Here is a 46799-nt window from a genome sequence, read left to right as displayed (position 1 = left end):
TCGCGCTTGCAAACCCTCGGGGTTTGAATTCCATCCCGCGAGGTGCGCCATTTTTCCTTCCGCACCGCTGTACTTGACTGTGTTTGCGACCGGCACGGCCTCTCGCACAGACCCGGGCCAAGGCGCCTGAGCTTTCAGGACAGCGCCGGTCTGGCCGGCGAGTTGGATCGCGCTATGTTTCCTCAAAAGACCAGCCTGCGTCGGCGCGATTGAAATCGCGCGAGTGGCGAGGCAGAATGATAACGTTATCATAAATGTGGGTCGGAGGAGGCCGAGCGTTATGGATAAGACAGACAAGCGAGTATGGACTTTTGCGGCGACCGTCATTGCCGTGTTGACCGGGTTGAGCCTGGCCATTCCGGGCGTGGCGACCGCCACCACGACAGAACCGCTCAATGATCAGTTTTCTGTCCGCTGGGATACTGAAGGGGGCGGCTTGCGTCGCAGCATTGTGGAATCGCCGACCGCGCCGGGTGGCGCTGCGTTGGAGGTGTCCATGCGCCGCCGTCTCGATGAGCCGTGGCGCTCCCGGGTGACCGTGCCGCTGGTCAGCGATATCCGGCAGGGCGACGTCATTGAACTGCGGGTGTGGATACGCGCGGAATCGCCGATTGGCTCCCAGGAGACCGGCAATCTCGACTTGCAGATTGTCCGTACCAGCGAGCCCTATGACAATATCTTCAGCGAGAATATCCGCCCGACCGACGAGGGCCAGTTCTATGTGGTCCGCGGCGTCGCCGGGGCAGACTTTGATGCTGATGACGTCGTTTTTGGTGCCAATCTTGGCTATGGACGCCAGACCATCCAGTTCGGTCCGATCTTCATCAACCGGGTCTCGTCTGCGGACTGAGACAGGGCCGGTGCCGGGAGGGTCGGATGTTGACCTCGACATCCTGAAAGCGACCCGCCCGGCCTGTCCGGTCATGCCCCCAAGACAGGCGGGCTTATAAAATATGATGTTCTGGGTGGCGACTGATGGCGTCGAGACAGGGCGTGGTTAACCTTAGGGGTGCTTGTTGAGGCCAGATAGTCTGGAAGAAACCTCACGAGCCCCTCCCCATGTCCGATCGCCTCCACGCCCTGTCACTGAAAGTCCGCCTCTCCCTTCTCGCCTTTGTCTCGGTTGGCCTGCTTCTGGCCTATGTCGTGACCAATGGCCTGCTTCGAAACGCGGTAACCGAGATCGATGAGACCGCGCGCCACGCGACGCATTCGCTGATGGCTGCGAACACGCTCGAAAAAGACCTGACGTCGCTCCTGCGCGATACCTATCTGATGGCCGCCGAGCCGGCGCCCGACCGGATCGAGGCCGCGCTCGGCAATCTGGTCGATTTCGAAATATCGTTGGCCGAGGCGGAAGAGACCGTCACAAGCGAAGCGTCCCTGTCGGCGCTCGGCGCCGTGCGTGCGGATTATTCCGGACTGAATGCCCTGATCAGTGAGGCGGCAATCGGCGTGGCGGGCATGGATGCCAGTGCGGTCTCCACCTTTGTCGACGCCCTGGCCGGGTTTGATGACCGGATGGACACTCAGATCGAAACCGTGCGGGACAGTGCGCGGGCCGACCTCGATGCCGCCTGGCTTGAGCTCGATCGCATGGCAGGGACGACTTTCTGGGCCGGTGTGGTGGCGATTATCGTCGCCTCGGCGGGCTTGTTTGTCCTGACCCGATTGATCGGCGGCACTATCCGTCAGTCGGTCGCGAGCACGCGGGACATTGTCGGGGCGCTGGCTGAGGGGCGCCGGGATGTTGCCATCCGCGGCACTGAGCGTTCGGACGAGTTCGGTGATCTGGCTCGCGCGACCTCAACGCTGCAGGATGCGCTGGGCGCGGCAGATGCGGTTCGCGATCGGGAACACGCGGAGGCCGAGGAAAAAGCACGCCGGCACCAGGCCCGCGAAGACGCTGTTATCAAGTTCGAACAGGCCTCGAGCGAGCTCCTTGCAAGCGTCATGTCCGCGTCCGAGCAATTGTCGGCTTCGGCCAACCAGATGCAGTCCACATCCGGCGAAGCGGCCAATCTCTCCGATTCAGCCCGCGGGGCCGCGTCCAACGCAGCCTCCAGCGTGCAGGCGGTTGCGGCCGCTTCGGAAGAGCTGGCGGCCTCGATCAGCGAAGTGTCGACCCAGGTCACACGCACCAGCGAATTGTCGCAGGTCGCTGGTAACGAGACCGGGAGCAGTGCTGAAGTGATCGGCCAGCTTGCCGAGTCTGCCGAAGCCATTGGCGCCATTGTCGACCTCATCGACACGATCGCGTCACAGACCAATCTCCTCGCGCTCAACGCGACGATCGAGGCAGCGCGCGCCGGTGAGGCTGGCAAGGGCTTTGCCGTCGTCGCATCGGAAGTGAAGGCCCTGGCCGAGCAGACGACGGGGGCGACCCAGCAGATTGCCGAGAAGATCAACAATATCCAGTCCTCTGCCGAGGCCTGTACGACCTCCTCTGCAAAGGCCCTCGAGGCGGTTGCCCAGCTTGGAGAGCTCGCAGTCGCATCGGCCTCGGCCATTGAACAGCAACGCGTGGCGACCAGCGAGATTGCCCAGTCCGCTCAGCGCGCCCAGGACGGCACCAGCAGTGCTTCCCATGATGTCGACAAGGTCGCGGACTTCACGCGCCAAACCGATGAAGTGTCGCGCTCGGTCCTCAGTGCCTCCAATGAAATGGCGACGCGCCATGAGGCCTGGAAGGCGGAGTTCGACGAGTTCCTTTCCAAAATTCGCGCGGCGTAAGCAGGAGATCGACCGATGATGAGAACCAATTTCCTGAAAACGGGGATGTTGACCGCCGGATTCCTTGTCTCGCCGGCAGTGCAGGCTGACGATGCAGCCGGCACCTTGATCCTGGATGTCCGGGCGCGCCATGAAGCGGTCGAGCAAGCCGGCAAGCTGGATGCGACCGCGACGACGATCCGGACCCGCCTCGGCTGGCAATCTGCGCCCTGGCGCGGTCTCACCTTTCTTGTCGAAGGCGAGAATGTCGTCGCCCTGGGTTCGGGGGACTATAATTCCGGCCTCAATGGACGCACCGCCTATGCGACCATCAAGGATGATGACATTACCGAGCTCAACCGCCTTCAGTTGAGCTGGGCGGCCAGCGAGCAGGTCCGGGTCACGGTCGGGCGGCAGCTCCTGTCCTTCAATGGCAATCGCTTCATTGGCTCGCCAGCCTGGCGTCAGGACCGGAATACCCACGACGCGGTCCGGATTGATGTCGCGGATGCAGCCTGGTCGGCCAGCTATGTGTATCATGACCGTGTACTGCGGGGGCCCGGCGATGATTTCGACTGGCAAAGTGACAGCCATCTTCTCAATCTCGGCTATCGGGTGAGCGACGCGGCCTCCCTGGAAGGCTTTGCCTATTTTATCGACCTGACAGATCCGTCTGCGCCGCAGGACCGTTCGAACATGACTCTGGGCGGGCGTCTCACAGGTGCCGTGCCCCTCGGCGAGGCGCGGTTGAGCTATTCGGCGATGTTGGCGCGGCAAACGGATTATGGGTCGTCGACGGCCGACTTCTCGCTCGATTTTGCCAGCTTCGAAGCCCGGGTCAGCCGGTCAGGCGCCAGTTTGATGATCGGCTATGATGTGCTGGAAGGCGATGGCGCGAACACGATCGCCACGCCGCTTGGCTCGGGTCATGGCAATCATGGCTGGGCTGATGCTTTCAGTGGCGGTGGCGCGCAGTCAACGGCGGATGGTCTGGAAGATTTGCGTTTTGGCGGCACCTATGGGGCCGAAACCGGCCATGCCTTCGTGACGGGTTGGGAAGTGGGTGCCGTGCATCGCCACTTCACGGCCCAGCGCACGGGCGATGGTCTGGGCCGGGAATGGGACGCCTGGGTCAATCTCGACCTGCCGCGCAATGTCGGGCTGTCTTTCCAGTTTGCCGACTTCCAGGGGTCGGGCAATCCGCTCTCCCCGGCTGACCGGACCAAGCAATGGGTGGTGCTCACCTATCGTCGCTGACCGGACCGGTCCCGGTGATATCTGACACAAAAGAGGCCGGATGCATGCATCCGGCCTCTTTCATTTCAACCGCGATATAACCGGTCAGGCTGGCATGGCTTCGCGCGCCATGCGGCCGGCGACGGCATCGATGATTTTCCAGTCGCTGTCATCATCGTCATTGGCATAGAGATGGCCGTCGATCAGGGCTGCCGACGTGGTGTCGGACTGGCTGCCAGCTCCGGCAATGGCCGCAACGATGCCGGCACTGCCACGAAGGGCAATGACCGGCTTGCCCTTGTCGGCGAAGCGCCTGGACAGAGCGGTCGCATGCTCCGGCTGCGTTGAGGCGTCCTCGAGCAGGACGAGGGCGTCATACCCGCTCTCGTCCAGGTCGGTGACGGTTTCCGCGACGGCGAAATTGATCTCCGCAGTGCCATTCTTGCCGCGCAGCAGGGATTGTTGTCCGGACACGAGGACGGCCCGGCGATTGTGGCGGGCGAGAGCGTCCGTCGCGGTCTGCAATTGCAGCACATTGACGGACTCGGCGACAAAAGCCGCGACGCGGCTGGGACGGTGACCATGTTTCATCAAGCGGAATTTCTCCATTGTTGCGGGCGCAGTTCATCCGGCGCCAAAAAATTGGGTGGTAGAGGAATAGTGATCGCAGCCCCGGAATCAAGTGCCGACGCTGTCATAAAAATATATCGTCTGTATAAACCAGCCCGAAGTTCAAAAAATATTTAGTAGCAAAGCAATTTTATTTGCTGGTTTTTTCCAATCATCAAACCGGCTCAGTTTCAATTACTCAAAGTGCAGATTCAATAAAAGTTCCAATACTGCCGTTATCGCGGCTCGATGTGAGATGTGTGCTTGGCGAGGCGCAGGTTGGGGACCCCTCAATCTCGCCAGTCCAGGTCCTCAAACTCAGCGTCCTGGCTGTCTGACCAGCCCGCATCCTCTTCGGCATGATCGGTGAGTTCGATCACCGAGACCGAAGTTGTGGCCGTTGGCTCGAAATCGCTCTTGTCTTCCTCGCGGACCGGGGCCGTCCCGGTCCGGCGGATAAGCATCGACCCGGTCAGGGCGAAGAGGGTGATGGCCGCGAAGTAGAAGAGGCCGGATGGGCCCGCCACACTCATCACGGTCGACGCAATCAGCGGGCCGATCATGGAGCCGAGCGCCCACACCATGAGTATCCCCGACATTGTGCCGGTCGCCTGGCCTTCCGGTGCACGGTCCGCCGCATGGGCGACGGCCACACCATAATAGGAGAGCGCGCCGGCTCCCCAGAGCGTGGCGGTGACAAATATGCCCAGGCGCGGCATGAGGCCGCCGAAGAGCGCGAGCACCAATGCAGCCGCGCCCGCTGCGAGGGCAAGGCCTGCGATTACCAGGCGGCGATCAATCCGGTCGGACAGGATGCCGGCGGGCCAGGTGGCGATCACCGATCCGCCGATCATCGCAGCGTTGAAGAGGGCGGCGGTCCGCGGAACGCTCTCGGCGGCAAAACCCTGCACATAAACGGCATAGAGCTGAAGCACCGCGCCCGACACCATGCCGGAAATGGCAGCCGCGATAATCGCGGAAGGCGCGAAATGCCAGATTCGCAGCGGGCTGAAAGGCGTGGTGGTCGGCGCGGCCGGCTCAGCGCGCCGTGTGGCGCAAACCGGGATCAAGCTCGCCGTCAGCAGGGCGGCAATAATGAGGAAGCCGGTCGCTGTGCCCGATGGCGCGCCAGCGACCAGGAAGGGGCCCACCATGAAGCCGAGTTTCGACGTGACCAGGTAGAAACCCAAAATGGCGCCGCGGTGCTGACTGGGTGCGGCATCGGCAATCCAGCTCTCGCCCGAGGCCAGAAAGCCGGCGACCGAAACCCCGATGATGAACTGGATAAGCATCCACCACGCCATGGCGCCGCTGACATAGAGCGCCGCGGCTCCGAGTGAGGCTGCGGCGGCAAAGCCGGCGATCGAGCGGATATGCCCGACCTGCATGATCTCGCGGGGCGCCAGTCGCGCTCCGAGCAGGAAGCCCAGCGCATAGGAGGATACAATCGCGCCGATCTTGAGCGGCCCGGCACCCTGGGAAACCAGGGTCAGCGGACCGACAACCGAAAGCGCTCCGGTGGCGGTTTGCAGGATCGCGAGCGCGATGACGATCGCCGCGACATTGCGGTAGCTGTCGGTACCGGACGGGGTGGGTGTTTGCATGGACATGATGGCTCGTCTGCTCGGCGGTGTCGGTCGGTGCGCGCGTCCCAGCTATGCGGCGCAGGCCCCAGGATGCAAGGGCGAAGCGGTGCAATTCGCCTCAAACCGGCAATTCGGTGGTGTTCTTGATCGCTTCCATGGCGAAGCTGGCACTGACATCGGACAGGGGGGCAATCGCGATCAGCTTCTTGTAGGCCTCGTCATAGGCGCGCACATCAGGCAGGCAGAGCTTGATCAGGTAGTCGATATCACCGCTCAGCCGGTAGAATTCGACCACTTCGGGCATCCGCGCCACGCCTTCGGCGAAACGTTTCAGCCAGGCTGCGTCATGATGGCTGGTGCGGACTGTGACGAAGAGGGTCGCCTGCAAGTCCAGGGCTTCCGGGTCCAGCAGGGCAACATGTTTGCGGATCACCCCGGCTTCCGCGAGGCGTTTCAGGCGCCGCGCTGTCGGGGTCGGGCTGAGACCGATCAGGTCGGCCAATTCCTGCACCGTTCGATCGGAATCCTTCTGTACGGCGCGCAGGAGGCGGCGATCATGATCGTCAAACACCATATTTGTGACCCTTGTTGGCGAAAATCGCTACCAAACAGCTGTATCACGGTCTAAGATTGGTGAAAATACCTCCTTGAGCGATGTTTTTATGGCGCATTCGTTTCCGGAGGCCTGCATGCCCAAATCGTCCAACCCGTCCGCTCGTCTTGCCGCCATCCGTGACGGGCTGGTCGGGGCTGACCGGATGTTGACGACGCCGTTTGGCCGCAAACCCTTTCTCTATGCCGATTACACCGCGTCTGGGCGCGCGCTCAGCCAGGTCGAGCGCCAGATCGATCGCCTGATGTCCGACTATGCCAATCCGCACAGCGAGGACAGCGCCACCGGGCGAGCCAGCAATCGCTGGATGCGCGAAGCCGAAGCGATGATCCGCAAGGCGGTCAATGCCGCGCCTGATGATTGCCTTTTGCCCTGCGCCGCCGGTGCGACCGGTGCCATCCACAAATTGCAGGAAATCCTTGGCCTGGCTGTGGCGCCGGCCAGTCGCGACGCCCTTGGCGTCGACGCAGGACCGGCCGTGAAGACCGTCGTGTTTGTGGGCCCTTATGAACACCACTCCAATGAGCTGAGCTGGCGCGACAGCCTGGCCGAGGTGGTGTCCATCGGGCTCAACCCGGCCGGCGGGATCGACATGGCGGCGCTTGAAGCGGCGTTGACGGACCCGCGTTTCAATGGCTGGCGCAAGATCGGGGCCTTCTCCGCTGCGTCGAACGTTACCGGCGTGCGCACGGATATCGCCGGCCTGGCGCATTGTCTGCACGCCCATGACGCCATCCTTTGCCTCGACTGCGCCGCCAGCGCGCCCTATCAGCGTATCGACATGCATCCCGAGCTGGATCCGGATGCATCGATTGATGCGGTCTATTTCTCACCGCACAAATTTCTCGGCGGACCGGGCGCGTGTGGTGTTCTGGTTTTCAATGAACGCCTTTATCGCCGCGATCTCGCGCCGACCCAGAGTGCCGGCGGGACGGTGCGCTATGTCTGGCAGGACGGCCATGATTTTCTCGAGGGCATCGAAGCGCGCGAGCGGGCCGGTACGCCGGGTCTGCCGCAATTGGTGCGCGCCGCCCTGGCGCTGCAGATCCAGGCCGAGATGGGTAGCGAGGTGATTTCCGAACGCGAGCATGTCGCTCTCGAAAAGGCTTTCGCGCGTTGGTGTCACCACCCGCGTATTGACGTGCTTGGCCCGCAAGGTCCGGCTGACCGGCTCGGCATTGTTGCCTTCAATCTTCGGAATGAGGCAGGTGACATCATCGAGCCGCGCCTGGTGACGATGCTGCTCAACGACCTTTTCGGCATCCAGTCGCGGGCAGGCTGTTCCTGCGCAGGGCCCTATGGGCACCATTTGCTGGGAATTGATGACGGTACGACCCGGGACATCCGCTCACGCGTGCTGGCCGGCGATGTCGGCGCCCGCCCGGGGTGGTGCCGGGTCAGTCTCCACTGGGTGATGTCGGAGGCCGAGATCAGCTATCTGATCGATGCCGTTTGCTTCCTCGCGGAGAATGCCGAGTTTTTTGCGGGATTCTATGATCGCGATGCGGGCACGGGCGCGTGGCAATGGGCTGGTGACCCGGTCGATGCGGATCCGGTCTGGCCGGGCAGTCTGCTTGAGGCGCCGGGGGGCGCCATGCCGGTGCGGGACGACGCGGCGGAGATCGATCCGGAAGATCGGTTCGACGCGCCCTTCCGGACGGCGCGCGAGATGGTGCGGGTGTTTCGCGGCGCGCAGTCCGACCCCTGGGACGTTCAGCTCCTGGACGCTTGAGCACGGTCAGGCCGGTTGACGGAATTTCAGCACGCCGCACGTCTCGAGCAGGGTGTCCACACGGGTCCGGTCCTCGGTCGAAAGCGGTGTACGGCGTGGATAGAGCGGCGCGTGGCTGTCGCGATCATTGATCCACGGGGCATCCCATAATTCCGTTGCCTGGATAAACGCCCTGGCGCGCGCCTCGCCGCCGGTCTCGAGGCAGCCGGACAGACAGGTATCGACATAGGTTTGCGGAATCGGGTGATCGCGATCGGCGCGGACCTGTTCGCGATTGACGACAATCCAGTAGCGCCCCGCAGGCAGCGCTGCCCGGCTCCCATCATCGGGATGGACACTGCCCGGGTCTACCTGCGTGAAGACATAGCCGCGTTCGCGGTGGCGCAGCTCCGGCGTGATCTCGGTCGGAACGAGGGCGGCGTGGAGATGGTGGCCGGGCGCATGGCGCACACCGGCATAGGTCGCCGCTTCGTCGCCATAACGAACCGTCCAGCCGCGGCGCCAGCCCGTGGCGACTACCGGACGAACGTCGGCGTCGATCCCGGAATAGGTGCGGCGACTATAGCTGCTGAGGAGACTGCCATAGCCAATCATGAAATCCGGCACGATCTCTCCCTGCGCGGTGCATACAAAAACGGCGCGGATTGCTCCGCGCCGTTTCATTGTGGCGGGGCTGGGCCCGCTGTCCAGTCAGCCTGTTAGCGATTGCGGCGCGCGCTGTGACGCGAGCTTTGACGCGAGCTGCTCGAGGATGAGTGGCTGTAGGACGCCTGGGCGACCGGCACTTCCTCGGAATAGGCATTGTTGTCGGCCGGCATGTCGGTCCCGTAGAGATAGGTATTACCCTGGCTCGAAGGGGCCGTCTGGCGCGAGGCGACCGGCGGGATTTCCGTGCTGGTCGGCGGGTTGTAGCCCGGCAGATTGATCTCTTCACAATCCACGAGGCGCCATTCCCAACGCTCTTCCGAGCGCAGCGAGTAGCGGGTCACGGTCTGGGTCTCGACCGGGATGACGTGGCTGTCGACCGTGGCATGCTGATCGACGACCTGGATGCGATAGCTGTCGCGTTCCTCGGCGATCGGGATTTCCTCGATGCGCGCTTCCTGGACCAAAACATCGCGCGTGATCTGGGCGTATTCCGCCGGATGGCTGACCTCGCGGATATTGGCCGGCTGGACCACGATGTTGCGGGTCACGGTCTGATATTCGCCGGCTTCTTCCACCAGGCACCAGACTTCACCGGTCTCGCTGTCGAACCGTGTCATCGACGCGCCGGGAACATAGCCGCGACGCCACACCATGCGCGGCTCGCGCACGAGGATGGTCTCGGTCACCGAGTCATGCACGGCCGGCACGACTTCATACTCAACATAGGCCGGGCGGATCTGAACCGTCTCGGTCACGCTCTCATAGACCGGCTCGTGCACGATGTAGCGCATGCCGGCTTCACGGGAGATGTATTCGCGATACTCCTCGCGCAGGCGCGGCGGCGCGACATCGTAGCGCTCATAGGAGTCCTGGGTCGTGACCTGCTCGGAATAGATGTCGTATTCCGGCGCGATGCGGACGCGGGCATAACACTCGCCGGTCGCCGCGGTCGCAGGCGGATCCGGCGGATACCATTCCTGATCGCCCGCATAAGCGGTGGCGGCCGTGAGCAGTGCGACGGCACTGGCGCACAGGAGTTGATGTTTCATCTCGGATCCCCCCTTGGAAACGTCTGTGGGCACGCGTCGCGACGCACCCGGATTAATTAAGGTTAACGTAAGCAGAGGGTGTCGTTAAGGAATAATCGGCCCGTGAAGTCGCTTTCAACCCATGGGGGAAATGCTTCATTCGGCTTCGCTTTTCAGGCTGGGTCGCCGCGGCTGTCGGCGACCGGCGCGTTCACTGCACGGTCTCAGGCCGCTGCTTGATCGGCCAGGAAATGGGCGATCTCTCGGCAATCGGTTTATGGATGGGTTTGCGCCTGGGCGCGGGGTGGAGGGGCGCTCGTTACAAACGGTAGGTGTCCCTGTTTGGTGTCCTGCGTTGGTGGCAGTGAACTGACCCTGTGGCCGGATTAATAGGTGCCTGCCACCATTTTTGTTGAAGGCCCATGACGGTGGCGTCATTGCTGAAAAGCGGTGCGATTTCGGCGTCCATGTCTGTCCCCTCGATGAGTGTCCCGACCGGATCGGACGGGGTCGGGCCGCACAATGCAAGACGCGCCATGCAAAACGGCCCGACGTCTCCGCCGGGCCGTTTCATCATGGGATCAGGCTGTTGCCTACCAGATGGAGACGCGGTCCTCCGGCGGCAGGTAGAGGTCGTGGTCCTCGGTGACACCGAAGGCCTCATACCAGGCGTCCATATTCCGCACGACGCCATTGGCGCGATACTGGCCGGGACTGTGTGGGTCGGAAAGGAGCTGGCTGCGCGCGGCATCGTCCAGCTGGATCACGCGCCAGACCTGGGCCCAGGACATGAAGAAGCGCTGGTCACCGGTAAAGTCGCTCGCATCGGCCGCCGCTTCACCATGGTCGGCGAGATACATCTGATAGGCTCGATAGGCCATCGAGAGCCCGCCGATATCGCCGATATTCTCGCCCAGGGTCAGCTGGCCATTCACATTCATGCCCTCGATCGGGGAGAATTGCTCATACTGGGCGACAATCTGGTCGGTGCGGGCATCGAACTGCTCGCGGCTGGCCTCGGTCCACCAATTGCGCAGCACGCCGTCACCGTCGGACTGGCTGCCCTGGTCGTCGAAACCATGGCCGATCTCGTGACCGATCACGGCACCGATGCCGCCGAAATTGACGGCCGGGTCGGCATTCGGGTCGAAGAAGGGCGGCTGCAGGATTGCCGCCGGGAAGACGATCTGATTGCCGGTGGAGTTGTAATAGGCGTTCACCGTCTGCGGTGACATGCCCCATTCCCAGTCGCGGATCGGTCCGCGCAGGCGGGCCCGGCTGTCGGCGCGGAACCAGGCATTGATGCGCCCGGCATTGCCGAACAGGTCATCAGCCCGGACCTCGATGTCGGAATAGTCCGGCCAGACGTCCGGATAGCCGATCTTCGGCAGGAATTTGTCGAGCTTGTCGAGGGCTTCAGCCCGGGTCTCGTCATCCATCCATTCCAGCGTCTCGATCCGCTCGGCGAGGGCGCGGCGCAGATAATCGACGAGTTCTTCCATCTGGGCCTTGTGGTCCGCCGGGAAGTATTGATCGACATAGATCTGGCCGATGGCCTGGCCCAGATTGCCATTGACGAACTGGATGGCGCGGCGATCGCGCGGCCGCGGCTCCTGGGCCCCGCCCAGCGTCCGGCCCCAGAAGTCGAAGGAGCGGTTATAGACGTCCTCGGAGAGGAGATTGGCATTCGAATTGACGTAGCTGAAAGTCAGGTAATCGCGCCAGGTCTCGACCGGTGTGTCGGCAAAGACGGCCGCGAGGCCTTCGATGGCCGAGGTTTGGGAGACGATGAAATTCTCCTGGTCGGCATAGTCAGCGGTCTCGAAGAAGGCGTCCCAGTCAAAGCCGGCGCCCAGTGTGCGGACCGCTTCCAGCGTTGCCGGATTATAGGTGGCAACGCGGTCGCGGCTCTCGGCCGGGGTCCAGTGGACATCGGCCATGGCCGTCTCGAGCGCGATGATGCGGTCGGCGCGGGCCTCGCCATCCTCGAGGCCGAGAAAGCCGAACACGTCGGCGATATAGGCGCGGTAAGCCTCGCGATATTCCACGAAGCGCTCATCCTCGAGCAGGTAGTAATCGCGCGTCGGCAGATGCAGGCCACCCTGGTTGAGATAGACGATGTAATGGCTGGGATCGCCTTCATCGCGCTGGATGGAGGTGCCGAAGATGGAGGCATAGCCCATCATGCCCATTACCGAGGCGATGTCGGCATGCGTATTGGCATCGACGATAGGCGCCAGACCCGGACGCACCGGGTCAATTCCGGCGGCATTGATGGCATCGACATTCATGTAGGACGCGTAGAGATCGCCAACCTGTTGCGCCAGTGTGCCGGCCGGTGCATTGGCGGCGGCGCTGTCGCGGATAATGCCCTCAATACGTTCTTCCGACTGAAGGTAGAGCTCGTGAAAAGCGGTGTAGGACGAGAATCCGGCCGGGATCTCGGTCGTGTCGAGCCACCCCTCATTGACGTAGCGGAAGAAGTCGTCGCCCGGCGCCAGCGTTTCGCTGACATGCTGGGTCTCGACGCCCCAGTCACCCAGGAGGGCATCCTGGGCCAGGGCGGGTGAGACGGTGGCGATGGACAAGGCGAGGCCAGCGACGCCGGCGCGCAAGATGGATTTCATGGTGAACCCCCGTTGTTGCGATTTCAGACGCCGCAAACTGGAATCCGCCGGTCATCGCCGCGATGAGGGATTGATTAAGCTTGTGCAATGCAAAACGGCCCGACGTTTCCGCCGGGCCGCTGCATCAGTTTGGGTTAAACCCTACCAGATGGAAACGCGGTCTTCCGGTGCCAGGTAGAGTTCGTGGTCCTCGGTCACGCCGAAGGCCTCGTACCAGGCATCCTGATTGCGCAGGGCACCATTGATCCGGTATTGAGCCGGAGAGTGCGGCCCCTGGCGCAGCTGACGGACGAGCGCCTGCTCGGTGTAAAGATTCCGCCAGACCTGACCCCAGGCCATGTAGAAGCGCTGATCACCGGTGAACCCGTCGAGCACCGGTGCATCGCCACCATGGTCGGCGAGATAGAGCTGATAGGCGCGATAGGCCATCGACAGACCACCGACATCGCCGATGTTCTCGCCCAGCGACAGGCGACCATTCACGAATTCGCCCTCGACCGGGGAAAACTCGCTGTACTGGGCAGCCAGCGCGTCGGTGCGCTCGTCGAAATTCCCGCGGCTCAGTTCCGACCACCAGTCACGGAGCACGCCATCGCCGTCAGAGCGGCTGCCCTGGTCGTCGAAGCCATGACCCATTTCGTGACCGATCACGGCACCGATACCGCCGAAATTGACGGCAGCGTCGGCATAAGGATCAAAGAAGGGACCCTGAAGGATGGCGGCCGGGAAGACGATCTCATTCGCGGTGGGGGAGTAATAGGCGTTCACCGTTTGCGGCGACATGCCCCATTCCCAATCGCGGATCGGGCCCCGCAGGCGGGCGCGGCTGTCGGCACGGGCCCAGGCTGCAATGCGCTCGGAATTGCCGAACAGGTCATCGGGACGGATCTCGATCGAGGAATAATCCGGCCACTGGTCGGGGTAACCGATCTTGGGCGTGAAATTCTCGAACTTGTCGATCGCGCCGGCCCGGGTCTCTTCGTCCATCCATTCGAGCGTTTCCAGGCGCTCGCGAAGGGCCATGCCGAGATAATCGACGAGGACCTCCATCTGCTCCTTGTATTCCGGTGGGAAGTAACGCTCGACATAGATCTGGCCGAGCGCCATGCCCATCGAGCCGTTGACATACTGGATGGCTCGCGACTCGAGCGGACGCGGCTCTTCAACGCCGGACAGGGTGCGATTGTAGAAGTCGAAGGAGCGCTCGTAGAATTCCGGTGTCAGCGAACCGCGATTACTCGACAGGTAGCGGAAGGTCAGCCAGTCCTGCCAGGTCTCCACCGGCACTTCGGAGAACAGGGTTGCCAGGGACTGGATAGCGGTATCCTGACGGATCACGACTTCGGTCTGGTCCGCGAAATCGAGCGCTTCCATGAAGGCGGTCCAGTCGAAGCCCGGTGCGCTTGCTGCCAGCTCTTCCGTCGTCATGAGATTATAGGTGCGGGTCCGGTCGCGGCTGTCCTCTCGGGTCCAATGGACCTCGGCGAAGGCGGTTTCCAGGTCGAGGATGCGTTGCGCGCGCTCGGCTCCGCCATCGACACCGATGAAGCCGAAAGCATCGGCGATGTATGCGACATAGGCATCGCGGAAGGCCTGGTAGCGGTCGGTCTCTTCGAGATAATAATCACGGGTCGGCAGGCCGAGACCGCTCTGGCTCACGCCGACAATATAGCGGTCGGGATTGCCTTGGTCGCGGGTCACGCCGGCACCGAAGATCGAGGCCGTGCCCGGGCTGCCCATGAGCGTCGCGATGTCGGTATGGCTACCGGCCGCCGCGATGCGGTCAATCATCGGCTGGACCGGATCGAAACCGCGCGCTTCAAGCGTTTCCTGGTCCATATAGGCTGCGTAGAGATCGCCGATCTGCTGCAGCGGTTCGCCGGCAGCGGCGTCAGCGGCGCCGGCTTCCTCGATGATGCCGTTGATGCGCTCTTCCGAGAGGAGATACAGCTCGGTGAAGGATCCGAAGCGGGAGAAACCCTGCGGCATCTCGACCGAGTCGAGCCAACCCCCATTCACATAACGGTTGAAGTCATCACCCGGATGAACGGTTGCATCGACATGCTGGGTCTCAATACCCCAGGTGCCGAGGCGCGGGTCTCCGGCGGACGGATCACCGACGACGGTTGCGGAGGCTTCGGTCGTGGACGTCTGCACATCGCTAGCTGCGGATTCGTTCGGTGTCGTTGTGTCGGTATCCGGCGTTTCGCCGCTCGGCGAGCAGGCCGCCATCAGTGCCACGCAGGCGCTGGTCAGCAGAAGCTTTTTCATCGTGTTTCCCCTAGGAGCAAATTCATTGGCGCAAACACTAGTGCGCTGAGGCCGGGGCGCAATACACGGGGGGTGTCTCTTACAGCCCTGTAATGAAAACGGCCCGACATTGCTGCCGGGCCGCTTCTTCAGTTGGACGGTGAATCCTACCAGATGGAGACGCGCTCCTCCGGCGGCAGGTAGAGGTCATTGTCCTCGGTCACACCGAAGGCCTCGTACCAGGCATCCAGATTCCGCACGACACCATTGGTCCGGTATTGGGACGGGCTGTGCGGGTCGGTTGCGAGACGGTTGATCAGATTGTCTTCGCGGTAGAGGCGACGCCAGACCTGGGCCCAGGCCAGGAAGAAGCGTTGCTCACCGGTGAAGCCGTCAATGACCGGCGCCTGGCCGTCACAGCAGGCATCGAGATGGTGCTGGTAGGCGGTGAAGGCCATCTGCAGGCCACCGAGATCACCGATATTCTCACCCATCGTGAATTCACCATTCACGAAACGCCCTTCGACCGGCGAATAGCCGGAATACTGGGCGCCAAGCCGGTCAGCTCGGGATTCGAAACGCTCATTGGTCTCTTCGGTCCACCAGTCGCGGATCGACCCGTCATAATCGAAGCGGCGGCCCTGATCGTCAAAGCCGTGACCGATTTCGTGACCGATCACCGCGCCGATGGCGCCGTAATTGATCGCCGCATCGGCATGCGGATCGAAGAAGGGAGCCTGCAGGATGCCGGCCGGGAAGGTGATTTGGTTCATCAGCGGATTGTAGGACGCATTGACCGTCTGCGGCGGGTAAGGCCAGGCGGTACGATCAACCGGGCCTTCCAGGTCGGCGAGTTGTTCGGCCCACTGGAATTCCGCGATGCGGGTCATATTGCCGAACAGATCGTCCGAGCGAACCTCGAGGGCGGAATAGTCCTGCCACTCGTCCGGATAACCGATGCGCGGTTCGAAGGTGGACAGCTTCTGCAGTGCATTGGCGCGGGTGTCGTCATCCATCCACTCGAGCGCGGTCAGGCGGCCCTCGAAGGCGGTGACCAGATTGGCCACAAGCTCTTCCATCGCGGTCTTGGATTCGGGCGGGAAGTGACGGTCGACATAGACCTGGCCAACGGCTTCACCGAGTTGTCCACCGACGAGATTGACGCCGCGACGGTCGCGCGGACGTTGCTCCTCGATACCGTTCAGCGTCGTGCCGAACATGGCGAAATTCGCGGCATCGAAAGCTTCCGGCAGGGCACCGGCATTGGTGCGGATGAAGTGGAAGGTCATATAGTCCTGCCAGACCTCGACCGGCGTCTCCGCGAAAATCTGGCCGGCGGCTTCGATCGCGCTCGGCTGGGCGACGAGATAGGTCGCTACGCCGTCGAGACCGAGCTGCTCCATGCCCGCATCAAAGCGCAGCTCCGGCGCCAGGGCGGCGAGCTGGTCCATGGGCATGGGGTTGTAGATCTTCTGGATGTCGCGGCTGTCTTGCTGACTCCAGTGAGTCTCGGCAATCCGCATTTCCAGGTCGAAAATGGCCTGGGCCTTCTCGGCGCCGCCTTCCATGTCGGCCAGATCGAAGATCTGCTCGATGAAGGCCAGATAGGCGTCGCGATAACGCTCATTGTCTTCTTCCAGGTAGAAATCGCGATCCGGCAGGCCGAGACCGGCCTGGCCGACGAAGACGGTGTAGCGCGTGGTGTCGGCCGGATCGGGGATGATGCCGACGCCATAGGGCGACTGGTGGTAGATGGTCGCGAACAGCGCGTTGATGTCGTCATGCGTCTCGGCGGCTGCGATCTCGTCGAGATAGGGCTGGGCCGGGGCGAGGCCGAGCTGGTCGATGGTCGACGTGTCCATCCAGCTGCCGTAGAGATCGCCGACCTTCTGCTCGATCGTGCCATCGGCGGCGTCCTGGGCGGCGAGCTCGAGAATGATGTCCTGGACCTGTTCCTCGGCCTCGATCGCCAGCGCGGTGAACATGCCGTAATTGGAGCGGTCAGACGGGATCACCGTATTGTCGAGCCAGGTACCATTCGCATAGCGGTAGAAGTCATCACCGGCGACGATTGCGGCATCCATGCCCTCAAGGTCGAAACCCCAGGTGCCGATATCCGCGCTGCCGGTCATCGCGGCGGTTTCGGTTACGGTCTGGGTCGTTTCATCGGGTGCTTCCGCCGGTTGGCAGGCCGCGGTCAACGCCAGGACGGCGGTGCTCAGCAAGAGCTTTTTCATTCTGTGATCCCCTTGTTTTTAGGTCCAAGACGTAAAAACGCCCCGCGCTAGATACAACGCGGGGCGTTTTGACGCCAATTATTCGGCAGGCGAGTGGTCGAGATGACCGGCCTGCTCGCCATGGGCGAAGTCGGTGTCGGCGTAGTGCTCACCCAGGCCGGGCTGCTTCTTGCCTGTCCACACCATCCGGAAGAAGCGGGCGATGTCGACCCCGATCGCATACATGGCCGGAACCATGATCAGCGTCAGGAAGAGGGCGAAGATAACGGCGAAGCCCAGGGCGACGACCATCGGCTTGAGGAATTCCGCCTGTGTCGAACGCTCGGCCATCATCGGGAAGATCCCGAGGAAAGTGGTGACCGAGGTCAGCAGGATCGGGCGGAAACGCTGCACACCGGCATCAACCAGGGCCTGGAAGGCCCCGACACCATTGGCGCGCAACCGGTTCACGAAGTCGATCAGCACCAGGTTGTCATTGATGACGACGCCTGCCGCAGCTCCGACCCCGAAATAGGAGAAGAGGGCAATCGGCATGTCGAACAGATAATGTCCGAAAATGGCGCCGGTCAGTGAGAACGGGATGGCGATCATGATCACGATCGGCTGGAAGTAGGAGCGGAAGGCGATCGCCAGCAGCAGGTACATCGAGATCAGGGCGAAGGCGAGCAGGACCATGACTTCCGCCATGAATTCGCGCTGACCCTCGGCCTGGCCGATCTCGTCCCGTGAAACGTGCGGGAAGCGAGCCTCGAAAGCCTGCCAGTAGTCTTCGCTCAGCGCCGTATCGATATCGCCGCGGGCTGCCGGGTCCGACAGTTCCGCGCTGACCGTGATGGTGCGCATACCATTGCGGCGATTGATCCGGTTCAGGCCCGGAGCGAAATCAGCCTCGGCGACTGCCGCCAGCGGAACTTCACGTCCGTCCGTGGTGCGGATGCGGATATCGCGGAAGGTATCCAGCGACCGACGCGAGGCGGCATCCAGGCGGATCATGACCCGTACATCCTGACCGTCACGCGGCAGGCGCTGGGCTTCGACGCCGTAGAAGGACTGACGCACCTGATTGGTGACATCGGCGAGGGTCAGACCGAGCGCCTGGGCGTTCGGACGCAGGCGGACCTGCAATTCCTCGGTCGAGGTCTGCATGCTGTCGACGACATCATACAGGGTGTCATAGCTGCGCAGCTGTTCCTTCAGATCATCGGCAGCCGCCCGCAATTCGTCCAGATTCTGGCCGGACAGGGCGAAGCGCATGCCATTGCCACCATTATTGATGGTCGAGTCGAGACGGATTTCCTCGGCATCCGGAATCGGCCCCAGGAATTCACGGATCTGGGCAGCGACTTCCGAGGTCGGAAGATTGCCCGGACGGTCTTCCGGATCGGCCAGGGTGATCCAGGCGCGGATACGACCATCCGTTGCCAGGGTCGAGCGGCTCTCGATCATGTCGACTTCACCCGGGAATTGCTCGCGGTAATAGCTGAGCGCTTCGTCCTGGGCGCGATCGAGCTGCTGACGCACCTGCTCGGTCCGGCCCCATGGGGTGCCCTCGGCGAGGGTGATCGACGTCTGGATCGTCTCGTTTTCGATCTGCGGCATGAAGACCGACCCAACGCGGTTGGTCATCATCAGGGAGATGGAGATAACGAAGATCAGCAGGAAGCCGAAGAAGGTCGCATAACGATTGCGAATACACGCCTTGGCGACCGGGCGATAAACGCCGCGGGCAAAGCTGAGAAGCGTACCGGCAATGGCGCGCTGAAACGCGATCAGCGGGCCGAAGAAGCCTTTGCTGGACTGCGGCTTCATGTGCGACAGGTGGGCCGGCAGGATGAGCAGGGATTCGATCAGCGAGAAGGCCAGCGCCGCGATCACGACCAGCGAGATCTGGCGGGTGAACTGAACTTCCGGCCCCGTCAGCAGCATCCAGGGCGAGAACATCATGATCGTGGTGATGACGGCGAAGATGACCGGCTTGGCCACCATTTGCGTGCCAACGATCGAGGCTGTCAGACCCGGTTCCCCGCGTTCGACCCTGTCGTAGATATTCTCACCTACCACGATCGCATCATCGACGACGATGCCGATCACCAGGAGGAAGGCGAACAGCGACAGCATGTTCAGCGTGACGCCCATCATGGGCAACAGCAGGAAGGCGCCGCCGAAGGCAACGAAGATGCCGATGGTCACCCAGAAGGCGACGATGGGGCGCAGGAAGAGGAAGAGCACGATCAGGACCAGCACACCCCCGAACAGGGCGGAGTTGGCGATCGTTTCCATGCGGCCCGTATACATCTCCGAATTGTCCCACCACAAAGAGAGGTGAACACCATCGGGCAGTTCCAGGCGCTTGCGGTCGATATAGTCGCGCACCTGCCGCGAGGTGTCGACAACGTCGATATTCGGCGAGGTTTCCACAACGACCAGCACCATGGACTCGCCATTATAGGTCGCTTCGAGATTGAAGTCGGAGAAGCCGTCGGTGACCTGGGCCACATCGCGGACGCGCAGCGTGCCGCCATCCGACGTCTGACGGATGATGATTTCCTCGAATTCCGGCGCGGTATCGGCCAGCTGGCGCGAGGTGATGCTCACATCACCCAGCTCCGTGCGGACGCTGCCGGCCGAGGCATTGAGCGAGCTCGAGCGCACGGCGCGCACGATCTCGTCAAAGGTCAGGTCATAGCGACGCAGGTTTTCCTCGGAGACCTCGATCGAGACCTCTTCGCCCCGGGTCGCCCACATATTGACGATGGAGGCACCCGGCAGCTGGGCGACTTCGTCACGGATCTCGCGGCCAATGGCCTGCAAGTCCCGCCGGTCGGCGCTGCCGTGGACGGCAAAGCCGACGACCTGGTCCTGTGAGCGCCAGGGCGTCACGACCGGTCGGAAGGCGGATTGCGGCAGGTTGTTGACCGAGTCCACTTCCAGCTTGATGGCGTCGATGAACTCGCCGACATCAACCGAGCGCTTGCCCTCGATATTGATATTGCCGCCGCCTTCACGGGCGGTGGAGGTGATCGTCTCGATGCCGTCCATGTCGGACAGCGCTTCCTCGATCCGCACGATGATCTGTTCTTCGACCTCCTGCGGGGAGGCGCCGGGCCAGGCCACCGAGACGCTGGCACCGTTCACCGAGACGGTCGGGAAGACCTCGCGGTTGAGCGAGTTGTAGCCGATGAAACCGCCGACAACGGCGATGATCATGACCAGGTTGGCGGCGACGGTATTCCGCGCCCACCAGCCGACAATGCCGCCCCGCGGGGCTTCTTCATGAGTGGTGTTGGGATCGGTCATCGCCGTTGTCCTCCGTGTGGTTCCGTCGCTTAGCCAGCGCTCGCGACAGCGTCGCTATCTGCTTCGCCTGTCTCGGTTTCTGCCAGGCCTTCTTCGGCCGGTTCATCGTCATAGGTCGCGGAATAGGCCGCGATCAGTTCGCCATCATCCCCGAAGGTCTGGATGCGCATGCCGTCGCTGGCACCGCGGATCGGGGAGGTGACCACCATCTCGCCGCCGCGTACGCCGGACGAAACAATGACTTCCTGTGCGTTCGAGTCGATTACCTCGACCGTACGGACCGAGAGCGTCCCGCCTTCTTCGGCGACATAGACATTGCTCTGGCCACGCAGCGCTGAGCGCGGCAGGACGTAGGCATTCTCGACATCGCGACCGGTGATATTGGCGGTCACGAAGAGGCCGACTGCCAGCGGCGTTCCATCAGAGGCGCCGTCGCCGTACGGATCGGTGACTTCGGCAATCGCGTAAAGCACGCGGGTCTGCGGGTCGATGGCGCTGTCTGTGCGGATGATATGGCCCTGCCAGGTGAGCTGGCGACCAGCCAGGGTTGCGTTGAGCTCGACCGGCATGCCGGCACCGCCAGCGGCGTTGTAGGCAATCGGAATACCCAGCAGACCCAGCTCGTGATCGGTCAGAGGCAGGCGCACCAGCACGGCATCCGTCGAGAAAACCTCACCCAGCGGGGTGCCCGGGGCCACATACTGGCCGAGATCGGCATTCTTGGCCCGTACACGGCCGCTGAAAGGCGCCGAGATGCGGGTCCGTGCCATGTCCAGGCGAGCGGATTGCAAGGAAGCATTGGCGGCGGCCAGCTGGGCGCGGGCTTCGGCCATTTGCGGTTCGCGCAGGGTCAGGGAGGAGGCTTCGCCGTCTCCCAATTCTTCCCATTCGCTCGCCGCCAGTTCGGATTCAGCGCGCTCGCGGGCGAGGGCCTGCTCTGCCTGGGCGACCTGGGCCGAGGCGCGGGTCACCGCGAGGCGATAGTCGGCATCGTCGATCTGGACGAGGGTTTCGCCGGCTTCGAAGAAACCGCCTTCGATAAAGTTCGGATTCACATAGGTGATGCGACCGGCAACCTGCGGCACCAGACTGATCTGGGTGCGAGGGCGGGCTTCACCCTGGGATGTGACCTGAAGGGCCACCGAGTCCAACCGGGCCTCGTCAACAAAAACAGCGACCGGGCGTGGCGCGGCGTTGGCGCGCTCCGGCTCTTCCTGCGTCATGAACTGGGAGGCGATGACGCCGACGCCGACGATGCCGACGACAACAAAGATCAAAAAGCGTCCGATAAACTTGCCCATGATTATTCTCCTGTGTACGCGGCCGGGTCTGCGGACTGGGCCGCGGAGAAATCGCCGGCGAGGGCGAGATAAAGATCGACACGATTGGTCGCGCGCTCGCGACGTGCCGAGATGTACTGACTTTCAGCGCTGATGCGCCGGGATTGCGCGGTCAGCAGTTCGAAGATGGTGGATACGCCGCGGGCGTATTCGCGGACCACAAGGTCCTCGGCGGCGGCGGCTTCTTCATAGGCCTGCTGCAGGTTCTCGACCCGCTGGGCGAGAATGCCATCGGCATGAATGGCGTTCTCCGACTCCTGCCATGCGGTCAGAACGGTCGCGATATAGCTGGCCACCAGACCTTCGGCATTGGCATAGACCTGGTCGCGCTGTGCGATCAGGCGTCCACCGTCAAAAATCGGGGCGACCAGCGAAGCCGTGACGCTGGAGACCAGGGTGTCGAGATCGAGAAGATCGGAGACATCGACCCCGCCCGTGCCCGACGAACCGCGCAAGGAGAGGCTGGGAATGAGCGCCTTGGCGGCCGCTTCGGCCTGGAAGCCGGCGGCGGTCAGGCGGTTCTCGGCAGCCCGGACGTCGGGCCGACGTGTCAGCATGTCGATCGGCGTGCCGAGGCCGCCAATCGCGCCGAATTCCGGGAAGTCAGCCTCTGGTGCAAGCGAGGCAGCCGGGTAGCGACCGAGCAGGGTTTCAAGGCTGCGCGCCGAAGCGGATTCGGACCGCTGGCGCGAGGCCAGTGCGGCTTGCGAAGACGCCAGGGCGCTGCGCGCGGTGCGGACGTCGGAGCTGCGGACAAGTCCACGAGCGAAGCGGCGTTCGGTGAGGTTCAGCGAGTTCTGGCGCGTGGCGACATCGCGTTCGGCCAGTTCCGTCTGGAGGCGGGCCTCGATCAGCGAGAACCAGCCCTTGGCGACCAGCCCGGCGACCGACAGCTGGCTCGCCCGGACGTCTTCCGCAGCGGCCTCGGCATTGAGCCCGCCGGCACGTGCATTATCCCGCAGGGCGCCCCAGAGATCGGTCTCCCAGGAGGCCGAGAGGCCGAGCCCGAAACTGTCCGATCCCGAGCCGACATTCGGCTGGGAGCGTTGATAGGTCACACTGCCATCGAGCGATGGCAGGTAGCGCGCCCCGTCAATACGGGCTGCCGCGACCGCGCCGTGATAGCGCGCCAGCGACTGGGCCAACGACGGATTGCCGTCGAAAGCTTCGTCGATCAGCGCCGAAAGGCGCTCATCCTGTAAGGAGGCAACCCAGTCACGGGCGAGTTCTGCTCCGGCTTCACCATTACCTGCAGACCAGGACGACGGTGCCGAGGGGAGAACCCCTTCGGAACCGAATTCCCGCGTCTCGAAGGCCTGCAGCGAGCTGCAGGAGGCGGTGGCCAGTGCTGTGGCGATTACTAGCAAACGTTTTGCCATGCGTTGTCCCCGCACGTCTTGATCCTGATTAGACCGGCATCCTAGAAAGGGCATAGCGAAAGTCAACAGATTTTTATCGAAAAACACTAAATGATTAGCGAATGGCATGAAAACTCTCTCGAAATTCGTGATGTACCGGGCCTGTCATCACGGTTTAGATGCCGCAGGCTCGTCATTTGGATGCAAATCGGGCTAGATGGCGTGTAGCTGAGACACTGGCCCCGGCCCGGTTGGCGGCTTCATGACCCAAGATCGGCCTGAAAGCGACTAAAACTTGAGCAATAAAAGGGCTTCCGACGCGCCGTTGATCCGCATCCGGCGACGTGACACTGCCGCCGTTGCGGCACTGGGCAGCATGGTGCTCGTGCTGTTCTGGCTGTTTGGCGAGCTGGGCTTCCTGGAAACGGTCGTGGCCATTGCGACGATCGCTGCCCTGTCCACATTCTATTACCTGACCGTCAGCACTACGCTCAATCCTGCTTCTGGAAACCAGGCACTGCTGGCGCGCGACAGCGAAGAGGCAGATGAGGCGCAACGCGCCAAGGTGATGCTCGAAAACCTGCCCATTCCCGTGCTCCTGGTCGGTGCGGGCGGGCGGATCGAGATTGCCAATCCGGCCGCGCGCGAGTTTCTCGGTCTTGACGCGGTGACCGGACATTTGTCAGCGGTCCTGCGCCAGCCGCTGGTTCTGGAGGCGGTCAGTGCAGCCCTGCGCGGTCAGACCGTGGCCCCGGTCGAATACTCGATAATGTCGCCGGTCGAGAGTCATGTCCGCGCCCATGTTGCACCGCTGGCCTCGCAGCGGGATCCATCCATGCCCTGGCGCGCCATGCTGGTCCTGTCCGACGAGACGTCAATCAAGCGCGCGGATCGCATGCGGGCCGACTTCCTCGCCAATGCCAGCCATGAGCTGCGGACACCGCTGGCCTCGCTCGCCGGCTTTATCGAAACGCTGCGCGGGCACGCCAAGGACGACCCGGACGCACGCGCTCGCTTCCTGGCGATCATGTTCGATCAGACCGAGCGCATGCAACGTCTGATCAATGATCTCCTCTCGCTGTCGCGGGTCGAGATGGACGAACATGTCCCGCCCAACAGTACGGCAGACCTGGGCGCGATCATTGATGATGTGGTGGATGTCCTGCGACCACAGATCAGCGAGAAATCGATCGAGCTCGACTTGCAGATCGAACCGGCCCTCGCGATTGGTGACCGTGACCAATTGCTCGAAGTCGTGATGAATCTGGTCGAGAATGCGATCAAGTATTCCGGTGCCGGGTCGACGGTCGAGATCCGCTTGTCAGGCCATCTCGGTCGTGACCAGGCGGAGCGTCCCGGCCTGACGCTCGGCCCCGAGGCCAGTCGCCTGACCCTCGCGGCGCCGGCCTCCGAGCCTGGCGACCACTTTGTGGCCGTCCGAATTCGTGACGGTGGCCAGGGCATTGAGCGCCGCAATTTGCCGCGCCTGTCCGAACGCTTCTACCGCGTGGATGGTCAGAAGAGCGGCCCCCGGGAGGGAACCGGCCTCGGTCTCGCCATCGTCAAGCATATCATCACCCGGCATCGCGGCGGTTTCACCGTCGAGAGCCTCCCGGGCGCGGGTTCAATCTTCAGTGTATATCTGCCCATGCCGGAATCTTCTCGAAAAAATACCGATTAATCAGAGGGTTGCCCAGGCATGTCGATATTCCCTGCAGGCAAGCCGGTCGTTGTCACAAAACTGTAGCCCGCTTGTCATAAACGGGGCTCGCAGCGGGCATCGGAAACGACTCGGTGCATAGGGAAACGGACCACCGATCGGCGAGCCGAGGGGAATTGCATGTCCATTATCGCCATAGTCGCACTTGCGATCATCGTGATGCTGGCCGGCGGCTTCTATGTCGGTCGGTCACGGGCGATTTCCGCCGTGTCCGGGGCGACCGCACGTCTGCACTCCCTGCCGAATTATCACGGATATTATGTCGCCATCTGGACCGGCCTGCCGGCTTTCATCCTGCTCGCGTTTTTCGGCATCTTCGGCACCAGCCTGATCGATCGCCTGACCGCATCGGAATTGCGCCGTGATGCTGCCGAACTGACCGCGAGTTTCGAGGAGGCGCTGGCCGCCGATCCCGAGACCCTGGCCGTGTTGGAGGCCCTCGCCGTGCTGCGCGAGCGATCCGACAGTGCCGCGGAGAACATGGCCGATTTGCGCAGCGCCAGAGGCAGTGACCGGGACCCGGCGCGCCTGGAGGCGCTGCAAAGCGAATACACCGATCTGGTCAATCAGCTGGCGACCGCTGAAGAAGTTCGCCTCGATCGGCGCACTATCCTGCGCGATGCCGTTCTGGACGAAGCGGTCGCGTCCGCAGCGCCGATCCGGGCGCTGGCCGGATTCGAACTCATGCATTCGCCGCGCGAGCGGCGTCAGCTCTTCCTGGCAGATGCCCGCCGGATCGCGACGGATGGGCTCGCCAGCCGCGCCAGTCCCGAACTGGATGCGGCGGCTTCGATCATGCGCCGTCATGCCAGCCAGCTGCGCAATCTGGTCGCCGGAATCGCCATTGTCATCGCCCTGGGCGGGCTGATCCGGACCCGGAGCCAGATCGCTGCCGCCTTCCGCGCGCGCAATCATGTCGAGAGCCTGGTCACGGCCATGCTCTTCCTGTCCTCGGTTATCGCCATCATGACCACGGTCGGGATCGTTTTCTCCCTGCTCTTCGAGAGCCTGCGCTTCTTCTCGACCGTGCCGCTGACCGACTTCCTGTTCGGCCTGCAATGGTCGCCGCAGATTGCCCTGCGTGCCGACCAGGTTGGTCAATCCGGCGCCTTTGGCGCTGTGCCGCTCTTCGCCGGAACGGCGATGATCACCGTGATTGCGATGATTGTTGCGGTTCCGATCGGCCTGCTGTCGGCCATCTATCTGTCGGAGTACGCCGGCCCCCGTTTCCGCCTGACCGCCAAGCCGGTCCTGGAAATTCTCGCGGGTGTGCCGACCGTGGTCTACGGCTTCTTTGCCCTGCTCACCGTCGGCCCGGCCATTCGCGGCTTCTTCGCCATGATCGGAATTGAAGACGTCGTGACCCAGAGTGCGCTGTCGGCGGGTCTGGTCATGGGCGTGATGATCATCCCCTTCATCTCCTCGCTCAGTGATGACGTGATCAATTCCGTGCCGCAATCCCTGCGCGACGGGTCCTACGCCATGGGCGCGACCAAGTCGGAGACAATCGGGCGCGTCATTATTCCGGCCGCCTTGCCGGGTATTGTCGGTTCCATCCTGCTGGCCGTGTCACGCGCTGTCGGCGAGACCATGATCGTTGTCATGGCAGCCGGGCAGGGCGCCAACCTGACCGCCAATCCGCTGGAATCGGTCACCACGATCACGGTTCAGATCGTGATGCTGCTGACCGGCGACCAGGAATTCGACAGTCCCAAGACCCTGTCCGCCTTCGCGCTGGGCCTGGTCCTCTTCGTCATCACCCTGGTGATGAACGTCATCGCCCTGCGCGTTGTGCAAAGATACCGGGAAAAATATGACTGATACGCCCGACATCTCGCCGATCCGGATCGCCGTCAGCAAGAATCTCGGCTCGCGCTATCGTGCGGAGTCGCGCTTCCGCGCCGCAGGCCTGGCCGCCGTCGCCGCGGCCGTCGGCATTCTGATCCTTCTGCTGAGCTCCATTGTCAGCGGGGGCCTGCCGGCCTTTTCGGCCAACCAGCTGCACCTGACCGTGGATCTCGACGAGGCGCTTGTTGATCCGTCGGGCGAGCGCAGCGAGGAGTCTTTGCGTCGGGGCAGCTATAGCCGGATCCTGCAAAACGCTGTCCGTACCGAATTCCCGGAGGTGACGGGCCGTCGCGATCTCCGCAATCTGTTCAGCCTTTATACCGCGCTTAACGCCACCCGACTGATGGATGAGGTGCTCGAGGATCCGACCCTGATCGGGACGCAGCACCGTTTCACCATGCCGCTGGCCGATGATCTCGATCTCTATCTCAAGGGAATGCTGGTCGACGAGCGCAGTTTCGAGCCGCAAGGCACGCTCAGCCTGGACGTTTCGGACGATGGCGTCATCGTCCGTTCCAGCGCCACTGATTTCCGCGACCTGGCGTCGGAAGTCGCCCGCACACTTCGCGCGCGCGCCACCTTGCTGGAAGTCGACGCGGACATGCTGGCCGAACGGGCGGAAGGGCTGAGCGGCACCCAAGCTGAAGACATGCTCTATGACGCCGAGCTCAACCGGCGCCAGGCCGCTGACATCCGCGCCAGGCTCGAGACGGAGGCCGGGCCGATTGAGCTCGATGGCAGCCTGCCGAGCATTCTGGTTGAAAGCGATGGCCGCACGGTCCTCCTGACCGATCTGGCGCGCAATGGCGCGGGCGGCACGGGGCGCTTCCTGCTCGGCAGTGAAGCCATTGAGGGCGAAAGCAATTGGTCGCTCCAGGTGATCGATACGCCGGCCGAACGTCGCCGCGTGTCTGATCAGTTGATTGTCTGGACGCGGGCCCTGGAAGCACGCGGGGCGATCAGTGCGGCCTTCAATACCTATCTTTTCGCCAATGCCGACAGCCGGGAACCCGAGCTGGCCGGTGTGAAAGGTGCGCTGTACGGCTCCATCCTGACGATGATCATCACCATCATCATCTCGGTGCCGATCGGTGTCTTCACCGCGCTCTACCTTGAAGAATATGCCCCGAAGAACCGGTTTACCGCGCTGATCGAGGTCAATATCAACAATCTCGCCGCCGTGCCGTCGATTGTCTTCGGCCTGCTTGGTCTCGCGGTTTTCATCAATGCTTTCGGCCTGCCGCGCTCGGCACCGCTGGTCGGGGGTCTTGTCCTGTCGCTGATGACGCTGCCAACGGTGATCATCGCCACACGCGCGGCGCTCAAGGCGGTGCCGCAATCCATCCGCGAGGCGGCGCTGGCTGTCGGGGCCTCACGGACGCAGACCGTTTTCCATCACGTCCTGCCGCTCGCTGCCCCGGGTATCCTGACCGGTGCCATTATCGGCCTGGCCCAGGCCATGGGTGAGACAGCGCCGCTGCTGATGATCGGCATGGTGGCCTTCATTGCCGATGCGCCGACGCTGGGGCTGGAAGGCTTTACCGAGCCGGCAACCGTGATGCCGGTCCAGATTTTCCTGTGGTCGGATGGTGCTGAACGGGCGTTCCAGGCTCGCACCGCCGCCGCAATCCTTGTTCTTCTCGCGCTGATGATCGGCTTCAATGCCCTGGCCATCTATCTGCGCCGTCGCTTCGAGCGGAGATGGTAGTTTCATGACCGATACCCCTCTCAATCCACCCGCTGATCTGCCGATCAAGGTCACCGCACGCAAGGTGACGGTGAGCTATTCCGGCAAACAGGCGCTGCATGATGTCTCGATCGACATTCCGGACCGTTCGGTCACGGCCTTCATTGGCCCGTCGGGCTGCGGCAAGTCGACCTTCCTGCGCTGCCTCAACCGGATGAATGACACGATTGATGGCGCCGTCGTCGGTGGTTCCCTGACAATCGATGGTCAGGAAATCAACGACAAGACGATCGACCCGGTGGTGCTGCGCGCCAGCGTCGGGATGGTGTTCCAGAAACCCAATCCCTTCCCCAAGTCGATCTATGACAATGTCGCCTATGGCCCGCGCATTCATGGCCTCGCCCTGACGCGTCCGGAGCTGGACGAGATTGTCGAAAACGCCCTGCGCAAGGCGGGGCTCTGGGACGAGGTATCCGACCGGCTCAACCACCCCGGCACCGGTCTGTCCGGTGGCCAGCAGCAACGCCTCGTGATCGCCCGTGCCATCGCGGTCAATCCGGAAGTCATCCTGATGGATGAGCCGTGTTCGGCCCTGGATCCGATCGCGACCGCGCGGATCGAGGAGCTGATCGACGAGCTGCGCGAGAATTACTGCATCATCATTGTAACCCACTCGATGCAGCAGGCGGCCCGGGTTTCGCAGCACACGGCCTTCTTCCACATGGGCCATCTGGTCGAATACGGGTCGACCGAAGACATCTTCACCAATCCGCGCGACACCCGCACGCAGGACTACATCACCGGACGCTTCGGCTAGGCCATCGCGTTTATCGAGAGGAGGGCCAGTCAATGGCGCTTTCCAGAACTGCCCACATCGTCACCGCCTATGGCGAGGAACTCGATCAGCTCTCCGACGATCTGGCCCGGATGGGCGGACTCGTCGAGACGCAGCTCGAGAAGTCGATCTCGGCGGTTGTCAGGCGTGATGCCAGCATGAAGGCCGACATCAAGGCGCGCGAAGCCCAGGTCAATGCGCTGCAGGTCGATATCGAGAAGCGTGTCCTGCGCCTTTTCGCCCTGCGCCAGCCGCTGGCGACGGATCTGCGCATGACCATCTCCGCACTCAAGATCGCCACCGATCTCGAGCGGGTCGGGGATCTGGCCAAGAATATTGCCTATCGGGCCGGCGACCTTGCGGGGTATGCGCCGATGCCGCTGACCCAGCAGGTCGAACGTCTGGGCGCCATTGTGATCAAGCAATTGAGTGAGGTCCTCGACGCCCTGTCCTCGGCCGATGTCGAGCCCGCCGTCCGGGTCTGGCATTCTGATGACGAGGTCGATGAGCGCTACAATACGCTGGTGCGCGAGATGCTGATGTCGATGACCGAGGATTCCGGTCTTGTCGGACCGGGTGTCCACATCCTCTTCGTGGCCAAGAATCTCGAACGCATCGGCGACCACGCGACCAATATTGCCGAAGCCGTTCATTTCATGGTGACCGCCTCTCCGCTGGTGGAAGACGGACCGCACTGACTCTGTTTGTGATCGATAGCCCGGAGCCAATCGATGAATCCGCAAGTCCTTGTCGTTGAAGATGAAGATGCCCTGGCCACCCTGCTTCAGTACAATCTGGAGAAGGAGGGGTATTCGGTTTCGGTTGCCCGCGATGGCGAAGAGGCCCTGATACAGGCTGAGGAGTCGACACCGGATCTGGTCCTGGTCGACTGGATGCTGCCGAAAGTCTCCGGCATCGAAGTCTGTCGCCGTCTGCGCGGCCGCCAGGAAACCGCCAATGTGCCGATCATCATGCTGACCGCACGGGGTGAGGAAACCGATCGTGTCCGCGGCCTGGATACCGGCGCAGACGACTATGTCGTCAAACCCTTTTCCATGACCGAGCTTTTCGCCCGCATCCGTGCCGTCCTGCGCCGAATCCGGCCGGGGCTTGCGGGGGACGTCATCGAGGCTGGCGACATCAGCATGGACCGGGTCGCTCACCGGGTCCGGCGCGCGGACCGGGAAATTCACCTCGGACCGACCGAGTTCCGGCTGCTGGACTATCTCATGCAGCATCCCGGTCGCGTCTTCTCACGCGAGCAATTGCTCGACGCGGTCTGGGGGTCTGACGTTTATGTCGAGGCGCGGACCGTCGACGTCCATGTGGGACGTTTGCGCAAGGCGCTCAACACCAAGGAAGAGCGTGATCCGATCCGTACTGTCCGCTCCGCCGGCTATGCCTTCGACGTGAATGCGTGATGTCCTTGGCGGCCTGACCATATTTGTGTGACAGGTCCGCGATCGCGCTCTAGGGTTTACCACAGAGATCAGCTCTGGGGGGAATCATGATCAAGATCAACAGTCTGCAATTTGTGTCCGCGAGCGTGCTTGCGGTGGCGGTCGGAGCGTCTGCTGTCGCCGAGGACTGGAGCGATGTGTTCGCATGGCGCGACATCCGCTCCGATGTAGCGTCCCAGTTCAATGAGGCTGGCGGCGAACGCACGCCGGCCCATTTTCGGGCCAGCGCGGCGCTCGATCTGGCATTGTTCAGTGCTGCCAATGCGGTAGAGGAACGCTACACACCCTATTTTGATGACCTGCCAGAGGCTTCGGGCGACCCGGACCTCGCCGCTCACTTCGCCGCGGCGGCCTTGCTGCAGCGTTTGTATGGCAGCAGTGCTGATGACGCGATCGAGGCGCGCCTGAATGCAGTCAGCGAAGGCCATAGCGAAGCGGCGGTGATGGCCGCACACCAGATTGCCGACGCGGTGGTCGACCGGGTCATGATCCAGGCCGGAGCGACGACAGGTGAGGTTCCGCCCTATCGCCCCTTTACGACGGCTGGCCGATGGGTGCCGACCGAACTGCCCTACTTCCGGGGCGGGCTGAACGTTCAACCCTGGCTGATGGAGGCGTCCACCGACCTGCGTCCGGACGGGCCGCCCGCCCTGGACAGCCAGGCGTGGGCCGACAATTTCAACGAAGTCATGACTCTGGGCGCGCGCGACAGCGAAATCCGCACGCCCGAGCAGAGTGCCGAGGCCCGTTTCTGGGTGTCGAAGGACTGGGAACCGCTCGTCATGCAGCTCGCCGAGCGCAGGGAACTCGACATGCTGGATACCGCGCGCGTGATGGCGCTGATGTCGCTGGCGACGTCGGATGCAGGCCTCGCGACCGGTGAGGCGAAGGATCATTTCCAGTTCTGGCGCCCGCTGACGGCCATCCGCAATGCGGATCTGGATGGTCGCGATGACACGGAAATCGAGGCCGGATGGATGCCGCTTCTGAATACGCCGCGGCACCCGGAATACCCGTGCGCACACTGTTCTTACGGCGCCGCCGTTTCGGCGGTCCTGTCTGCGACCTTCACGCTTGAGGACGGCGAGACGGTGGATGTCTATGCCGAGGACGCGCCGGATCTGGTCGAAGCCATCGCCGATCTCGACGCCTTCAGTCTTCGTATGTCGATGTCACGCCTGTATGGCGGCGTGCATTACCGCTTTTCAAACGAGGATGCCGAAGCCATCGGACGCGCCGCGGCTGACCTGGCCCTGGAGCGTTTCGGGCAAGAGGTCGAGTCTGACTAGTTTGCGGACAGGGCTGAGCGCGCGGCCGTGCGGAGAACGTTTGCGAGCTGTGTGAAGCCATCGTGGAGGGGCGAGCCCTGTCGCCACACCAGGGCGATATCGCGCTCCGCAATCGGGGCGTCGATCCGCCGGTAGACGAGAATATCGTCCCGGCGGGCCTCGCAGGTGACATAGAGTTGAGGCAAGATGGCCACGCCGGCACCCAGCGCCGACATGTGCCGGATCGCATCGAGACTCGTGCCCTCATAATCGGTCGATACAAAGGCGCCCGCCGCATGGGCGAGTTCCGACACCAGCGATGTCAGTCGGTGGCCCATGCCGAGTGTCAGCAAGGGGCGTCCCGTCAACTCGGAGAGCTTGATCGGCGCGGAATCCCCGGCCAGAGCATCGTCGGCCGGAACGGCAACCCAGAGGGTTTCCCGAAAGAGATGCTCGGAGGCGGTCGGGGTATGGTCTTCCGGCGTCGAGATCAGGACGTCCATCTGCCCATCGGTCAGTTTCTCCTGGAGCTGGACTGTCGATTCCTCGCGGATGGAGAGCCGAAGGTCGGGAAACTCCCGGTGCAGTGCGCCCGTCGCCCGCGGCAGGAGATATGGTCCGATCGTGGGCAGGACGCCCATCCGGACGCGGCCATATAGCCCGAGCCCGCCGCTTTTCGCGATGGATTGCATGTCTTCCATCTGGCGCAGGACATAACGGGCTCGGCGCACGATTTCGGCGCCGAGTGGCGTCACTCTCGCGCCATGTCGTCCTCGCTCGAACACGATTGCTCCCAGATGGGACTCGGCCTCGGCGATCTGCGCCGACAGGCTTGGCTGACTGACATGAAGCCGTTCGGCCGCGTCCGAGAAACGGCCGGTATCGGCAGTTGCAACGAGGTATTGTAATTGGCGGAGCGTCGGGCGCATCTATAGCTTTTTCCTACTTCGAAGATCGGTTTCTTATTATTTAGCTATCTAATTGGTGGAGGTAAACACGCCCTGCCTGATCGTCCCTGTTGTGATCGAGGCGTAGCAAGGCCGGTGATCGGCAACATTCGGGCATGCCTCGCAAATGCCCGTCCGAGACCGGCAGGCCCGGCCAGTTTTGCGTGTCCCCGCAAGTCTCTGGCCGGGCCTCTTCTTGTGTGAGAAGCCCGCAACGCGATCCCAGGAGTATGAAATGGATTGGCTAAGCCTCGCCGGAACGACCCTGTTCTCACCGGCTGTACTCTTTTTCGTCCTTGGATTGCTGGCTGCCATTGTCCGGTCCGACCTGGCCATCCCGGAAGCCATAGCCAAGGGCTTGTCGCTCTATCTCGTGATGGCGATCGGTTTCAAGGGCGGTGCCGAGATGGCGATGGCCGATCCGTCATCCCTGATGCTACTGCTTTGTGCCGGGATCATCCTGTCCGCCGGCTTGCCCCTGATCGGCTTCGGCCTTCTGAGGGCGACAACAGGCGTGTCCCGGATCGACGCTGCCGCGATCGCCGCTCACTATGGCTCAATCTCCATTGTCACCTTCATCGCGGCCAATGATGCCGGCGCGGCACTGGGCCAGGCCGGAGGCGGCTATATGGTTGCGGTTGCGGCGGCCATGGAAGCGCCGGCCATCCTGACGGGACTCATTCTGGCAGGGCGAGCCTTGGCAAAGTCCGGCGGATCCGGATCCGCCCTCTCATCATCGGTCATCCGCGATGCCTTCACCAATGGCTCGATCCTGCTGCTGCTGGGCGCCTTCGCGATTGGCTGGATCAGCGGGCCGGCCGGCATGGCGACGGTGGAGCCCTTCTTTGTGGACATTTTCCGCGGCGTGCTCTGCCTCTTCCTGCTCGACATGGGCCTCATAGCCGGGCGGGGATTGATCCAGCATCGGAATTTGCTGCGCCTCCCGCTGATCGGGTTCGGTCTGTACATGCCGGTCATCGGTGCCGCGATCGCACTGTTTGCCGGCTGGCTGATCGGCCTGTCGCCCGGAGATGGGGCGCTGTTGATGACCTTGTCTGCGTCGGCGTCCTATATCGCGGTCCCCGCGGCCATGCGTCTCGCCTTGCCACAGGCCAAGGCGGCGCTTTCGCTGACGCTGTCACTTGGCGTCACCTTCCCGTTCAACCTGATCGTCGGCATACCGGTCTATGCTTGGCTCGCCGGCCGTATTCTGGAGGTTTGATCATGCAAAACTGGCAATCGAAGGTTCGCGTGGAAATCCTCGCTGACGAGGTCCACATGCCGAAATTCGAGACCTGTCTGGCCGCGGCTGACGTGACGCACTGGACCGTGCGCCCCTTGGCGCGGGGTCGGCAGGGTGAGGACCACTGGAACCGCAGCGGGCATATTGTGGATGCCGGGAGGCAGGCAGCCCTTGTCTTTTTCGTCGCCGGGTCAGCGTTCGACGCCCTCCTGACGCGGCTGGACCCCTTGCTGGAGGACTTCTCCGCCGATCTCTATTGCCAGAAAGACTGGCTGCGACGGCAGGTAGCGGGCCCCGATGCTCGCAAGGACTAGCGCGAACAAGGGCGACTGACCGGTCGGTCATGCCAGGGTCATTGCCGCTGAGCTGGATGTCCGCGTTCGAAATCAGTGCGGGACGGGGCGTGTTGACCCCAACCCCGTTGAACAGGTGCCTGAAGGGTCAAAAAAAACGGCCGCCTCGAGAACGAGGCGGCCATGGTCTGTCCCGGAACCTGGGTGAGGGTCGGGTCAGAAATTATAGCGGCGCGTGGCAGCAATCGCGTCGAGTGCAGCGGAGGCGTCGGAATTGCGACGGCGACGTTTCTGGCTGGGCTGGTAGGCCATGTCAGAGTGGGCGTTGCAATAGGCCTGGCCCGTGTCCGCCTTGCGTCCGCAGAAACGGAATTCCGATTGGGCCGGATCGCCGATCGGCCATTTGCACATGCTTTCGCGAAGGGTCAGCACGGTGGCAAATTCACCGGAGGGAAGGACGGCTGGCTCCACCGGCGCCGGCGCGGCGGCCGGGGGCGCTGAGGGGGCGGGGCGCGCGACAGTTCGGGCCGGCGCGGTGGAAGCCGTTGTTGCGCGAGGCCGGGAAGGTTTGGCGGTCCGGCGGGCCGGACGTGACGGTGTCGCACGACCTGACAAACCCAGACGGTGGACCTTGCCAATAACGGCATTGCGAGTCACACCACCGAGCTGTTTTGCAATCTGACTCGCGCTCAGGCCTTCCGACCAGAGTTTCTTGAGTTCTTCTACGCGTTCGTCAGTCCAAGCCATCGCCCTTGTCTCCCGTCTGGGATGCGCTTGCCTACCTTGTTGAGGGTAAACTGCGCATTGCTCAATGCATGTTTGATTACACTAGATATTGTACCTACGCGAGCTGATGCCACAAGATCGAGTTCTGGTCATACCTGTGGAAAGCTCACTTGCAGCCCCAATCGTTAACGCAGATGGTTACCGGGGTATTAAGGGTAATTCGATATGAGTAACGCCGCCTTAACTGATTTTCCACAGCCCAAGAAGTTCGGCCTTTTCAATGCCTTGGGTTTATGGACCCTGTACAAGAAGGAAGTGCGCCGATTCTTGAAGGTCGGCATGCAGACCGTGCTCGCCCCGGTCGCCACGACGCTGCTTTACATGACCGTCTTTGCTGTCGCGATCGGTGCGCGACGCGGGGATGTTGGCGGAATTCCCTTCGCGGAATTCCTGGCGCCGGGCCTGATCCTGATGGGATTGCTCAACAACGCGTTTGCCAATTCCGGCTCGTCCATCCTCGTGTCCAAGGTCCAGGGCAATACGGTTGATTTCCTGATGCCACCGCTCTCGGCGCTGGAATTGTTCATCGCCTTTACCGGCGGCGCGATGACCCGCGGCGTCCTGGTGGCCGCTGTCACCGCGCTGACGTTGATCCCCTTCATCGATGTCGTGCCCGACCATTGGTGGGCGGTCGTCTATTTCGGCTTCAGCGCTGCGGCGATGCTGGCGATGATCGGGATTATTGGCGGCCTGTGGGCGGAGAAATTCGATCACATGGCGGCGGTCACGACCTTCGTGATCACGCCGCTGACCTTCCTGTCGGGAACGTTCTACTCGATCACCAACCTGCCCGGACCCTTGGCGACGATCAGTCATTTCAATCCTTTCTTCTACATGATTGACGGCTTCCGCTACGGCTTTACCGGCCATGCCGATGGCAATCTTGTGATCGGTGTCATTCTGGTGGCGGTGATCAACCTTGCGCTGGGGGCGCTCAGCTACGGGCTGCTGCATGCAGGCTGGCGCTTGAAGAGCTGAACGGGGCGGCCTAGAGGAGAAGAAAGGCCCGCATCCAGACAGGGCCGGACAATCCAGCCGGACACTCCAGGAGGAAACGATATGCCCGCACCGATGATGGATACCTACGCCCCGCCGGATCTGGTCTTTGACCATGGCAAGGGACCGCGCCTCTACACCGCGGATGGCGATGGGTATCTCGACTTCATTTCGGGGATCGCCGTGAACTGCCTGGGCCATGCCCATCCCAAAGCCGTGGCTGCGCTCACCGAACAGGCCGGCAAGCTCTGGCACCTGTCCAACATGTTCAAGGTGCCGGCCGGTGTCGACCTCGCCGACAAGCTGACCAAGGCGACGTTCGCCGACCGCGTCTTCTTCACCAATTCCGGTGCCGAGGCGATGGAGTGCGCGCTCAAGACCGCGCGTCGCTATCACTATGTGAACGGCAATCCGCAGCGTTATCGCATCATCACCTTCACCGGGGCGTTTCACGGTCGCACCTATGGCGCGATCAATGCCGGCGGCAATCCGAAATATCTCGAGGGCTTCGGTCCGGCGATGGAAGGGTTCGACCAGGTCGAGTTCGGCGATCATGAGGCGCTCAAGGCTGCCATCTCCGACGAGACCGCCGCGATCTGCATCGAGCCGGTTCAGGGTGAGGGCGGCGTCCGGGCTGTTCCCGAGCAATGCCTGCGCGGTCTGCGCGATCTGTGTGATGAGCACGGCCTGATGCTGATTTATGATGAAGTCCAGTCCGGCGCGGGCCGGACGGGAAAGCTCTTCGCCCACCAGTGGGTCGAGGGCGCGGAGCCCGATATCATGGCGGCTGCCAAGGGTATTGGCGGCGGTTTCCCGATGGGCGCCTGCCTCGCCACCGAAGCTGCAGCCGAAGGCATGGTCGTCGGCACGCACGGCTCGACCTATGGCGGCGGACCGCTGGCCATGGCCGTGGGCAATGTTGTTTTCGACGAGCTGACGTCTGACGGTTTCATGGAGCAGGTGGTTGATGTGTCCAACTATCTGACCCAGCAGCTGCACGGGTTGATGGATCGCCATGGTGACAAGATCGAGCAAGTGCGCGGCAAGGGATTGCTGATCGGTGTCAAGCTGAAGCCGGGATATGACCCCAAGAAGCTTGCAGGCCTGGCCCGCGATCGCCATCTCCTGATCGGCGCTGCCGGCGATAATGTCTCGCGCATGGCGCCGCCGCTGATCATCACCAAGCAAGATGCCAGCGAGGCGGTCTCGGTGCTTGACGACGCACTGGCTGCCCTGGAAAAGACCGCCTGATTCCAGGCCAGACAGAGAACGAGGACCAGAGCTGTGGGTGATCCGCTCGGAGAACACGACAATATCGTTGCGGGCTTTCAGATCGAAGGCCGCACGGTGCGTGGGCGGGTCACCCGGCTCGGCTCGGTCCTCGATGACATCCTGTCCGCGCATGACTATCCCGAGCCGGTTGCCCGCTTGCTCGGTGAGGCGGTGCTGGTCACCACGCTGGTCGGCGATGCGCTGAAGTTTGACGGTCGCCTGATCGTTCAGGCTCAGGGCGACGGTCCGGTGCGTTTCCTGGTCGCCGAATATGTGACCGGTGAGGGCGTCCGCGGTTTCGCCTCGATGGATCGCGCCGCGGTGGACGCGGTCCTGGTCGACAGGCCGGCGCCCGACGCGATGATGACCAGCCTGCTGGGGCGCGGCTCATTCGCCATGACGATCGATCACGGCCCGGACATGGACCAGTATCAGGGCGTTGTGGCGCTCGAGGGCGAAAGCCTGAGCCAGGTCGCCGAAACCTATTTTCGCCAGTCCGAACAGACCCCGACCCGGCTGCGCTGCGCGATCGGCGAAATCTGGACGGGTGATGAGGCCCGGCAATGGCGAGGCGGCGGTTCGCTGCTGCAATCAGTTGCCGGCGACGAGGCCCGCGGCTCGGCCGAGGACGACTGGGATCATGCCAGGGCCCTGTTCGAAACCGTCGAGGACGGCGAGCTGCTCGACCCCGACCTGTCTGCCGGCGCGCTCCTCTATCGCCTGTTCAATGAGGACGGTGTGCGCCTGCTCGAGCCGACGGGCGTCACCAAGCGCTGTTCCTGCGAACGCGAGCGCCTGCGCCGTATCATCGCGTCTTTCCCGGCCGATGACCGGGCGGAGATGGAGGCGGACGGCGCCATCGTCATGACCTGCGAATATTGCAATCGCGACTGGAAGTTCGACCCTCGGGATGTCGACGGGGCGACCAGCTGAGCCTGGGCGAAATCGGCCAAATGACGTTGCAGTGCAACATAACTTCTCGGCTCATGACAACGCTCCAGTAACGCCTGACGTAGACAGTCTCGCCCAATTGGGAAGGCAAGCATCCGGCGTCATGGATTCCAAAACGCTCATTCTGGCTATTGTGCCAGTCATTCTGGCGGGCGTGTTCATCCATGCGGTGAATGCGGCGATCCAGCAAAACAAGGATGGCCCGCGCTGGTGGCTGGCCGGGACCGCCACGCATGGTATCGGACTGGGGCTGATCTCCCTGCGCGGCGTGGTTCCGGATGTCTTCGGCATCGTGCTGGGCGACATTATGGCCGCTGGCGGTTTCCTCATCATGCTCGAGGGCGCCGCGCGCTTTGCCGGGCTCAATGTGCCCCGCTGGCAATTGGGCGGCCTGGCGGGTGTCGTGGTGATCGGGTTTCCTGCCTTCACCTGGGTTGTGGACAGCGCGGCCCTTCGATTTGCTGTCTTCGGCGTGGCGGTGATCATCCCCAACCTGCTGATGCTGTCCTATCTCTCCGTGATCGGGCAGCGCGACGGCAAACCGGGTGTGCGCCTGCTGCGCTACACAATCTATTACTTCGTGGGGTCACTCGCGGTCATCTCTGTCGGCGTTGTATTGTTCGACCCGGACATGCCCAGCGTGCTGGCACCGAACCAGCTGGTTGCGTTCGGCATTCTCTCGCTGATCGTCGTCGAGACCAATCTGGTGTTCGGCTTTGTCCTGCTTTCCGCCGGGCATTCAGCCGCTGTCCTGCGCAAGGCCGCGTTGACCGATCACCTTACAGGCCTGCCCAATCGCCGCGCCTTCGAAGCCATGGTCCATCGCGAGTTCGGGGTTATGGAGTCTGCGGACCGGCAGTCAGCGCTCGCAGTGTTCGATGTCGATCATTTCAAGCAGGTCAACGACACTTACGGGCATGATGTCGGTGACGCGGTGCTGCAGCACATTGCGGACGTGCTCAAACGCGCCATCCGTGACACCGACCATGTCGCCCGCCTTGGCGGCGAGGAATTTGTGGCGCTGATCCATGCGGGCGGGCCTGCCAGTGTCGGCGAGATCGCCGAACGGGTCCGGCAGACTGTCGAGGACACGCCATTCGAGCGGGATGGCAAGGTGATCGCCATCACCATTTCGGCCGGACTGGTTGAAGTGACGGGCGATGAGCCCTGCCTGACGCGCCTGTTCAAGCAGGCGGATATGGCGCTTTACGAGGCCAAGGATGCCGGCCGCAACCGGGTCATTCTCGCCGCCGCCTAGGCGCGCCAGAAGCGTGGGCTGAGCAGGATCAGCACAGCCAGGACTTCCAGCCGACCAATGAACATGTTCGCCGTCAGCACCCATTTGACCGGGTCTGAAAGGGGTTCAAACGTCCCGGACGGCCCGATGATGGAGCCGAGACCCGGACCGACATTGGTCAGAGTTGCCGCGGCGCCTGACAGGGCGGTGATCAGATCCAGGCCCATCGCCGACAGGACCGCCGCCGAGACCGCATAGACCGCAAAGAAGACGAAGAAGAAGCCCAGCACCGAGTGCAGGATGCCGTCCGAGACCGGTCGCCCGTTATAGAACATCGGGATCACGGCATTGGGCTGAAGCAGGCGGGCGAGATAGCGGCGAATGGCCGTGCCGGCGACCTGGAAGCGGAAGATCTTGATCGAGCATGTGGTCGATCCGGCGCACCCCCCTATGAACATGAAGACGAAGAAGCTGGCCTGGGCGAGCGGCCCCCACTGGCCGTAATCCGTCGTCGCAAACCCGGTGCCCGTGATGATGGAGACGGCGTTGAAGCTGGCATGGCGCCAGGCTTCGCCATTGGCATTCTCCGCACCCTGAGACAGCAGAAGGGCGGTCAGTCCGAGGGCCGAAACGAGGATGACCAGGATGAAACCGCGAACTTGCGCGTCGCGCCAGAAGCCGTGGAGGCGGCCCCGGGCGGCGAGCAGATAGGCGCCAAATGGCAGGGAGGCGAGGATGATGAAAATCGAGCCGATCATGTCGGCCCCGAGCCCGAAATAGGTCCCCATCGACCCGTCTGAGGTCGAGAAGCCGCCGGTCGAGACCGTTGACATGGCGTGACAAAGGGCATCCAGCCAAGGCATGCCCACCGCCATGTAAGCGACCAGACAGGCCACGGTCAGCGTGACATAGATCACCGTGATGCCGGCTGCGATCTGGGTCGCACGCGGCAGGACCTTGTCGGACTTGTCGCCGGTTTCCAGCTGGAAGAGCTGCATGCCGCCAATGCCCAGCATGGGCCAGAAGGCCATGGCGGTGACAATGATGCCGATCCCGCCAATCCATTGCAGGATGGCGCGCCACAGCAACAGGCCCGGCGGGCGGAAATCGAGCCCGGTGATCACGGTGGCACCCGTCGTCGTCAGGCCGGAGATCGACTCGAAGATCGCGTCGGTCCAGCTCAAGTCCTGGCCGGACAATCTCAGCGGCAGGGCGGCACACAATGCCAGGCCCAGCCAGGCGCCGACAATGAGCACGAAGGCACCGCGCGGCGGCATGTCACCGACCGGGCCGCGCGTTCCAAGCGCCACGGCTCCGCCGATAAAGACGCCAATCACTGCCGACAGGATAAAGGCGGTGGCACTCTCGTGCTCGCCGGCGCTGAAATCCACCAGGGCCGGGGCCAGCATGGTCGTCGCGAGGACGGTGACCATCATGCCGATCATGAAGAGAACTTGCCGCAGGGCCTGGGTCACGAGCGCATGATTTCCTGAGTTAGGTCCGTCATTTGTGCGCGGTTACGCGATCAGTGCAACCAGAGACGGTCAGAGGGGCGGTCCAGCGAGAAGCCGGGAATGGTGGCGGCGAAACTCTCGCCATCACCGCGACGCATCTCGTAACTGCCGCTCATGAAGCCGGACGGGGTCGGAAGCGGCGCACCGGAGGTATAGCGGAAACGTTCGCCGGGTTCGATCACCGGCTGCTCGCCGATCACGCCCATACCCTGGACGTGTTCGGTCCGACCATTGGCATCGGTGATGACCCATTTGCGCGCGATCAGCTGAACCGGCTGCTCACCCGTATTCTCGATCTCGATCGTATAGGCCCAGACATAGCGCCCATCCTCCGGCGTGCTCTCGTCTTCGAGATAATCCGGACTGACACTGATCCGCACGCCGCGGCTTTCGTGCTCATACATGAGATGCCCCTGTGGCCAGCGCTCCAGGTCTGAGCTCGGGTCTGACCGTCCATTCAAGGTCGCCATCATCAACCTGCGCGCAGGGCGGCTCAACCCCCACGGTCAGCATCGCTGGACAGGGCGCGCGGGATGTTGGACATCTGCCTATCCCAGACAGGCTGATCGTGACCTATGGCTGACACCGGAATCCTCCCAGATCATCATCTCGCCGCCCTTCTCGGGCGCGGCATCCTCACAGCGGACGCGCCGCTGGCTGAAGGACAGGTCCAGCCTGCCAGCATTGATTTGCGGCTTGGCAGCGAAGCCTGGCGCCTGCGTGCGAGCTTCCTCCCGGGGCCGGAGCGGACTGTCGCTGAGCGTCTTGATGATGATCTCGTCATGCATACGGTCGATCTTCGGGCCGGTGCAGTGTTGGAGACGGGATGCGTTTACCTCGCGCCCTTGCAGGAAGGCCTCAAATTGCCGGCCGGCCTGTCGGCGGCGATGAATCCGAAAAGCTCGACCGGGCGGATTGATGTCTTCACCCGTGTCATCACGGACCGGGGTGTCGCCTTCGATCAGGCGCCCGTTGGTTATGACGGTCCGCTCTATGCGGAAATCTCGCCCTGTACCTTTTCCGTCCTCGCGCGCGAGGGTGACCGCCTGAGCCAGGTCCGCTTCCGTCAGGGTGAGCACAAGACGTTGCGCGAAGTGACGGTAAGTATCGATCTCGCCGGTTTCGGTGACGGGATTGTCGGCTATCGCGCCCGGCGTCATTCCGGACTGGTTGACCTGGCGAAAATCGGTGGCCATGCCGCGAGCCGGTTCTGGGAGCCGCTGCGCGCTCCTGACCGCCGTCTGATCCTCGATCCGGGCGAGTTCTACATTCTCGCCTCGCAGGAGGCGGTCGAAATCGGGCGGGGCGAAGCGGCAGAGATGGCCCCCATCGCCACCGAGATCGGTGAGTTTCGCGCCCACTACGCCGGCTTCTTCGATCCGGGCTTCGGTACAGCCGAAGCCGGCGGTGTCGGCGCCCGCGCCGTGCTTGAAGTGCGCGGGCGCGATGTGCCCTTCATCCTGGAGCACGGCCAGCCGATTGCGCGTCTGGTCTATGAACCCATGCTGGCCATGCCGGAGACGGCCTATGGCCAGGTCGCATCGAATTACCAAGCCCAGAGTTTGAAGCTGTCGAAATTCTTCACAAGCGAATAGCCGGGTTTTCTGGCTTTTCCCCTTGATTGTGGCGTCGCAAATCTAAATCTTACTTCTCAGTTACCCTTTGGTGGGGTTTTCGTAAGGGAGGGGAGTATGGCCCGTTTGTTAGGCCTCGTGACGCTACTGCTTTTTGCGGGTGGGACCGCGCAAGCTCAGGCGCCTGTGCCATCAATCGATGATTATGCCGCGATGGCCAACATGTCGTCGGTCAGCATCTCGCCGAATGGTGAGCGCATTGTTTTCATTTCCGGCGAGAGCCGCGCCGAGCGCTCCATCGTCGTTTATTCGCTGACGGGTGCAGCGCCGCAGGTCATTGATGGCGGCGACGACCAGGTCCTGGCGGCGGTCTCCTGGGCGAATGACGACAATCTGCTCGCGACCTATTCGGAACGCCGCGACATGGCGTCGGTCGGTGAGCGGGTCGATGTCTTCCGCACCTATGTCATCCGTGCCGATGGCAGCCGGAACTGGGAGCTCAGCCAGTACAAATCCCTCGCCAACCGGGACATCACTGACCCCGACTCGATGCTGGTCTGGCAGCCTGTGCTCCAGGACAATCGCGGGTCGCGCTCCGCGGGTGATGGTGTGGAGCGGGCGGTCGGCCTGTTCCGTCAGGAATTCTCGCGTGACCGATCCGCTCGCCGGGTCTTCATCGGTGAGGGTGGGTTCAACTATGTGCTCAATGCCGAGAATGAACCTGTTGTGCGCTACACGACGGATGATGGCGAATTCGAGCTCTGGGCCAATCTGGACGATTCCGGCTGGGATCGCGTCTACAATGAGAACCTGACCCGCGAACGCTTCCGCTTCGGTGCCCGCCGATCGGACCGGTGGACCGGGCGCATGACCAATATGGCAGGTCTCGATGCAACAGGTCAGTACGGCTATTTCACATCCCGCGTGAATGACGACCGTTCGGCCGTGTTCCGCTTCAACTTCGAGACCAATGAGATCGAAGGACCGGTCGTCCAGTCTGATCTGGCTGATGTCGGCAGCTTTATCCGTGACTGGCGCACGAACGCCATCATCGGTGTGCGCTGGACTGAAGAGCGCCAGCGCGTCGAGTATTTCGACCAGACCTTTGCCGGCATCCAGTCCCAACTGGAAGGCTTCTTCCCCGATTCCAACGTTTCAATCTCGAGCTGGGATCAGGATTTCCGCCGTGTCATCATTTCCATCGGTGGCGGGCAGACCAGCCAGAGCTATTATCTGCTGGATCGTCAAAGTGGCGAAATGGCCTTCCTGGCTGGCGCCTATGACCGGATCCCCGATGAGTCGGTGGCGTCCGTCGAGATCGTTCACTTCGAGGCTCGCGACGGCGTCGAATTGTTCGGCTACCTCACCCTGCCGCCGGGCCGCGAAGCTCGCGACCTGCCTTTGGTGATGCTTCCGCATGGTGGACCGCAGGCTCGCGATTTCTATGGGTTCGACCCCTGGGCTCAATTCCTGGCCTCGCGCGGCTATGCGGTGTTCCAACCACAATTCCGCGGATCCGAAGGCTTCGGCCGTGACTTCATCACCATGGCGCATGGTGAGTGGGGCCGGGCCATGCAGGATGATGTCTCCGATGCCGTGAACCATCTGGTCGAGAGTGGCGTGGCAGCGTCTGACCGTGTTTGCCTGTTCGGCTGGTCCTATGGTGGCTATGCGGCCCTGGCCGGAGCGACCCTGACACCGGAGCTGTATCGTTGCATCATCGCGGGGGCCCCGGTTTCGGACATTTTCGCCATGATGAATTACGAGACGGGTCGTTTCGGCGGCGCGTCCGTGACCTATTGGGCCGAGTATATTGGTGACTGGCGCAGCGAGACGGAGAATATTTCCCGCATCTCGCCCGCTCTGAATGCCGATAACGTCCAGACGCCGCTGATGCTGGTTCATGGTACGGACGATCTCATCGTGCCGTTCGAGCAGGCGGAAATCATGGCGGAAGCCATGGATGCCGCCGGCAAGCCCTACGAGCTGGTCGCGATCGAGGATGGCCCGCACCAGTCCTACCGGATGACGGTGGACAATGTGCGTGAGCTCTACACCAATCTCGAGCGCTTCCTGTTCGAGCACAATCCGCCGGACGCGAACTGATCACGTCTGTTCCGGACTGCAACCAACGAGAAAGGGCCGGCCTCACGCCGGCCCTTTTTTGTGTCCGGCGACTGCAAATGCGCGCTTCCGCGCAGCACACCGCTCCGTGTAGGATGCGGCGCAGGCGGGTGTAGCTCAATGGTAGAGCAGAAGCTTCCCAAGCTTACGACGAGGGTTCGATTCCCTTCACCCGCTCCAATCTCCAGACATCGAGTGTGCCAGACCCCGAAAAGCCCGGCGCTAGAAGCGTCGCGGTCGCAGGGCCGCTGGGTCCATGCCGGCGAGTTCGACCAGGTGGACGAGCAGGGCGATGAAGACGGCCGCTATGACTATCGCGATCAGCGTCCAGGGGATGAGGCGCGGGCCTTTTTCCGGACGGACAGGCTGGCCGGCCCGCCAACGGGCGAGCAGGAAGAGACCGACGCACAGGGCGAGTCCGACAAGGGTCGAGGTGAGGCCGAGATACATGATGGTCCGGTCAGGGCGCTGACGCCGTGCTCCGTCTTCTCCCAGTAATGCGGATCGAAGATGAGTTGGCGCAGCGCACGCAGGGCTGCAAGTGTCTGTAGCAGCCAATAGCCGGGCATGGCGATGAGGTCGCGCCGCCTCAAAGGCAGGCCGGCGCGGCGCATGGCGACCGCAGCACAGGCAATCGCGCTGGCGTATCCTGCCGCCATGAAGGCGAGTGCCGGCAGGCCGGTCCAAGCGCTGGACGGGTTCAGCAGGAAAGCTGTCAGGCAGATCAGGCTGAGCGGCGCATGCAGCAGGGCCGAGAATGCAGCGCCACCGAGTACAAGCACGCCGGGCCAGACCCGCCGCCAGGGCGTTCGCGGATTGGCGAGCAGGACCGCGATTGTCTGCGAATAGCCCTTGATCCAGCGTGTGCGCTGTTTGACCCAGGGCGACAGGCGCAGGGGCGCTTCCTCTTCGGTCAGGGGCTCGATCAGGCCACAATGATAGCCCGCGGCATGCAGGCGCAGGCCGAGATCCGCATCCTCGGTGACATTCCAGGCATCCCAACCGCCCAGGGCCAGCAGGGCCTCCCGGCGGAAATGATTGCTCGTACCGCCCAGCGGCAGCGGCCAGCCCAAGCGCTGATAGAGGGGCAGGAGGGCGTGGAAATGGGCCGCGTATTCCAGCGCGAACTGGCGCGTCAGCCAGGTCTCGTGACGGTTATACCAGTTCAGCGGTGCCTGAAGGCAGGCGAGGCGGGGATCGGCAATCCGGAAGACTTCCGCAGCCCGGCGCAATTGGTCGGGATGGGGGTGGTCCTCGGCGTCATGCACGGTGACGAGCTCGCTGCGACACAGACGCAGGGCGTAATTGAGGGCGCGCGGCTTGGTACGCGGTTCGCCGGGCGGAACAATGACAATCTCGAAGCGATCGTCCAACGCCAGTCCACGCGCGGTGTCGATGGTCGCCCTGTCATCCGCTTCCAGGACCAGTTTGAAGGCGATGCGGTCTGGCGGATAGTCGATGGCGGCGAGGGAGGCCGCGAGTTGCGGCAGGACAGCGGCTTCCCGGTAGAGCGCGACCATTATGGTGGCAGTCGGGAGCGCCTGATCCGCGCAGTCGGGGCCCCGCATCCATTGCGGGCGAACGCTGATCGCGCCAATGCGAAGCGCAATGAGGGCCGCAAACAGGCTGCAGCTGGCAAGACTGGCCAGAGCGAGCGCAGGGCCTGGCAGCAGGACGCCGATCGTCACCGCCAGAGCCAGCGCCATCAGCCCGATACGTCCAGCCCGGCGGGAGACCGGCCCGAAGGCGCTCATCTCCGGCGCGCGTCGGG

Annotated in this window: 34 protein-coding genes, 1 tRNA gene and 1 pseudogene (1 of these 36 cut by a window edge); 20 read left to right on the top strand and 16 right to left on the bottom strand. The window is 62.9% G+C overall.

Annotated elements, in window-relative coordinates:
* Positions 1–280: 280 nt before the first annotated feature.
* From JXQ94_RS10495 to JXQ94_RS10485, 3 genes are all read left to right on the top strand, one after another.
* Positions 281–850 (top strand): hypothetical protein, encoded by a 570-nt coding sequence (locus tag JXQ94_RS10495; protein WP_421923728.1) that lies wholly within the window; start codon positions 281–283, stop codon positions 848–850.
* A gap of 209 nt (positions 851–1059) precedes the next feature.
* Entirely contained in the window at positions 1060–2733 is a 1674-nt protein-coding gene (locus JXQ94_RS10490) for a methyl-accepting chemotaxis protein (protein WP_421923727.1), read from the top strand.
* A 15-nt stretch (positions 2734–2748) separates the two neighbouring features.
* Complete coding sequence (locus JXQ94_RS10485; RefSeq protein ID WP_421923726.1) at positions 2749–3969, top strand: alginate export family protein; 1221 nt, start codon at positions 2749–2751, stop codon at positions 3967–3969.
* Between the two features lie 84 nt (positions 3970–4053).
* Here the strand turns inward: JXQ94_RS10485 and JXQ94_RS10480 are convergent, their stop codons facing one another.
* The 3 genes from JXQ94_RS10480 to JXQ94_RS10470 form a co-directional block, all read right to left on the bottom strand.
* Complete coding sequence (locus tag JXQ94_RS10480) at positions 4054–4539, bottom strand: DJ-1/PfpI family protein (protein ID WP_421923725.1); 486 nt, start codon at positions 4537–4539, stop codon at positions 4054–4056.
* Positions 4540–4847: 308 nt separating this feature from the next.
* Positions 4848–6161, bottom strand: a complete 1314-nt coding sequence (locus tag JXQ94_RS10475) for an MFS transporter (RefSeq protein WP_421923724.1) — start codon at positions 6159–6161, stop codon at positions 4848–4850.
* 100 nt (positions 6162–6261) lie between these two features.
* Entirely contained in the window at positions 6262–6717 is a 456-nt protein-coding gene (locus tag JXQ94_RS10470; protein WP_421923723.1) for an Lrp/AsnC family transcriptional regulator, read from the bottom strand.
* Between the two features lie 115 nt (positions 6718–6832).
* Between JXQ94_RS10470 and JXQ94_RS10465 the strand changes: the two genes are divergently transcribed.
* Complete coding sequence (locus JXQ94_RS10465) at positions 6833–8488, top strand: aminotransferase class V-fold PLP-dependent enzyme (RefSeq protein WP_421923722.1); 1656 nt, start codon at positions 6833–6835, stop codon at positions 8486–8488.
* Between the two features lie 6 nt (positions 8489–8494).
* On the opposite strand, the gene JXQ94_RS10460 is transcribed toward JXQ94_RS10465, so the two are convergent.
* The 8 genes from JXQ94_RS10460 to JXQ94_RS10425 all read right to left on the bottom strand — a co-directional run bounded on the left by JXQ94_RS10460 (position 8495) and on the right by JXQ94_RS10425 (position 23294).
* On the bottom strand, positions 8495–9094 hold the full coding sequence (locus JXQ94_RS10460; RefSeq protein WP_421923721.1) for a gamma-glutamylcyclotransferase: 600 nt from the start codon (positions 9092–9094) through the stop codon (positions 8495–8497).
* A gap of 92 nt (positions 9095–9186) precedes the next feature.
* Complete coding sequence (locus JXQ94_RS10455) at positions 9187–10185, bottom strand: hypothetical protein (protein ID WP_421923720.1); 999 nt, start codon at positions 10183–10185, stop codon at positions 9187–9189.
* 572 nt (positions 10186–10757) lie between these two features.
* A complete protein-coding gene (locus tag JXQ94_RS10450) occupies positions 10758–12791 on the bottom strand; it encodes a M13 family metallopeptidase (RefSeq protein WP_421923719.1) in 2034 nt (677 codons plus the stop codon).
* Positions 12792–12932: 141 nt separating this feature from the next.
* Positions 12933–15062 (bottom strand): M13 family metallopeptidase, encoded by a 2130-nt coding sequence (locus tag JXQ94_RS10445; protein WP_421923717.1) that lies wholly within the window; start codon positions 15060–15062, stop codon positions 12933–12935.
* 146 nt (positions 15063–15208) lie between these two features.
* On the bottom strand, positions 15209–17278 hold the full coding sequence (locus tag JXQ94_RS10440) for a M13 family metallopeptidase (protein ID WP_421923716.1): 2070 nt from the start codon (positions 17276–17278) through the stop codon (positions 15209–15211).
* 78 nt (positions 17279–17356) lie between these two features.
* The gene (locus JXQ94_RS10435) at positions 17357–20575 is read right to left on the bottom strand and encodes an efflux RND transporter permease subunit (RefSeq protein ID WP_421923715.1); all 3219 of its coding nucleotides are present in this window, start codon (positions 20573–20575) and stop codon (positions 17357–17359) included.
* A gap of 29 nt (positions 20576–20604) precedes the next feature.
* Entirely contained in the window at positions 20605–21876 is a 1272-nt protein-coding gene (locus tag JXQ94_RS10430) for an efflux RND transporter periplasmic adaptor subunit (RefSeq protein ID WP_421923714.1), read from the bottom strand.
* A gap of 2 nt (positions 21877–21878) precedes the next feature.
* Entirely contained in the window at positions 21879–23294 is a 1416-nt protein-coding gene (locus tag JXQ94_RS10425) for an efflux transporter outer membrane subunit (protein WP_421923713.1), read from the bottom strand.
* Positions 23295–23568: 274 nt separating this feature from the next.
* Between JXQ94_RS10425 and JXQ94_RS10420 the strand changes: the two genes are divergently transcribed.
* From JXQ94_RS10420 to JXQ94_RS10390, 7 genes are all read left to right on the top strand, one after another.
* The gene (locus JXQ94_RS10420; RefSeq protein WP_421923712.1) at positions 23569–24954 is read left to right on the top strand and encodes an ATP-binding protein; all 1386 of its coding nucleotides are present in this window, start codon (positions 23569–23571) and stop codon (positions 24952–24954) included.
* Positions 24955–25113: 159 nt separating this feature from the next.
* Positions 25114–26814, top strand: coding sequence for a phosphate ABC transporter permease subunit PstC (gene pstC / locus JXQ94_RS10415; protein ID WP_421923711.1), 1701 nt, complete (start codon positions 25114–25116; stop codon positions 26812–26814).
* On the top strand, positions 26807–28549 hold the full coding sequence (gene pstA, locus JXQ94_RS10410; protein WP_421923710.1) for a phosphate ABC transporter permease PstA: 1743 nt from the start codon (positions 26807–26809) through the stop codon (positions 28547–28549). The genes pstC and pstA overlap by 8 nt, the downstream gene beginning before the upstream one ends.
* Before the next feature lie 4 nt (positions 28550–28553).
* Positions 28554–29345, top strand: coding sequence for a phosphate ABC transporter ATP-binding protein PstB (pstB, locus tag JXQ94_RS10405; RefSeq protein ID WP_421923709.1), 792 nt, complete (start codon positions 28554–28556; stop codon positions 29343–29345).
* A gap of 32 nt (positions 29346–29377) precedes the next feature.
* Entirely contained in the window at positions 29378–30061 is a 684-nt protein-coding gene (gene phoU / locus JXQ94_RS10400) for a phosphate signaling complex protein PhoU (RefSeq protein ID WP_421923708.1), read from the top strand.
* Positions 30062–30094: 33 nt separating this feature from the next.
* Positions 30095–30784, top strand: a complete 690-nt coding sequence (gene phoB / locus JXQ94_RS10395) for a phosphate regulon transcriptional regulator PhoB (RefSeq protein WP_421923707.1) — start codon at positions 30095–30097, stop codon at positions 30782–30784.
* Between the two features lie 86 nt (positions 30785–30870).
* Positions 30871–32112: a vanadium-dependent haloperoxidase gene (locus JXQ94_RS10390; RefSeq protein ID WP_421923706.1), complete on the top strand. Its 1242-nt coding sequence runs from the start codon at positions 30871–30873 to the stop codon at positions 32110–32112.
* Here the strand turns inward: JXQ94_RS10390 and JXQ94_RS10385 are convergent.
* Complete coding sequence (locus JXQ94_RS10385; RefSeq protein WP_421923705.1) at positions 32109–33020, bottom strand: LysR substrate-binding domain-containing protein; 912 nt, start codon at positions 33018–33020, stop codon at positions 32109–32111. The genes JXQ94_RS10390 and JXQ94_RS10385 overlap by 4 nt on opposite strands.
* A 253-nt stretch (positions 33021–33273) precedes the next feature.
* On the opposite strand from JXQ94_RS10385, the gene JXQ94_RS10380 reads away from it, so the two are divergent.
* On the top strand, positions 33274–34260 hold the full coding sequence (locus JXQ94_RS10380) for a sodium-dependent bicarbonate transport family permease (RefSeq protein WP_421923704.1): 987 nt from the start codon (positions 33274–33276) through the stop codon (positions 34258–34260).
* Between the two features lie 2 nt (positions 34261–34262).
* The gene (locus JXQ94_RS10375) at positions 34263–34595 is read left to right on the top strand and encodes a hypothetical protein (RefSeq protein ID WP_421923702.1); all 333 of its coding nucleotides are present in this window, start codon (positions 34263–34265) and stop codon (positions 34593–34595) included.
* 195 nt (positions 34596–34790) lie between these two features.
* Here JXQ94_RS10375 and JXQ94_RS10370 read toward each other — a convergent pair whose 3' ends face one another.
* Entirely contained in the window at positions 34791–35321 is a 531-nt protein-coding gene (locus JXQ94_RS10370; RefSeq protein WP_421923701.1) for a GcrA family cell cycle regulator, read from the bottom strand.
* A 204-nt stretch (positions 35322–35525) separates the two neighbouring features.
* Between JXQ94_RS10370 and JXQ94_RS10365 the strand changes: the two genes are divergently transcribed.
* The 4 genes and pseudogenes from JXQ94_RS10365 (at position 35526) to JXQ94_RS10350 (ending at position 39837) form a co-directional block, all read left to right on the top strand.
* Positions 35526–36338, top strand: a complete 813-nt coding sequence (locus JXQ94_RS10365) for an ABC transporter permease (protein ID WP_421923700.1) — start codon at positions 35526–35528, stop codon at positions 36336–36338.
* An 81-nt stretch (positions 36339–36419) separates the two neighbouring features.
* Positions 36420–37607: an aspartate aminotransferase family protein gene (locus JXQ94_RS10360; protein WP_421923699.1), complete on the top strand. Its 1188-nt coding sequence runs from the start codon at positions 36420–36422 to the stop codon at positions 37605–37607.
* A 30-nt stretch (positions 37608–37637) separates the two neighbouring features.
* Positions 37638–38561: pseudogene (locus JXQ94_RS10355) on the top strand (Hsp33 family molecular chaperone); the annotation flags it as partial.
* 121 nt (positions 38562–38682) lie between these two features.
* Complete coding sequence (locus JXQ94_RS10350; protein ID WP_421923698.1) at positions 38683–39837, top strand: diguanylate cyclase; 1155 nt, start codon at positions 38683–38685, stop codon at positions 39835–39837.
* On the opposite strand, the gene JXQ94_RS10345 is transcribed toward JXQ94_RS10350, so the two are convergent.
* Together JXQ94_RS10345 and apaG are read right to left on the bottom strand one after the other, a co-directional pair.
* Positions 39834–41291 carry a TrkH family potassium uptake protein gene (locus JXQ94_RS10345; protein WP_421923696.1) on the bottom strand — a complete coding sequence of 486 codons (1458 nt, stop codon included), beginning with the start codon at positions 41289–41291 and terminating at the stop codon, positions 39834–39836. The two genes, JXQ94_RS10350 and JXQ94_RS10345, sit on opposite strands and share 4 nt — an antisense overlap.
* A 50-nt stretch (positions 41292–41341) precedes the next feature.
* Entirely contained in the window at positions 41342–41734 is a 393-nt protein-coding gene (gene apaG, locus JXQ94_RS10340) for a Co2+/Mg2+ efflux protein ApaG (protein ID WP_421923695.1), read from the bottom strand.
* Positions 41735–41905: 171 nt separating this feature from the next.
* On the opposite strand from apaG, the gene JXQ94_RS10335 reads away from it, so the two are divergent.
* From JXQ94_RS10335 to JXQ94_RS10325, 3 genes are all read left to right on the top strand, one after another.
* The gene (locus JXQ94_RS10335) at positions 41906–42925 is read left to right on the top strand and encodes a 2'-deoxycytidine 5'-triphosphate deaminase (RefSeq protein WP_421923694.1); all 1020 of its coding nucleotides are present in this window, start codon (positions 41906–41908) and stop codon (positions 42923–42925) included.
* Positions 42926–43021: 96 nt separating this feature from the next.
* Complete coding sequence (locus JXQ94_RS10330; RefSeq protein ID WP_421923693.1) at positions 43022–45010, top strand: alpha/beta hydrolase family protein; 1989 nt, start codon at positions 43022–43024, stop codon at positions 45008–45010.
* 124 nt (positions 45011–45134) lie between these two features.
* Positions 45135–45208: transfer RNA gene (locus JXQ94_RS10325), tRNA-Gly, on the top strand.
* 140 nt (positions 45209–45348) lie between these two features.
* Here the strand turns inward: JXQ94_RS10325 and JXQ94_RS10320 are convergent.
* Positions 45349–46799: the 3' portion of a glycosyltransferase family 2 protein gene (locus tag JXQ94_RS10320; RefSeq protein WP_421923692.1), read on the bottom strand. 163 nt of this gene lie beyond the right edge of the window; only the last 1451 of its 1614 coding nucleotides appear in the window; its start codon lies beyond the right edge, outside the window; it ends in the stop codon at positions 45349–45351.

This window comes from Maricaulis maris (assembly GCF_049116555.1).
GTDB classification, from domain to species: domain Bacteria; phylum Pseudomonadota; class Alphaproteobacteria; order Caulobacterales; family Maricaulaceae; genus Maricaulis; species Maricaulis maris_C.
This window is presented reverse-complemented; position numbering and strand designations above follow the sequence as displayed.

Excerpts from the sequence above, each read along its gene's own strand:
- JXQ94_RS10380 (WP_421923704.1), top strand. The coding sequence starts at position 33,274 with ATGGATTGGCTAAGCCTCGCCGGAACGACCCTGTTCTCACCGGCTGTA.
- JXQ94_RS10470 (WP_421923723.1), bottom strand. The coding sequence starts at position 6,717 with ATGGTGTTTGACGATCATGATCGCCGCCTCCTGCGCGCCGTACAGAAG.
- JXQ94_RS10475 (WP_421923724.1), bottom strand. The coding sequence starts at position 6,161 with ATGCAAACACCCACCCCGTCCGGTACCGACAGCTACCGCAATGTCGCG.
- JXQ94_RS10480 (WP_421923725.1), bottom strand. The coding sequence starts at position 4,539 with ATGAAACATGGTCACCGTCCCAGCCGCGTCGCGGCTTTTGTCGCCGAG.
- JXQ94_RS10365 (WP_421923700.1), top strand. The coding sequence starts at position 35,526 with ATGAGTAACGCCGCCTTAACTGATTTTCCACAGCCCAAGAAGTTCGGC.
- JXQ94_RS10360 (WP_421923699.1), top strand. The coding sequence starts at position 36,420 with ATGCCCGCACCGATGATGGATACCTACGCCCCGCCGGATCTGGTCTTT.
- JXQ94_RS10425 (WP_421923713.1), bottom strand. The coding sequence starts at position 23,294 with ATGGCAAAACGTTTGCTAGTAATCGCCACAGCACTGGCCACCGCCTCC.
- pstB (WP_421923709.1), top strand. The coding sequence starts at position 28,554 with ATGACCGATACCCCTCTCAATCCACCCGCTGATCTGCCGATCAAGGTC.
- JXQ94_RS10350 (WP_421923698.1), top strand. The coding sequence starts at position 38,683 with ATGGATTCCAAAACGCTCATTCTGGCTATTGTGCCAGTCATTCTGGCG.
- pstC (WP_421923711.1), top strand. The coding sequence starts at position 25,114 with ATGTCCATTATCGCCATAGTCGCACTTGCGATCATCGTGATGCTGGCC.
- JXQ94_RS10330 (WP_421923693.1), top strand. The coding sequence starts at position 43,022 with ATGGCCCGTTTGTTAGGCCTCGTGACGCTACTGCTTTTTGCGGGTGGG.
- JXQ94_RS10385 (WP_421923705.1), bottom strand. The coding sequence starts at position 33,020 with ATGCGCCCGACGCTCCGCCAATTACAATACCTCGTTGCAACTGCCGAT.
- JXQ94_RS10450 (WP_421923719.1), bottom strand. The coding sequence starts at position 12,791 with ATGAAATCCATCTTGCGCGCCGGCGTCGCTGGCCTCGCCTTGTCCATC.
- JXQ94_RS10495 (WP_421923728.1), top strand. The coding sequence starts at position 281 with ATGGATAAGACAGACAAGCGAGTATGGACTTTTGCGGCGACCGTCATT.
- JXQ94_RS10485 (WP_421923726.1), top strand. The coding sequence starts at position 2,749 with ATGATGAGAACCAATTTCCTGAAAACGGGGATGTTGACCGCCGGATTC.
- pstA (WP_421923710.1), top strand. The coding sequence starts at position 26,807 with ATGACTGATACGCCCGACATCTCGCCGATCCGGATCGCCGTCAGCAAG.
- JXQ94_RS10490 (WP_421923727.1), top strand. The coding sequence starts at position 1,060 with ATGTCCGATCGCCTCCACGCCCTGTCACTGAAAGTCCGCCTCTCCCTT.
- JXQ94_RS10375 (WP_421923702.1), top strand. The coding sequence starts at position 34,263 with ATGCAAAACTGGCAATCGAAGGTTCGCGTGGAAATCCTCGCTGACGAG.
- JXQ94_RS10440 (WP_421923716.1), bottom strand. The coding sequence starts at position 17,278 with ATGAAAAAGCTCTTGCTGAGCACCGCCGTCCTGGCGTTGACCGCGGCC.
- apaG (WP_421923695.1), bottom strand. The coding sequence starts at position 41,734 with ATGTATGAGCACGAAAGCCGCGGCGTGCGGATCAGTGTCAGTCCGGAT.
- JXQ94_RS10435 (WP_421923715.1), bottom strand. The coding sequence starts at position 20,575 with ATGACCGATCCCAACACCACTCATGAAGAAGCCCCGCGGGGCGGCATT.
- JXQ94_RS10335 (WP_421923694.1), top strand. The coding sequence starts at position 41,906 with ATGGCTGACACCGGAATCCTCCCAGATCATCATCTCGCCGCCCTTCTC.
- phoU (WP_421923708.1), top strand. The coding sequence starts at position 29,378 with ATGGCGCTTTCCAGAACTGCCCACATCGTCACCGCCTATGGCGAGGAA.
- JXQ94_RS10390 (WP_421923706.1), top strand. The coding sequence starts at position 30,871 with ATGATCAAGATCAACAGTCTGCAATTTGTGTCCGCGAGCGTGCTTGCG.
- JXQ94_RS10445 (WP_421923717.1), bottom strand. The coding sequence starts at position 15,062 with ATGAAAAAGCTTCTGCTGACCAGCGCCTGCGTGGCACTGATGGCGGCC.
- JXQ94_RS10465 (WP_421923722.1), top strand. The coding sequence starts at position 6,833 with ATGCCCAAATCGTCCAACCCGTCCGCTCGTCTTGCCGCCATCCGTGAC.
- JXQ94_RS10370 (WP_421923701.1), bottom strand. The coding sequence starts at position 35,321 with ATGGCTTGGACTGACGAACGCGTAGAAGAACTCAAGAAACTCTGGTCG.
- JXQ94_RS10430 (WP_421923714.1), bottom strand. The coding sequence starts at position 21,876 with ATGGGCAAGTTTATCGGACGCTTTTTGATCTTTGTTGTCGTCGGCATC.
- phoB (WP_421923707.1), top strand. The coding sequence starts at position 30,095 with ATGAATCCGCAAGTCCTTGTCGTTGAAGATGAAGATGCCCTGGCCACC.
- JXQ94_RS10455 (WP_421923720.1), bottom strand. The coding sequence starts at position 10,185 with ATGAAACATCAACTCCTGTGCGCCAGTGCCGTCGCACTGCTCACGGCC.